The following is a 57671-nucleotide window of genomic DNA, read 5'->3' as shown; positions in this document are numbered from 1 at the left end:
GGTACCAACCAATTTCATGGTATCGCTACGTAACAATTTTATTTTTATGCCTATCCAGATAGCCTACTATTACGCTATAGCCGGCTGGCTTATCCCTAAATACCTGTTCCCGGGCAAGTACCTGAAGTTTTGTTTCCTGGCATTGGGGGTGTTTGTATTGTCGGTTGTTGTTACACGTATAGTTGGTATTTTGTTTGTAACGCCCTATACCATCCGCATGATGCACCTTACCGAAGGCGACTATTTTGAAGCCTCGCGGCGGCCGTTTTTAGTGAAGCTATTCGATTTACAAAACATGATCAACGCTTTAAAAGGCACCAACCTGGTAATAGGCTTTGTATTGGCCATTAAGCTTTTTAAAATGTGGTATCAGCGTAAACAAGCCACTTTACAGGCAGAACTGAATGCGCTGAAAGCGCAGGTACACCCTCACTTTTTATTTAATACGCTAAATAATCTTTACGCTTTAAGTTTAAACCAATCTGCAAAGTCGCCGCAGCTGATCCTTAACCTGAGTAATATTCTGCGTTACATGTTATATGAATGTAATACTGGCGAGGTATTGTTAAGCCAGGAGATTACAATGCTGCAACAGTTTATAAGCCTTGAAAAACTGCGTTATGAAGATAGGCTGGATATCAATTTTAATATTTATGGCGATACTGATGGAAAGCTGATAGCTCCATTGCTAATGTTGCCCCTTGTTGAAAATGCGTTTAAACATGGTGCCGGCGAGCAAATGGGCGATGCGTGGATTAACATCAATTTATATGTTATGCGCGATGAACTTAAGCTCAAAATATCAAACAGTAAAGCAGCGGGCGCAAATAAAGGTGCCGGCAAAACCGGCAACATCGGGCTGCAAAACCTTAGGAAACGGCTTGAACTGATATACCCAATCACCCACAGTCTTAAAATAATGGATGACAATGATACTTTTCTGGCCGTGCTCGATCTCAGGCTTAATTTTGCACCTCAAAGCCCATCTAAAATAAACACTCATGAAATTGCGTATACTCATAGTTGACGACGAGCCTTATGCCATTGAAGTGATGGAGAATTACCTGCGCAACTTTGATGATATGGAGATTGTAGGTAAATGTAGTAACGCCATCCAGGCCTTCCAGTTGTTGCAGCAAAAAACTGTTGATTTAATGTTTTTAGATATTCAGATGCCTGGAATAACGGGTATTGATTTTTTAAAGACCCTTAAAAATCCACCCAAAACTATTTTTACTACAGCCTATAGCCAGTATGCCCTTGATGGCTTTGAGTTAAATGTGGTTGATTATTTGGTTAAGCCCATACCGCTTGACAGGTTTATGCGCGCTATTGATAAGGTTTACCAGCTTAATGGCAACAAAGCCAGCGCAGGCGACAACTATGAAAAAAACGTTGGCGATACCGAGGCATTCCTGTACCTGAAGGTTGAACGTAAAACCATTAAAATAAATGTAAACGATATTTTATGGGTGGAAAGTTTGCGTGATTATGTTAAGGTAATAACTACGGGTAACGCTTATATCAGCAAACAAAAAATAAGCCTGCTGGAAGGGATGTTGCCTGAAAATAAGTTTGTGCGTGCGCACCGGTCTTTTATTATAGCCATTGCGCATATCAGTTCCTTTTACGCCTACAGTGTAGAAGTGAACGGGCACGAATTGCCCATTGGCCGCAACTATAAACAGGAAATGCAGAAGCGGTTAAAGGCCGATAATTTTCATTTTAGATAAGGGCATCACACTTTTGTATTGACCACCGGGGCCAATAAAGCCTGTTATGAACCAGCTCTTAACTAAAAATTACCGGAGTAGTATAGGCTATCCTACGCACAACGCCATTTTGAGTACCCGGCTTCCATTTGGGCGAAAGTTTGATAACACGCACCGCCTCTTTATTTGCCTCGGCACTAAGCCCTTTAATTACTTTAATATGGTTTAGTTTTCCGGTCTTCTCCACAACAAAATAAACTAAAACTTTGCCTGATGCACCTTTTACAGGGTGTAATTTCGATTTAATAAACGCGGTAAGCTTTTCTTGCCCGCCTGGAAATTGCGGCAACACTTCAACTGGTGCCACTGTAACGGTGTTGGTTTTAACTGTATCCTTTTGTACAAGGGCAAATGAGTTTTGCGCTATAAGACAAAAGGTAAAAATTGTGATGATTGGCGCAAGGTTAAATTTCATATTCACTGGTATTAAAGTAAATTCTGCATTGATATTTTATCTGTAAAACCCTACCATAACAACAAAACACGCGCTTTGTTGGCATACGGGTAATTTGTTTAATTGGATAGCATGTTATTTAGCTGGTTAATCAACTGCGTTAAATTCTGCAAACATGTTGCCGGCCTCGGCAAGGCTGCTTAGGTTTACATAGTCGCATACCTCTGCATACTCGGCCCACAACTGGTGTACAACAGGGTTGGCATGCGCCTGCCTGATGGCATCGGCCGATAGCCACTCAAAAACTTCTATCACGGTGCCATCAACGGCTTCCATAATTACAGCTTCACGGTTAGTAACAAGTCCTTCGGCCCTTAAACGCGGTACATGGGTTTTGGTGAGTTCTTTCAGCTCCAGTGCTTTGCCGGGCTTTGGTTTGTAAGCTATAATAACTATGCGTGCCATAAGGGTTTTATTAATGCAATAATATGAACAGATTTTAATATGGATATATGCCTATGAATCAATTTTTTAATAAATATATAAAATGTTACTTAATGCCAACTTTACTTAAAAGCAATCGTATAAAAAAGTATATAGCTAAACCAATTTTTATATAGTGATGATTAAACCGCACAGATGGTTTACATGTTGGGTTTCTGGGATTGCAGTGCTTGTGTGTCTTTTATATCCAACAGATGGTAAAACACAAGCGCCCGAAATAAAATTCAAGCAAATTAGTATCGAGCAAGGCTTATCAAACAGTTATGTTTTTGCAACTCGGCAGGACAGCCGGGGTTTCATGTGGTTTGGTACACAGGATGGCTTAAACCGTTATGATGGGCAACAAATGATTGTTTATCGCAACATACCGGGCGATAATCATAGTTTGAGTGACAACCTGATCAAGTATATTTACGAAGACAGCAATAAAATTTTATGGATTGGAACTGCAAACGGGCTCAATAGCTTTAACCCATATAGCAATTCATTTACACGTTACACTCATGATGTTACAGATAAGAATAGCGTTAGCGGAAGCATGATTGCCTGCATTTTTGAAGATACACAGCATGTTTTATGGGTGGTTTCTGAAGATGGTGGCCTTGATATTTTTAACCGTCAAACAAAACAGTTTTTACATTTTGCCCACAGCAAGAAGGATGGCAACAGCATTAGTGCAGGAGCCGTTCATTATATTTTAGAAGACAGGCAGAACAGGCTTTGGATAGCAACTGATTCTGGTTTAAATGTTTACAACCGCTCTGCCAGAAAATTTAACCTGATAAAAAACAAGTTCGGATCCGCGGCTAACAATATACAATCAATGCAGCTGGCCCGGGATGGCAAACTTTGGCTGGCCACTAAAACCGCGGGGGTGCTGGTTTTCGATCCGCAAAATGGTTCCTTTAAACAGTATCAACATATCACCGGCAAGGCGGGTAGCCTATCGGGTAACGAGATAGCGCTTTCCGGTTTGCTCATTGATCACGAAGGCCATGTTTGGATAGGTACGATAAACGAAGGGCTTAATCTTTATAATCCGGCTGATGACAGCTTTTATCACTATACCCATAAGTTTTACGACCCGACAAGCCTTGCACAAACCTCGGCATCGGGTTTATTTGAGGATAACCAGGACAACTTATGGGTTGGTACGGGCCGTGGAGGCATTAGCTTATACACTCCCGCTGCCAACAGGTTTAACGTTTACCGCCAGGAAAAAGATCCCAATAGTTTAAGTTTTAGTGATGTTAAATCGTTTTGTGAAGATAGCAGGGGCAATATCTGGATTGGCACCGATGGGGGCGGACTAAACCTTTTTAACAGGGAAAAAGCATCGTTTAAACATTTCAGATATAACGAGGCCGACCCGGCCAGCATCGGCTCTGACGCAGTGCTTGATATTACCGAAGACAGGGACAAAAACTTATGGATAAGTACCTGGGCCGGCGGGTTAAACCTGCTCCGCCCGTGGAGCACAAGGTTTACCCGTTTTAAAAATAATCCGAATGACAAAACAACCATTAGTTCGGATATGGTATTTAAAACATTCCAGGATAGCGAGGGCAACCTGTGGGTGGGCACTTTTGGCGGGGGCCTTAACCTGCTGGATGCTAAAACTCACCAATTCAGGCGTGTTACCAAAGATCCCGATGGGGTTACCAGCTTCCTGGGCAATAACGTGTTTGTGATTAACCAGGATAAAGCCGGCAATGTTTGGTTTGGCGGCGACGATGGCGGCTTAAACTGCTATAATTTAAAAAGCAGGCGCTTCTCGCACTATTTTAATGAATTTGCCAGGAAACCCGATATAAGGGTAATATTTACCGACCATAAAGGGCGTTTGTGGATAGGTCAAACAGGCTTGTATCTTTTTGATGCAAAAAAAAATGTGTTTGCACCTTACAGCCAACAGGCAGGGCTGCTTGATGATGTGATTAAAGGCATAACCGAAGATGAGTTTGGCAACCTATGGGTATCCGCAAATGATGGCCTGTCTATGTTTAATCCGGATGAGCACACCTACAAAAAATTTAATATTCATGATGGCCTGCAGGGGATTGAATTTGAATCCAATTCGTTTTTAAGGGCAAAAGATGGCGAAATGTTTTTTGGCGGTACCAAAGGGCTTACCACTTTTTATCCTAAAAATATCAAAATCAACACCTTTCTTCCGCCTGTTTTTATTACCGGGCTTCAAATTTTTAATAAAACTATTGTTCCGGGGCAAAAGGATTCGATATTAAAAACCGATATCTCTTTAACAAAGCAGCTGCATTTAAACTACAGGCAAACATCCCTTACGTTTGAATTTAACGCGTTAAATTATGTAATCCCCGAAAATAACAACTATGCTTATAAGCTGGAAGGATTTGATACCGGTTGGACAACTGCCGATGCGACAAAAAAAGCAACGTACACCAATCTTGATCCTGGTACTTACACATTTAGCGTAAAAGCATCAAATAACGATGGCTTTTGGAACCCAAAAACAGCCTCGGTTCAAATAATTATTACGCCTCCGTTTTGGCAAACGCTTTGGTTTCGCATTTTAGCCGCGCTTAGTTTTATTGCCGGTATTTATTCTTACTACCGCCACCGTATCAACGGTATCAACAAGCAAAAAACAGAGCTTGAAAAGCAGGTTAAAGAACGGACTGCCGATATTGCCAATAAAGCCGAAGAACTGCAAACGCAATCAGAAGCATTGCAGGCACAGGCCGAGGAGTTGCAGGCACAATCAGAAGAATTACATTCGTTAAATACTGAATTGACCATCAAATCAGATAAGTTGCTTGAGCAGGCCGACGACCTGAAAATACTTAACCAGCAGCTAACCGAACAAAAACACCAGGAGCACCTGGCCCGCGAAGAAGCCGAAAAAGCCAACCTGGCAAAAAGTACTTTTTTGGCCACCATGAGCCATGAAATACGTACGCCTATGAATGGTGTTATCGGGATGGGATCATTATTGGCCGAAACCAACCTTGATAGCGAACAGCGCGAGTATACCGATACGATTATCAATTGCGGCGAAAGCTTGCTGAATGTGATTAACGATATTCTTGATTTTTCGAAAATAGAATCAGGAAAAATTGAAATTGAGCACGAGGATTTTGTACTTCGTAAAAGTATAGAAAATGTTATGGATGTGTTCTCGACCAAAATTGCCGAAAAACATATTGATTTAATTTATGAAATAGATACTGATGTACCGGCATGCATTGTGGGCGACGAACTCAGGCTTAAACAGGTATTGATAAACCTGGTAAGTAATGCCATAAAATTTACCGAGAAAGGAGAAATATTTATAAGAGTATTTGCTGCATCAAAACCTCATGACGGTAATATACTGATAGGTTTTAGTGTGAAGGATACGGGTATCGGTGTTCCGGAAAACAAGTTGTCAAATTTATTTAAGCCTTTTAGCCAGGTAGATTCTTCAACCACACGAAAATATGGCGGTACCGGCCTTGGTTTAGTAATTAGTAAAAAACTTGTTGAGTTTATGGGCGGCGAAATATGGGTTCAAAGCCTGCCTTCAGAGGGTTCGGTTTTTAATTTTACTATCAATGCTGGTGTAAGTAATGCAAAAGCGCCCCGGGATGATATGTATACCACAGCAGGTTTTAATGGGATACAGGTATTAATTGTAGATGATAATAAAACAAATCTTAAAATTTTAAAAAACCAGCTCGAAAACTGGGGTATGAAGGTTACAGCAACTACTTCGGCCAAAGATGCCCTTAACCAATTGTTAACAGATAGTAGTATACAGTTGATTATTACCGATATGGAGATGCCTGAAATGGATGGCGTGGGTTTAACCAAAGCTATCAAAAGCGTTAATCCGCTAATACCTGTTATTATGCTCAGCTCGATAGGCGACGAGAGCAGAAAGAAGTTCCCGGGATTATTCGCGGCCATTTTGACAAAACCTGTCAAGCAGCAGTACTTATTTAGCAGCCTGCAGGTAGCTTTAAATTTAAATAATAACAACCCGTTGTTTGAAGATAAAAGTAAACAAATGCTTTCGGTTGATTTTGCAACGGAAAACCCGCTTAAAATACTTGTTGCCGAAGATAATCCTGTAAATCAAAAATTGATACAGCGTGTTTTAAATAAGCTGGGCTATATGCCCGAAATGGTTCAAAATGGTATTGAAGTTTTGAATGAAATGGAGAAAAATGATTTTGATGTAGTATTAATGGATATCCAAATGCCCGGCATGGACGGGCTTGAAGCAACTTCACACATCCGGAAAAATGGCCGGCCGCAGCCTTACATAATCGCCATGACGGCTAATGCCATGGCCGAAGATAAAGAAATTTGCCTGCAGGCCGGTATGGATAATTATATAGCAAAGCCCATGAAACTGAACGAAATTATAGAGAAGTTAAAAAATGTTTCGGTGGCTTATAAACAAAAAGCCTGACGGCACTTTAAAATATTTTATTTGCAATAAGGGATAAACTGAAAACCCTTGCCTTGTAATTTGGTTAAGCTATACGGAGATAATCAAAATTACAATGGCAAAAAAAGTTGCGGACCAATTGGTACAGATGCTGGTAGATGCCGGCATCAAAAGAATTTACGCGGTAACAGGCGATAGCCTTAACGAAGTAAATGATGCCGTAAGGCGCGAAGGCAGCATTCAGTGGGTCCACGTCCGACATGAAGAAGCCGGCGCCTACGCTGCCGGTGCCGAAGCACAGCTGAACGGCCTTGCCTGTTGTGCAGGCAGCAGCGGGCCAGGTCATGTACATTTGATAAACGGATTATATGATGCCCACCGCTCGGGCGCGCCCGTTATAGCCATTGCGTCAACAATTGCCAGTTTTGAGTTTGGCACAAACTATTTCCAGGAAACCAATACTATTAAGCTGTTTGATGATTGTAGTTACTATAACCAGATAGCCACCACGCCAAAACAATTGCCGCGCATGCTGCAGGCCGGTATCCAAAGCGCGGTGCATCAAAAGGGTGTTGCCGTAATTGGCCTGCCGGGCGATTTATCCGGCATGGATGCCGTTGATATCGAAACATCAATCCAAAACTTTAATCCGGCTCCTATTATCCGCCCTACAGATGCCGATTTGCAGCAGCTGGCCGAATTAATTAACCGTAATAATAAAATTACTATATTTTGCGGTATTGGCGCTGCCGACGCGCATGACGAAGTGGTGGAGTTATCACAAAAACTGAATGCTACGGTAGCCTATTCGTTTCGTGCTAAAATGGATATCCAGTATGATAATCCTAATGAAGTGGGCATGACGGGGCTGCTTGGCCTGCCATCGGCCTACCACAGCATGCATGAGTGCGACCTGCTGATACTGCTGGGCACCGATTTTCCGTATACACCATTTATGCCTGCAGATTGTAAGATAGTACAGGTAGATATTAAGCCCGAACGGCTTGGCCGCCGCGCCAAAGTTGATATTGGTTTATGCGGAACTGTGAAAGATACTTTAACAGCGCTGCTGCCCCTCATCGCCCAAAAACAAGATGACAGCTTCTTGCAGGCCCAGCTAAAAGTGTATGCCGATGTTAAAGATAAAATGCAAACTTATGTTGACGATAGCGGCGAAACTGACAAAATTCACCCCGAGTTTGTGGCTCATGTACTGGATAAACTCGCTGCCGAGGATGCGATTTTTACGGTAGATACGGGGATGTCGTGCGTATGGGGCTCGCGTTATATTAATGCTACTGGCAAGCGACAAATGATAGGTTCCTTTAACCACGGATCGATGGCCAATGCCATGCCCCAGGCCATAGGCGCGGCGCTTTCGCGGCCAGGGCAGCAGGTGATAGCACTTTGCGGCGATGGCGGCCTCTCGATGCTTTTGGGCGATCTGGCAACAATCGTTCAGTATAAATTACCGGTTAAAATTGTAGTTTTTAATAACCGCTCATTGGGCATGGTAAAGCTGGAGATGGAAGTTACCGGCCTGCCCGATTGGCAAACCGATATGTACAACCCCGATTTTGCATTGGTTGCCCAGGCTATGGGTATTAAAGGCTTCACCGTTACCGAACCCGGCGAAGTAAGACAGGCTATAAGTGATGCCCTTGCTTTTGACGGCCCCGCGTTGTTAAACGTTTTTACCGACCCTAATGCCCTGGCCATGCCGCCGAAAATTGAACTGAAACAGGTTGCAGGCATGGCGGTTTCCATGACCAAACTAATGCTTAACGGCCATATGGACGAGGTATTGGACACCGTTAAGGCCAACTATAAACATCTGAAGGATTTGTTGTAACGTTTTAAAACAAGCTGCCGTGGGTTTAGCGAAGCGTAACCCGTGTTTATTAATTTAAGCTTCCAGCTTAAATTAATAAACACAATTTAAATCAACATTAAATCAATCCCCAGGGCGCATCTGATTGGGTTAACATAACTTAACACATTTCAGGTAAAATATTTATAAATATCTGATATTCAATATTTTATATTTAATCATGGTTAACATTAAACTGATAGCGCAATTTAGGCGCATCCAAATATTTGTGCCTGTTTTTGACCAATACCAGTCCCTTCGATACCTCGATCATTTAATCAGTATCGGGTAATAAAAACAAGGTAGCGTTTGATGCTTATATTATTTTTACCACGGGTTACGTTTCGTTAAACCCGCGGCAGCATTTTAAAATAAGCCAAACTTATCCCGCATCATATGGCCATCTTTCAGCACGTAGGTCATTGGTACTTCGTGGCCGAGGTCTTTAAAAACCATAATGCCGCGGTGCTTTTGGGGAATGAGGTTGTAAAAAGCGTACTCATTATTGGGCGGTGCCAGGTGGTCAAGCAAACCGATACCCAACAGGATGGGAATTTGAATATTTTGCGCAAAGTTTTTGATGTCGAAGTAATCCAGGTTATCCAATATTTTATCAAATTTAATCCCTTTTTCGCCTGCGTATTTGTGCAAATCATACAAAGGCCAGTCTTCCTGGTCGGGAAGATTACGGATATCGCTCAGGATAGGATTTTGTGATGAAACGAGTTGCACACGATTATCCAGCCCCGCTACCGCAGCAGCGAGAAAACCGCCCAGGCTGCCACCCGATACCTCAATACGCTTAGGATCAAGTTCGGGCCGCGAATAAATGAAATCAATAGCGCGGATACAATCCATAATGGCGCCGCGAAGTACATATTTGTTTTTATCCTCGGCGTTTAGGCTAATATAATCTGGTCTTTTAGGATGAATTACATCGCGGCTGTTGCCCTGGCCGCGCACATTAAGAGTAATAATGGCGATATCATTGTCTTCGCCTAACATGGGTTTTAAATCAACCTGGTAGCCCGGCAATGCCAAAAGGGTGCTAAAGCGTCTGTTCCTGATGCTGGTTTTAGGAATTGTTAACCAGCCCCGTACAGTGATATTATCCAGCGAGCGCATCTCTATCAAATAAACCTTGCGGTTTTCTGTTTCCTGCTCGGCTTTTTCGGTCATCTTAAATTGCGGCTTAACCGTGGCCAATTCGCTTTTGGTATTTTGCCAAAAACTGTCAAAATCGGCAGGGCGGCCATGTTGTGATTGGATCTCTTCCGGGCGAATGCCAAACACGCGGCGTGTTGTATCATCATAGTCAGATACATTGATCATAAAATTGACCTTGTAAAATCCTGGTTTTTGCTCCGGTACGGTAAAGTCATAGCTGGCGCTGCTATGTTTGGATAGATTTACCTTCCTGCTTTCTTTTGCAACCGTAACCCCTGTGGGCGTAACTGCGATGTACGATACAGTGCCGGTTTGCGGCACATCCGTCGCATTTTTTACGTTAAAGGTATAACTGGCGCGGCCATTAAAAATGGCATCTTTACTGCCGGCTATGAGCGTGGTTGATATCTCCTGATCAGCCTTATGAACAGTTGTTATTGCATTCGCGCTGCCTGTTATTAAAAGCAGGACAAGTTGTAACACGAGGATAAAGGATTTTAGGCCGTTCATAATTCTGTTTCAAATATGTATTAAAACTATCGGGTATCTAACCGGTAATTCAACGATGCCGACAGGCTGGTACCCGCACCTGTATTGCGGCCGGTTATAAAAGTTCCGCCGGTTAAAAACAGCGATAAATTTTTAGTAAAAGCATGCCCGTAACTTGCCGATACCTGGTTAAACGCAAAGTTTTTGCTGGTATTAGGATTGGCCGAAATAATAGGATTAGGATTTATAAATGAATTACTGCTTGTTGCGTAAAAGCCGCCGATACTTATCGAGAGCTGTTCCTTGAATTTTTTATCGAGCGTTAAGCCATACGTAAGGTTATACCTGTCCTGGAAAACAGATTCGCTTCCAAAATATTCGCGAACGGCATTTTCGGCAACAAAATAGCTTTGCTTACCAAATAAATGCCCGCTGCCCGCAAAGGCAAGCTTAAGTTCGGAGCCATAATAACCATAACCCAGGCTTGCATTATTACGGTAGGTAGGTATAATACCGGTAGCTTTTATGCTGAAATAATATTTGTAGTTGATGTTGGCCAGGTAATATTTAAGGCCAATTTCAATATCCTGCAAACCCGATGTGGTGATGGCATGCGTTAAACTGTCGGTATTAAAGTAGTTCATGGAATAAGGCACCAGGGCAGATAGTGTAAACTTCCTGCTGATACCATATTCGCTATAAAACGAGTAGCTAACAGAATGAAAACGCCCGTTATCATCAAACGCCCGCCTATGGCTTGTTGAGTCGAATTGTTTGTTGGCAAAAAAGTAACTTACCGACGGTGATAAAATAAACCGGCCCGGCCTTACCGGAAAGCCATCGGCATAGCTATCGCGTGGTGAAAAAGCCATGAGTATTGCCACTGCAAGCAGGTATTTGAATAATTTTTTGTTTGCGGTCATGTTTTTATCCATAGGTGTATAGTTAAAATAATCCAAAGGTATCGCGCATCCAGGCACCCTCGTAATCTTTGTATTTTTGGCTTACCTCGTGTCCCAGGTCTTTAAATACCATTACTTTTTTATCGGTATTTAATGAGTTGTAAACCGCAAAGCCGTTGCCCGGCGGCACATAGGGATCAAGCAGACCTAAACCCAGCAGAATAGGGCACTTAATATCAGTTGCAAAGTTTTTAGTGTCGTAATATTCCATATTATGCAGTACCTGGTCAAAGTTTACGCCGGGCCTGCCTGCTACATATTTTCTGATATCCTTTATGGGCCATTCCACTGTACCAACCAAATTGTGCACATCGCTCAGGATAGGGTTTTGGGCCGAGCAAATAGTTATCCTCTTATCTAATGCAGCAAGGGCAATGGCCAGATAGCCGCCCATACTGCCACCGGTAGCCAGAATTTGATCGTGCCTTAGCTCTTTACGCGAGTAAATAAAGTCAACCGCACGTACACAATCCATAATTACGCCCCGCATTACATATTTATCCCTGTCTTCAATATTGTATGATATAAAGGCATCGCGTTCGGTATGTATAACATCGCGGCTATTACCCTGTCCCCTGGTATTTAAGGTGATAATTACTAAATCATCATCGCGCCCTACAATGGGTTGCAAACTAACCTGGTAGCCCGGTAGTCCTAAAAGTACTGAAAATTGCTTGTTTTTATTATTGTTTTTGGGAACCGTCATCCATCCCCGGATAGTCAGGTTATCTAACGATTTCATTTCGATGAGGAAAACCCTGCGGTTATCGGTGTTTTGGGATGGATCCTCAGTTACCTTAAATTGTGGTTTTACTTTAGCCAGCTCGGCTTTGGCATTGGCCCAAAAACTGTCGAAATCTGCCGGCTTAGGATACGCTGATTTGATCTCATCGGCCCTGATGCCAAAAGCCCGGCGGGTGGTATCGTCATAGTCAGATACATTGATCATCATGTTAAGCTTATAAAACCCGGTTTTAAGCGCAGGGATTTCAAAGCTGTAGTGCTCTGTGCTTTTTCTTTCAATTTTTACAGGTTTTGAAAGGGCTTTAACTTTTACACCTTTTTCGTCGGTAATCAGGTATGATACAGTGCCTTCCTGTTGGGTATCATAGGTGTTTTTTACGTCGAAGGTAAATGACGCAACCGAATTAAATATACCGTCTTTGTTATTAATATTTAATATAGTTGATACGCTTTCTTCATCTTCTTTTTTAGGGTTAACCGGCGAATCGTGCTGCGCAAGTACCTGCTGAAAAGCCAATAACGCCCCGATTAGAATCAGGTATCTTTTTAATTTACGCACCATAATATATTCACTAAGCATTGATATTTGCCGGTTCATTTTCGGGCTTGGGTGATTTGTTTTTGATCAGAAAATCTGATTTTCGGATATAATGGTTTAACGGTTCCTCAATTAGCTTAAATAAGGTGATAGAAATTATATTTAAAACGATAAAAGCATACAGAAGGTTTAAGCTATCATACTGAAACGGCGAATGCCAGTCGACCCCCCATTTGTCATAAAGTGTAAAAGTATAATCGTTAAGCCAGTTAAAACCAAAATGTAAAAAGTTGTACATGTAGCCCAGGTGTACCAGGTAAAATATATACGAACTTTTGCCTAATAGTTCAACAAACCGGGTGGCCAGGATTTTTTTCAGCAAAGTTGTCTCGGTTAGTATGCCATAAAAAAACAACGTAATTGATAAGGCCAGCAGGTAGTTATTGGTGATAATACCCAAAGGGTTATGCAAGCCGGCTTCCTGGCCCTTCGGAATAGGTAGTACCGACATAATCCACACGCAAACGAAAATCAGGAAAAAACCCAGATAGGTAAGTTTCTTTTTGCTGTTACCCTCCGGCTTTTGCCTGCGTATTATAAGTGCAAGCTGTATGCCTGCAAAAAACTCAAAGCACCTGCCCAAAAAGGTATACAACATCATAAAAGTGAAGTTGCCAAAAAAGCCATACCAGTTAACATGGCTGAATATTAACACCAGCACAACGCCCAGGCCGGTAACAGCTATAGGCTGAATATAAAACCTTTTGTATTTGGTAGCTATCAAAAAGATAAAAGGCGCCGAAAAGTAGAAGCATTCTTCAACAGTTAATGACCAGCCTTGTGCCACCCCGGTAAATTTAAGCTGATCAAAAAAGCCCCGCAAAAAAACGATGTTCATCAGGAACATGGCTATGGGGTTATGCCCCGCGGTGACAATTTGATTGTTGGTAAAATAAAAGGCAATGAAAGCGCCGACGGTTAAAATGGCATACATGGGGTATATGCGCGCAACCCTGTTTTTAAGGTACTGCTTAAACCAATTTTTGGTAAGCTTAAAGCTATCAAAGTACCTGAAAGCAATTAAGAAGCCCGATAGTACAAAGAAAATGGTAACCCCAATGTGGAACTCGTTAAAAAAGCGTTGCACAGAGTGAGGAAATTTTTCATCAAAAACATACGCAAAATGCGATATAAAAACCAGGTAAGCAGCCATCGCGCGTACACCGGTTAATGCTGGAATGTAATTTTGTTGCGCTCTTTGTGACAAAACGTATCTAAGTTAAAATTTTTATACGGGATTTTTCAACTATGGGTTAACAAAACTGGTACCAAAGGGAAATTTAATGCCCGTAGATTTGAAATTTGGGTCAAGATGGCTTATGGCGATGTTGCAATTGTTAAATATTTTATATTTTAGGAGCATACTAAACCGTTTATGCGCAAATTTTTACTTTTGTTTATTTTACTCAATAGCTTTAATAACCTGTGGGCTCAATATCGTTCAGATCTTCAGGGAACTCCACAATTTATCAGGAATTTGCTTCAGGACGATTTTGAGCCAAAACAAACCATTGTTGAAACGTTATTACATGAAAGCTTTTCGCCAGATAAGTTTATCCAGGTAAATAACATAAAACATCAGGAAACCTGGCAATACGTGGAAAATAAAACCGGGGCCACCGATTCGACGCTGTTTGAAACAATCGATTATCAATATAATAGTGCGGGTCAAATCTTACAGGAGGAAAAATGTAATAAACTCAACTCATCCACTTATAAATATTTGTACATCTATAATAGCCTTGGCCTGATTGAAAAAAGAACTGACTATGTTAAGTTTGATCATAAAGGCCCACTCAAAGATTATGTGAGCATTACGGAGTTTGCTTATAACAATTCCGGACAATTAACTCTTAACATTTCATATGATACTGACAGTGTATTTAACTATAGTCAGAAAAGGGAGTTTGATTCGCAAGGAAATATTTTGAAAATAGCCCGGAACTCGGAGAACAAGTACCTATACATATCTAATATTTTTCACTACAATAATGGTAATTTGGAGAAAATAGACTTTATTGGGGCCAGAGAAGCGCGTCAACTATTCTTATACCATAAGAACAGATACCACTGCCGATAAAAAAACAATAACTGTGTTAAGGGAGGGCGCTCCTTTCAGGTCTTTTAAGTACAATAACCTGCAACAATGTGTGCAAAAAGTTAAGTACGATTATAAAGGCGATGAACCTTTTGATGTGATTACCAAAATTATTTACAACCCGAATGGCACAGTGAATACCAAACTATTTTATGTTAACAATGAGTTTAAAGCTTCACAGAAAATATTTTATAAATAACTCATTCGGGTTAGGTTAAAACAGTTTGATCACAAACCTAACGCACTCCCCTGCACCACACCCCGGCTCAAAATTCTTTGATCAATATAATATTGGATCTCCGATTTTTTTAAGCCCCAGTTTGGAGCTATCAGTAGTTCACGGTCGCTTAAGCCAAACAGGCGCTGGATTACGATATCAGGACGAACTCGGGGGAGAAGCTCGCATAAAAAGTCGGCGTATTCATCGATACCGAAAAGTTTAAATGGCTCACGTTTGTATTTTACGCCCATTACCGATCCTTCTACAATATGCAGATGGTGGAATTTTACAAATTTTATCTGCGGGAAACGGTTTATCTCATCGGCATATTTAAGCATCATTTCGTGGGTTTCCCATGGGAAACCAAAAATGGTATGCACACAAATATCCAGTTTGCTGTTCTCAACCAGTTTAAGGGCTTTTACCAATTCCTCGTGACTGCAGCCACGGTTTATCTGGCCCAGGGTTTCGTTATATATCGATTCCATACCCATTTCCAGGTCTACGTCAAACCTGTCGGTATAACTTTCAAGCAGGGCAATTTTTTCGGCATCAATACAGTCGGGACGGGTGCCAACGCTCAAACCAACAATGTCTTCGGTACCGTAGCTCAGCGCCTCGTCGTACATCATTTTTAAATAATGCGCGGGAGCATAAGTATTAGTGTTAGGCTGAAAGTAGATGATGAATTTATCGGCCTTGTTGCCTTTGCGGGCGCGCTCCATGCCTTCTATAACCTGTTGGCGTACGGTTGGGGCATTACGGCTTACAGATGGCGTAAACGAATCGACATTGCAATAGGTGCAGCCGCCATAGCCTTTGCTGCCGTCGCGATTGGGGCAGGTAAAGCCGCCATCAACAATAACTTTAAATACCCGGTGACCTTTGTATTTTTCCTTAAGCCAGGGGCCATAATTGTTATAACCCTTTTCCCAAACCGCTGTTTTCTCTCCTGTTAATTGCATTGTGCCGCAAAGATAATGAATTTGTTGCAGGTGTGCTTTTTAGGGTTGATTAGCCCGGAAGTAATCCTTTTGGATAGCTTGGATGAAATAGCTGCCAGCTCTGCTGAAAAACATTTTTTTGTGTGGGGATGTTTAAAGTAAAGTATTTGCGATGTTTGGACAAAAAAGATTATTTATTTTGATACACACATTGTGCTATTTCGATGGCGTGGTCTCCTGCACCTGGCGGGCAGAAAATATTGTTGAAATTATTTATAGGTGATTAAATATACAGCCGGGACTGGTAAAGCAGCCGTATTGAAATTTTTGATTTTGTACCTTTACAAAATTAAAAAGAAGTTACACATAAATAAACAAATGGGCAATGCTTATTTTGAAAGGCCATCCCGAACATCAAAATAACCAATAATATTGCATTAATAAGGATACAAGCTATAATTACTTATATTATACAAAATATAAAACTTTAACCGACAAATAATCATTTCCATACACGATGCTAATCACACCCACTCCGCTCGAAGGATGCATAATTATAACCCCCAGGATTTTTAATGATGCCCGGGGATACTTTTTTGAATCCTATAACACGCAAAACTTTAACAATGTAGTAGGTTACGAGGTGAATTTTGTTCAGGATAATCAATCGTATTCAACAAAAGGCGTATTCAGGGGGTTGCATCTGCAAAAAGGCGAATATGCGCAAGCAAAGCTGGTGAGGGTAACTAAAGGTGAGGTGTTGGATGTAGCTGTCGATTTGCGCACAGGCTCGCCCACTTATGCCCAGCACTTCTCGGTAAAGCTATCTGAAGAAAATAACCAGCAGCTTTTTATTCCCCGTGGCTTTGCACATGGCTTCATCGTATTGAGCGATATTGCAGTTTTTCAATACAAATGCGATAATTATTACCATAAAGCGGCCGAAGGCGGGTTACATTATGCTGATCCGGAGTTGAATATTGATTGGGGGATGCCGCCAAGCGAATTGTTAGTATCTGAAAAGGACCTTGAACTGCCATTTTTAAAAGATGCAGGTGAGCTGGGTTTTTAATAATTACATTTATCGCCAGTACTTAAATTATAAAATTTCGATATGCAAAATATAGTAGTATTCGGTGCTTCTGGCCAGTTGGGGCAGTGTTTGAAAAAGGTAGCCGCCGTTAAAGGTATCACTTCCATGTTTTTTCCTCCCGAATCTGAAGCCAATATCCTGGACGCAGGGTTACTAAATAAGGTATTTGAACAATATAAACCTGCTTATGTTATTAATTGCGCAGCTTACACCGCTGTGGATAAAGCAGAAGACGATATTGACCTTGCCCGAAAAATAAACAAGACAGGTGCCGAAAACCTGGCAATTCAGTGTAAGGCACACGATGCTGTATTGGTACAAATCTCAACCGATTTTGTTTTCAGGGGGGACGTACCCAGCCCACTTGCAGAAGATGATATTGCCGAACCAATAAGCATTTATGGCCTTACAAAATTAGAAGGCGAGCAGGAGGTTGCCACAATTTTGCCGGCGCATTACATTATCCGTACCAGCTGGTTGTACTCTGAATTTGCCAATAATTTTGTTAAAACTATGCTTAAGCTTGGTGCCGAAAGGGACGAGTTGAAGATCATTGTCGACCAGGTGGGTACACCCACATACGCTATTGACCTGGCGGGCGCTATATTGGATATCATTGCTTCGGGACAAGGCAACTACGGTACCTATCATTACAGCAATGAAGGCGTTACCTCGTGGTACGATTTTGCGAAGGGCATATTTGATATATCAAATACCCAGGTGAAAGTTTATCCCATACGTACAAGCGAATATCCTACAAGGGCAACAAGGCCCGCTTTTTCTGTAATGGATAAATCAAAGATTAAGAAAACATTTGGCATTAGTATCCCGTACTGGCGTGACAGTCTTAAAGTTTGTATTGAAGCGCTTGAATCTGCACAATAAAAATCTAAACAACCCTCATATGAAAGGAATTATCCTGGCAGGCGGCTCCGGAACCCGTCTTTACCCAATTACCAAAGCCATCAGCAAGCAACTGATGCCTATTTACGATAAACCAATGATTTATTATCCCTTATCGGTATTGATGCTTGCCGGGATAAACGAGATATTAATAATAACAACCCCCGAAGATCAGCCTGGTTTTGTGCGTTTGCTGGGCGATGGCAGCGAACTTGGTTGCCGTTTTGAGTTTGCAGTGCAGGAAGTACCTAATGGGCTTGCGCAGGCTTTTGTAATTGGGGCTGATTTTATTGGCACTGATAAGGTAGCTTTGGTACTTGGCGACAATATATTTTATGGATCGGGCTTTAGCAAGTTGTTGCAAAGCTTTAACGACGTAAATGGTGCAGCTATATTTGCTTACCCCGTTGCTGATCCTGAAAGATATGGCGTAGTTGAGTTTGACAAAAACTTTAAAGCGCTGTCTATCGAAGAGAAGCCTTTAAAGCCAAAATCAAATTATGCCGTGCCCGGCTTGTATTTTTATGACAACCAGGTTGTAGAAATTGCAAAGAACATCCCGGCATCCCCGCGGGGCGAATTTGAAATTACCGATGTAAACAGGCTCTATCTTGAAAAAGGAGAACTCCAGGTTGGTGTAATGGACCGCGGTACCGCGTGGCTTGATACCGGTACTTTTGATTCGCTAAGCGATGCGTCGGAATTTGTGAGGGTTATTGAAAAACGACAGTGTACCAAAATAGGCTGCATTGAAGAAGTGGCTTACAGGATGGGCTTTATAACATATGAACAGCTGCAAGTGTTAGCTCAAAAATATATTAAAAGCGGATACGGGAAATATATTCAAGGAATACAAGAATAGCAGCATAGTACCCAATTATATGGGGTTTTAAAATGAAAACGGATTGACTGCGCCAATCCGTTTTTTGTATTTTTGGACGGACTTAAAAGTTTAGGCGTAAATTAACGTTATTAAAGTAACATGGAATAATCAAGCAATGGAAAACCTATATGATCTTATTGTTGTAGGTGGCGGCATTGTTGGGATGGCGACAGCCTATAAAATCAATACACGCAATCCTGATAAAAAAATCCTTGTGCTGGAGAAGGAAGGCGAGGTGGCCGCCCACCAAACGGGGCATAATTCGGGCGTTATTCATTCGGGTATCTACTACAAACCCAATTCATATAAGGCTAAATTATGCGTAAATGGCCGCCGGGAACTGGTTGCGTTCGCAAAAGAGCATAAGGTACCTCATGATATTTGCGGAAAAGTCATTGTAGCTACCAAACAATCGGAATTGGCCCACATGAACAAGGTTTTTAATAACGGCCTGGCCAACGGCGTAGAAGGGATTGAACGTATAAACAGTGCGCAGATTAAAGAAATTGAACCTTATTGTGAAGGGATTGAAGGCATCTGGGTGCCTTGCACCGGCATTATTGGCTTTGCTGCCGTTACGCGTAAATACCGCGAACTGTTTGAGGCTAAATTCCCCCAAAGCAAAGTACTTACCAATTGCGCTGCCAAAGCATTTGAACACCATGCCGATTATACCACAGTTATTGCCAGCAAAGGTACCTTTAATACAAAATATTTAATTACCGCGGGCGGATTACAAGCCGACAGGTTGGCAGCCGGTGCCGGTGCGCCAAGCGAGGCCCATATAGTTGGCTTCCGGGGCGATTATTTTGATTTGACCGAACAGGGGAAAAGCAAAGTGAAAAACCTTATCTACCCGGTACCAAATCCCGAGTTCCCTTTCCTTGGCGTACATTTTACGCGGATGATTGACGGTACCGTAGAGTGCGGCCCCAACGCCGTATTTGTATTTAAGCGCGAAGGATACGGCAAAACCGATTTTTCGTTAGGCGATACTATCGAGGCTTTGAAATTTAAAGGAACCTGGAACCTGTTTACAAAACATTGGCGTTTTGGGCTTGATGAGTACCGGCGTGCATTTTCAAAAAAACGTTTTTTAACCGGCCTGCAACAGCTTATCCCCAGCCTTACTATGGACGATTTACAGCCGGGCCGTGCCGGCGTAAGGGCAATGGCCATATCTGCCGAAGGCGAAACTCTTGATGATTTTAAAATTGAGGCCAAGGATAATATGCTGCATGTTATCAACGCCCCGTCGCCGGCAGCAACGGCATCATTAGCTATTGGCAATGCAATTGCCGATATGGCTGCCGGGCAGTTTGGGTTTTATTAGTATTTTTAAAACTTCCATAAAAAGCCGGCAAACTATTTGCGGGCTTTTTAGTTTTTACAATTCCTGCACATATTTGTTACAATGTCCTGTTACATTTGGATTAAACTATCCCTGCTCATCTTGGTCATAGAATTGTAAACGGAAAATAATTCATTTATGAAATCATTAAAAGGTTTGGTGCTGCCGGTGTTTGTGCTCATTGGCGGTTTGCTGTTTTTTTCATCGTTTTATGACCGCAATAATCCAAATGAGATTCATAAGTTCCCCTATAAACAGGCTGGTTTGAGTAAAAATCAGGCTGCGGCACATTTACTTAGCCGTTTTACCTATGGCGCCACGCCAGGCCAGGTTGAAGCCGTAGCCCGCGAGGGTTTGGAAAAATGGTTTAGCGAGCAATTGGATGCCAAACTACCGGATGATTCCCTTAACCATACGCTGGATAGCTTTGATGCTCTTAAACTAAGCAACAGCCAAATTGTTGATACCTATCCCCGGCCGGGGATTGTAGCACGGCGGGCTATAAAAGATGGGATTATCAATAAAGATTCAATTCAAAATAATAAGCCCGAATATAAAAAGATGCTACAGGAGTATATGGTTCAAAAGGGCATGAAACCACAGCAGGAGCTATTCAGGCAGTTCATCAATCAAAAAATACTAAGGGCAGCCTATACAAATAACCAGCTGCAGGAGGTAATGACCAGTTTTTGGTTTAACCATTTCAACGTATCTATTACTAAAAATGAATGCGCCCAGTTTATACCTGATTATGAGCGCGATGTTATCAGGCCTGATGCATTGGGTAAGTTTAATGATTTGTTGTTAGCCACAGCCAAATCGCCGGCTATGTTGTATTACCTGGATAATTTTAGCAGCGCATCTGCCCCGCCAGAGAAGCCTAAAATAACACTCAAATTGGTGTTTGCTGATACAACTAAGCAAGCCATGGCACTTAACCAATTAAAAAAAGCAAGGCAGCAACGTGGCCTTAACGAAAACTACGCCCGAGAAGTAATGGAACTGCATACGCTGGGTGTTGATGGCGGGTACAGCCAGCAGGATGTTACCCAGGCGGCTAAAGTGCTTACAGGCTGGTCGGTATACCCTATGGGTGATTTTAGCAAGGGAAAAGATATCATATCAAAAGTTATAGATAAGGGTATTATTGCTGAAGGAATGGTGCATGACGGCGATTTTTTATTCACCCCGGGCCGCCATGATCACAGCGAAAAGGTTGTATTAGGCCGGCACTTTGGCCCCAATGGAGGTTACGATGAAGGTGTACAATTATTGAGTATGCTGGCACATCACCCATCTACAGCAAAATTCATATCGCGTAAGCTGGCGGTAAGGTTTGTAAGCGATGCACCGCCACAGAGTTTAATAGATAAAATGGCCAAAACCTTTTTAAACAGCGATGGCGATATTAAACAGGTATTAATTGCGATGGTATCTGCGCCGGAGTTTTGGTCGGCATCTGCCTTGCGCGAAAAAACAAAATCGCCGTTTGAACTGGCCATAAATACAGTGCGTAGCTTAAACGCCCAGGTGACACAGCCATACCAGTTATATACCTGGATAAACCGGATGGGCGAAAAGGTATATTATTACCAGGCGCCAACCGGCTTCCCGGATAAGGGCCAGTACTGGATCAACACAGGTGCTTTACTTAGCCGGATGAACTTTGGGCTGGCTTTTGCAACAGGTAGAATTCCCGGCATAAAATTCGACTTATTAAAATTAAACAGAGGCCACGAGCCCGAAAGCAGCCAGGCAGCACTTATTACCTATAGCAAACTTATTATGCCCGAACGGCCGTTGGATAACACTATAAAACAACTCACCCCAATGCTCAATGATCCGCAACTGGTGGTAAAGGTAGATAAGGCAAGTAATATTACTACGTCGCCGGTTAAAGATGCCTTATCAATGGTGGGCGACACCGCGGGCAAAAAAGCCAGGACACAGGTAATGCCTAAGCCCGATGAGGCAAAATCAATGATGGCCCAGGTAGTTGGTATTATCATTGGATCGCCGGAATACCAACGACGTTAATTTGATAAATTGCAAAAGATTATGTTATCAAGACGAGGATTTTTAAAAACAGGTGGCCTTGCCCTTTTTGGCGTTGGGCTTATGGGAGGCATACCGGCATTTATAGCCGAAGCTGCCGCGCAGGATAAGATAATAACCCCTTATAAAAAAGGAAAAACGCTGGTGTGCATTTTTCAGCGTGGTGCAATGGATGGATTGATGGCCGTAACCCCGTTTACCGATCAATACCTTAAGGAGGCCCGCCCCGGCTTATTTATGGATGCTGCCAAAACAGGTAACGATAACCCATTGATAGACCTCGATGGCAGGTTTGGATTACACCCGTCAATGAAGGCTTTTGAACCTATGTTTCGCGAAAAAAGGCTGGGCATAGTTCATGGTATCGGCTCGCCAAATAACACTCGCTCGCATTTTGATGCGCAGGATTACATGGAAAGCGGCACACCCTTTAATAAAGGTACTGCAAGTGGTTGGCTTAACCGTGCTATTGGCTTGTTAGGCCATGATGCGCTTACACCTTTTACAGCAGTAAGCTTAACATCGGCTATGCCCCGTTCTTTTTATGGCGATAACCCGGCCGTTGCAATCAGCAACCTGCAGGATTTTGCATTGCAAATGCGTGGTAACCCTGCAGGTACCAACCTGGCCGCAAAAAGCTTTGAAGAGCTTTATGACAGAACCGCTCCCGGTTTATTAAAAGATACTGGCAAGGAGAGTTTTGATGCCTTAAAAATGCTGCAAAAGGCCAATATTAAAAATTATGTACCCGCCAACGGCGCCGTTTATCCAAACTCGGCTTTAGGTAATTCTTTAAAGCAAATTGCGCAGTTGATAAAAATGAATGTGGGTATGGAAGTAGCTTTTGCCGAATCAAATGGTTGGGATACGCACTTTAACCAGGGAACGGCGAATGGCATATTTGCCCGAAACGTAGCAGATCTGAGCAATAGCATGATGGCTTTCTGGACGGACATTGGCAGTACCTACCAGGATGACGTAACCGTAATGACAATGACCGAATTTGGCCGCACCGTTCATCAAAATGGAACTGGCGGTACCGATCATGGCCGCGCATCCTGTAACTTTATTTTAGGCAACAGTGTAAACGGTGGCCTGGTGCACGGCAATATGCAGCCACTCGCAACAGAAAACCTGGAAGATGGCCGCGACCTTGCCGTTACAACCGATTTTAGAAATGTGTTTAGCGAAGTGGTCGATAAGTACCTCAGGATCAGTAATGATAAAGTCCTCTTTCCTGATTTTACTGCTAAACCAATAGGTGTATTTAAGGCCTGATAATTGCATTTTATTTTTAAAGTAGTTCCGGTTATTAAATTGGCCGGGATTTTTGTGCTTAATAATGAGTGATTTAATTGTTAAATAATTTATAATGAAACTACTGCTTTGTTGAATTGTTAGTGTATTTTAGTACTCAAAGTTGCTAATTTTCGATTATGATATATTCAGCTTAATTCTTAAAATTACACATGAACAAAAACTACTATGCCATCATCATGGCAGGCGGAATAGGTAGCCGTTTTTGGCCTATAAGCCGCACATCGCATCCTAAACAATTCATTGATATTCTTGGAACCGGAAAAACCCTTATTCAAAATACTTACGAACGCTTTTTGAAAGTTTGTCCTAAAGAAAATATTTACGTTGTAACTAACGAAAATTATACCAAACTTGTAAAAACGCAGCTTCCGGATATGGAAGACCAACAAATACTTACCGAGCCGGTTATGCGTAATACCGCGCCTTGCGTAGCTTATGGATGTTTTAAAATAGAAAGCCTCAACCCTGATGCCGCAATTGTTGTAGCCCCTTCGGATCAGCAGATATTAGATGAAGACGCTTTTGTAACGGCCATCATTAAATCGTTAGAGACTGCCACCTCCAATAATTGCCTTGTAACTTTGGGCATCAAGCCATCGAGGCCAGATACCGGCTATGGTTATATTCAATACACCGATAATACCATAAATTCAGACTTCCACAAGGTGAAAACCTTTACTGAAAAGCCAACGCTTGATATAGCAAAAACTTTTATCCAAAGCGGCGATTTTTTATGGAATGCCGGTATTTTCGTATGGTCGGCCAAAGAAATTGTGAAAGCTTTTGATTCCTTTTTGCCCGAAATGCACGAAATTTTTGCTGACGCCAGGCCGGTTTATAATACAGATGCCGAAAAAAACCATATACACAAAGCTTATCAGCAATGTGTTAATATATCCATTGACTATGGGATTATGGAAAAAGCCAATAATGTTTATGTATTGCCATCAGAATTTGGCTGGAGCGACCTTGGCACCTGGGCATCTATTTACGACCTGGCCGAAAAGGATTACGTAGGTAATGCTGTTATCCCTTCAGAAAAGGTGATCATGTACGATTCATCAAACTGTATGGTAAATGTACCTGGCGAAAAACTGGTGATTTTAAAGGGTCTGCATGATTTCATCGTAGTTGAATCCAATAATACCCTGATGATTTGCCCGCGCGACGAAGAGCAGAATGTGAAACAGATAGTTGCCGATGTGAAGAGCAAGTTTGGGGCGAAGTATATTTAGCGTCTCAGATGTGCAAATGTGCAGATTTCAGATGTGCAGATTTTAAATTTCAGATGATAAAAACAAAACAGGGTCCGGCTTTTTTTTAAACCGGACCCTGTTAGCTTAACAAGCTAATATTCCATCATTTGAAATCTGCACATCTGAAATCTATAATCTGCATATCTGCAATTAAAGGGCGGGAGGGGCCAGCGTTCCTGCTGCTACGGTTTCATTGGTGGCTTCGTCAACCAAAATTAATGAGCCGGTAATACGGTTTTTGCGATATTCATCAAAAACAAGTGGCTGAGTGGTACGCAGGCGTACACGGGCCATCTCGTTCATTTTAATATCCCCGGCATTTTCAAGCTTTTCCATGGTGTTAATGTCCAGCTTGTAATAAACTTCCTTTATAATGGCCATTACCTCGCGGGTTGTATTTTTAAGGTGATATTTAGCTCCCGGACGCGGGCCACGGGTCCCCATCCAGCAAAGCATCACCTCCAAATCCTGGCTTACAAATGGTTCGCTTTCGTCTTTAACAATCATATCGCCACGGCTTACATCAATGTCATCCTCTAAAGTAATAGACACCGACATTGGCGCAAAAGCCTCTTCAACCGGCCCCGAAAACGTATCGATTGATTTAATAGCCGATGTTAGTCCCGAAGGCAATACCGTTATTTTATCGCCTGGTTTAAATATACCACCGGCAATACGGCCTGCATAGCCGCGGTAGTCATGATATTCGGCAGCATGCGGGCGAATCACAGTTTGTACCGGGAAACGGGCATCGGCATGGTTTTCATCGCTTGCAATATGAATGGTTTCTAAAGTGTGCAACAAACTTTCACCTTTGTACCACGGCATGTTAACAGAATCGTTAACTACGTTGTCGCCTTCAAGTGCGCTGATAGGCACAAAACGGATATCATTAACATCTATTTTGGCGGCAAAAGCTTTGTATTGCTCAACTACATTATTAAATACCTCTTCAGAGTAACCAACCAAATCCATTTTGTTGATGCAAACGATGATATGAGGTATTTTTAACAGCGACGCGATAAACGAGTGACGGCAGGTTTGTTCAACAACTCCTTTGCGGGCATCAATAAGTACCAAGGCTAAGTTAGCGGTTGAGGCCCCGGTAACCATGTTACGGGTGTATTGGATGTGCCCGGGGGTATCGGCGATAATAAATTTACGTTTTGGTGTGGCAAAATAGCGGTAAGCTACGTCAATAGTGATGCCTTGTTCCCTTTCAGATCGCAGACCATCAGTAAGAAGCGAAAGATCCACATGCTGTAAGCCTTTCCTTTCGCTCGATTGTTTTACGGCCTCCATCTGATCTTCAAAAATAGATTTGGAGTCGTATAGTAACCGCCCTATGAGGGTACTTTTCCCATCATCTACACTGCCGGCTGTTGTAAAACGTAATAGTTCCATAATAATGAGGTACGTGTGGCCTGTTGCCAGGTTGGCGTAGTATATTGTTGGCCAAAAAGCCTGTTAATTCAATTTAAAAATAACCTTGTTTTTTCCTGTCTTCCATTGATGTATCCGAGCGTTTGTCGTCGCTGCGGTTACCGCGTTCAGTGCTGCGCGTGGCCGATACCTCGGCAACAATTTTCTCCAGCGTATCTGCGTCCGATTCAATACCGCCGGTAATGGTAATATCGCCCAGGGTACGGAAACGCATTAGCTTGTTTTCTACAAATTCGCCATCGCGTAATGATAAAAACTCCGATGCAGGCAGCCAGGTACCGTCGCGGTAAACGGCGTTACGGTTATGTGCAAAGTACAGCGACGGGATAGCAATGTTTTCCTGCAGAATGTAATTCCATATATCCATTTCCGTCCAGTTACTAATCGGAAATACCCTGAAATGTTCGCCCATGCGTTTACGGCCGTTAAAAATATTCCACAGTTCGGGCCGTTGATTTTTAGGGTCCCACTGGCCAAACTCATCGCGATGCGAAAAGAAGCGTTCTTTTGAACGAGCTTTTTCCTCATCGCGGCGTGCGCCGCCAATAGCCGCATCAATTTTATGATGCTCAATGGTATCTAATAACGATACGATTTGCAATTCGTTCCGGCTGGCGTTAATACCGCTTTCTTCAACTGCGCGGCCTTTGTTTATGGCTTCCTGTACCGATCCTACAATCAGTTGTACACCAAGTTTTTCAACCAGTTGGTCCCTGAACTCCATAGTCTCGGGGAAATTATGCCCGGTATCAATGTGGATAAGTGGCATTGGTATTTTGGCAGGCCAAAAAGCCTTTTGGGCCAGGTGAGTAACAACAATGGAGTCTTTACCGCCCGAAAACAGTATTGCAGGGCGATCAAACTGGGCAACCACTTCGCGTATCACGTAAATGGCTTCAGATTCCAATTCCTGCAGATGGGTAAGATAATATTTGTGCATGCTAATTTAAAAAACCCGCTAAATCCACCTAAATAGTAGTACTTAGCATTTAAACTGCAATATTAGCAAATTTATACTAATGTTGAGGGTATTAAATGGATTTTGACCAAGCTATATAATGGAGGGGCAGGCGATTGGATTTTAAGAGACATTTTCCACCGCCTCAACCATTTTTTTGGTCAGGTTTGGTGCTCCGGCATCAAACCAAATAAACTGTTGATCCTTACGAAACCAGGTAAGTTGTCTTTTGGCAAATCGCCTGGTATTTTGCTTAATCATTTCAACTGCTTTATCAAGTGTTGTGGCACCGTCCATATAATCAAAAATCTCAGCGTAGCCTACCGTATTCAAGGCGTTTAAATGGCGGTAGGGGAGTAATGAAGTCGCCTCTGCTAACAAGCCGTGCTGCATCATTATATCAACCCGGTGATTAATGCGGCGATATAACACTTCTCGCGGCATGTTAAGGGCCAGCTTGATGATGTGGAACGGGCGCTTGTTAACCGTTGCCTGGCGATAAGACGAAATGGGATTGCCGGTGCTTTCAAAAACTTCCAGCGCCCTGATGATGCGTTGCGGGTTGCCCAGGTCAACCTGGTTATAGTAAACCGGATCGGCCTGTTTTAACTTCTCTTGCAAATAACTTAGTCCTTTTTCTTCCAGCTCAAGATTTAATTGTTCGCGGATAGCCGGATCGGCCGTTGGCAAATCATCAAAGCCTTCACAAATAGCTTTGATGTACAGGCCAGAGCCACCTGCCAAAACGACATAGTCGTGCTTTTTAAAAAGGTCGTCGAGTAACATCAGGCATTCCCTCTCAAAATCACCCACCGAAAATGGCTCGGTTATAGAATGGGAATCGATAAAATAGTGTTTTACCTGGGCCAGTTCATTGGCGTCGGGTTTGGCCGTACCAATACTCATTTCCCTGAAAAACTGCCTTGAATCGGCCGATACCACCACCGTATTGAAACGTTTTGCCACCTCAATAGCTGCCGCCGTTTTACCAACCGCTGTAGGGCCGGCAATTACAATTAGGGTTTTGGTTTTTGGGAAGTTCATAGTTCATTGATCATAGTTCATGGTTCATTGATCATGGTTAAAAAACATTTCCGTTTTATAGATCTGGCCATGAACTATGAACCATCAACCATGAACCCTATTGTTTGTTATTACCATTAACCATGATCAATAAACCATGATCTGCGAAGCAATTAATAATCATCACCACCATGATGTGGTTTGTCATCTTCGTCGAAGCCTTCATCATCGGCAAATTCGTTGCCAAATTCATCGTCTTCTTCATCCTCTGCTGCTTTTTCTTCGGGAAGGTCGGCGTCAATGTCGGTTACTTCCGAAAAATCTTCGGCATCTTCCGGGTTATAGGCCATTTCATTTAAAAAGTCAAAATCTTCATCAGGAGCAGCAGCTGTTGCAGCCGGCGTAAATACATTGCCAAATTGCTTTGGCGCTTCGCCTACTGATTTTATAACTGCGGGGTATGTAGTGCCCGGTGTTTCGTCGAGAATGATTTTCATTAGTTCGACATGAAAATCAAAAGGGCGATCGAAGTTGAACGTGTAATAAAATTTTTGATGCGGATCGTCAATAAAGCTCAGGAGCTTTACATTGGTCATGAGCGAAATACCACGATCTTTTCTTTTTTGATTTGGCAAATAGGTAATTTCTTCGCCTTTCATCCATTGATCGTTACTGATATAAAAAGACGATGGGAATTCGGGATTATAACCGGTTGACTGGTGTATTGCGCGGTGTAAATCTTCGAATGTTTGATTCGATTTTACATCAATTTCACGCATCACATCATCATAATCTTCGAAAGTAACCCTGAACCTGTATAGTGCCATTTTGTTAGTAAATTTTTAATGGGGACAAAAATAGTGTTTTAATTCAATTTCAGCTTGCCACAACTTTTAAGCCAATTTCTAAACCTTTGGCAATTGTGTAGTTGATGGCAGCCTCCCGTTCGTTCGGGATTTCGCCTTCCAGTATAGCTTCGCGGATCTGGTTTTTGATTATTCCTACCTCGCGGCCTTCTTTTATGCCAAAAAGCTCCATAATATCCAGCCCGGTAACCGGCGGTTGCCAGTTTCTGATACTGTCGCGCTCTTCAACATCTTTTAATTTTTGTTGAACAAGCTCAAAATTGTTACGGTATTTTTTAACCTTGTATTCGTTTTTTGTGGTAATGTCTGCTTTACACAACAACATGAGGCCCTCAATGTCATCCCCGGCCTCGAAAAGCAAGCGCCGCACTGCCGAATCTGTCACGATAGATTGTGACAAAACTATGGGCCTTAAATGCAGCTGTACCAGTTTTTGCACCTGCTTCATTTTTTCGTTAAGCGGCAGCTTTAACTGGGCAAATATTTTAGGCACCATACGCGCGCCGCGGTCTTCATGACCGTGAAATGTCCAGCCGTGGCCGGGTTCAAAGCGCTTGGTGGCGGGCTTGGCAATATCGTGCAAAATAGCCGCCCAGCGCAGCCAAAGATCGTTGGTGGTTTCGCAAATGTTATCCAGTACCTGCAGGGTATGGTAAAAATTATCCTTGTGGCCTTTGCCGTCAATATAATCAACGCCGTAAAGGCCGGCCATCAGCGGGAATATTTTATGCAGCAAGCCGGTATCAAACAAATAATTGAAACCAATGGAAGGCACTTTCGATAGTATGATCTTATTCAGCTCATCGGTTATACGCTCCTGCGATATAATGCCAATCCTATCTACATTGTTTTTTATGGCGGTAACGGCCTCGTCGTCTATCCTGAAATTAAGCTGCGATGCAAACCTGATGGCACGCATCATGCGCAGGGGGTCGTCAGAGAAAGTTTCAACCGGGTTCAGTGGTGTGCGGATCAATTTTTTTTGCAAATCGGTAATGCCGCCAAATGGGTCAAGCAGTTGGCCAAAAGTTTCCGGGTTAAGGGATATGGCCAACGCGTTAATGGTAAGGTCGCGGCGTTTTTGATCGTCTTCCAGCGTACCGTTTTCAACAATAGGCTTGCGCGAGTCGCGGCGGTACGATTCTCTGCGGGCGCCCACAAACTCAACCTCCAGGTCCTGGTATTTGAGCGATGCAGTGCCAAAATTTTTATAAACAGCAACTTTCACCTTCAGCTTGGCGCCTACGGCCTCGGCAAATTCAATTCCGTTACCTATAATTACAATATCAATATCTTTTGACGGGCGATCTAAAAAAATATCGCGCACAAAGCCGCCAATAGCATACACCTGAACATTATGCTGCGCAGCAAGTTTTGAAATAACAGAAAATACAGGATGCCGCAGGTGATCTTTCATAGTGTAATAAAATTCTTATCGGCCATCGCAATGACAGTGTTTTGTTTAGATGGCCGTTAAGTAAACACAAAGGTAATGCTAAAATCTAAACTCTAAATTTTAAACGTTAAAAGCTGCACGGCAAACGCACCTAAAGTGGGTTAACATAACTTAACATATTTCAGATGTTTATTTTGTATCTATCTTGTAATCAGTGTTTTGTATTTTTGCATGGTTAACATGAAAACTGATGTATAGTGTAATTCAGGCGCATCAAAATATTTGTGCCTGTTTAGCCTCATCGCAATTTGAAAACACATAATTCCTGATTTTTGAAAAATGATCATTTTGCGGCATTAACATTATCTTTGCGCTGTTGCCATACATACAACTTATAACTCATAACATACAACTTTCCCATGCCTACTCTCCGTCAGCTTTTTTTGGCTAATAACGCGCAAACTACCAACTTTCCTTTATTGCTGGAGTTTGAGCGCGCCGAGGGTATTTATATGTACGATGCATCAGGCAGGGGGTTTATTGACCTGATATCGGGCATTGGCGTAAGCAGCCTTGGGCATGGTAACCCTTATGTAAAAGAGGCTATTAAACAGCAGGTTGATAAATACATGCACCTGATGGTTTACGGCGAATTTGTGCAAACACCGCAGGTAATGTTTGCACAGAAACTTGCATCGTTGTTGCCAGATAATTTGCAATCGGTTTATTTTACCAATTCGGGTACCGAGGCGGTGGAGGGCGCGTTGAAGTTAGCTAAACGATTTAGCGGCAGGCAACAGATCATCGCCTGCCACAACTCGTACCATGGCAGTACCCATGGCGCTTTAAGCGTAATGGGCAACGAGGAGTTTAAGCAAGCCTATCGCCCGTTACTACCCGGGGTAGGGTTCATCAACTTTAACAACACCGATGACCTGCAATTGATAACCGACCAAACCGCATGCGTTATCATAGAAACCGTGCAGGGCGAGGCCGGAGTGCGGGTACCTGACATCGCCTATATGCAAGCTTTGCGTAAGCGGTGTGATGAAACGGGTGCGTTATTAATTTTGGATGAAATTCAGGCGGCATTTGGCCGTACCGGGAAGTTGTTTGCTTTTGAGCACTTTGGTATAGCACCCGATATTTTGTTGCTGGCCAAGGCGCTGGGCGGTGGTATGCCGATAGGGGCATTTATAGCATCAACCCAAATTATGGGTGCGTTAAAGGATAACCCTATACTTGGCCACATAACCACGTTTGGGGGCCACCCGGTATGCTGCGCGGCGGGCTTAGCAGCATTGGAGGTATTGATTAATGACAACCTTATACCTGGCGTAGCCCAAAAAGAGGCTTTGTTCCGGCAACTACTGGTACACCCGGCTATTAAAGCGGTGCGCGGTAAAGGCTTGATGCTGGCCGTTGAACTGGAAAATTTCGACCTGAACAAGAGAATAATAGACCGCTGTATTGAAAACGGTGTAATAACCGATTGGTTTTTACATTGCAGCAACTCCATGCGGCTTGCGCCGCCGCTCATTATCCAACCCCAGGAGATAGAGCAGGCCTGCGCGGTGATCATCGAAGCAATAGGATACTACACCCTATAATTTGACAAAATTTTGCAGAGATAGCGTCCGAAATTATCTTAATAACCAGGTTTGCAGGTGCTGTTATGTAACTTTTACGGTATCTGTATTAAATAATATCTCATAATATTTATTTTTAGTTAAACTGGTATGGTTTATGCAACTATCACATAACCGTAGTAGAAAGTGTCTTAGTGGCCTTTAATCAGAAGAATTTGCATACAAATGCACTTTTTTGTGGTCGTTTGACTAAACAAGTGCCTCCATATTGCTGTTTACTTATACAACTACGGGTTTTAATATTTCTATCGAATTATGAAAATCGCTTATATATCAACTTACCCGCCCCGCGAGTGCGGCTTAGCCACATTCAATTACAATTTAATGTGCGCTATCAGTGCTAATTATCCTGAACGCAAATCATTATTGCAAGGTGGTTTTGTAGTAGCGCTTAATGACTCTGAAGACCTGCATGAGTACGAATACCCGGATGAAGTAAAATATGTTATTCGCCAAAACCATCAAAAGGACTATATCCGCGCGGCCAATTACATTAACACCAGTGCCGCTGATGTTTGTATTATGGAACATGAATTTGGTATTTATGGTGGCGAGAGCGGTATTTACATATTGCCATTGATAAACAGGCTGGAAAAACCACTGATATCAATATTACACACTATATTAAAAGACCCCAGCTACGTGCAGCGCATTATCATCCGCGAAATTGCAGAACAATCATCAAAGATTATCGTGATGAGCCAGCGTGCGGTGGAATTTTTAACCACTATTTATGAAATTCCTGCTGATAAGATCCAGATTATAGAGCACGGTGTACCTGATGTTGAAGCTTCTGAAGAAAATTCCGTAAAAACGTTAAGCTCGTTTAAAAATCACCAGGTGATGCTTACTTTCGGACTGATCAGCCGTAATAAGGGATTGGAAACCGTAGTAAGAGCTTTGCCCAAAATTGTTGAAAAACACCCCGATGTAATGTATGTTGTATTAGGTAACACTCACCCGGGCGTTATAAAAAATTCGGGAGAGGAGTACCGCGATCACCTGAAATCGCTGGCAGCGCAACTGGGGGTATCTAAAAACCTATCGTTCATCAATAAATTTGTATCTGAACAGGAGCTGGTGGATTACCTTACGGCCTGCGATATTTACGTAACCCCCTACCTTAACGAGGCTCAAATTACCAGTGGTACCTTATCTTATGCCGTTGGCGCGGGTGCCGCAGTTGTTTCAACACCTTACTGGCATGCTACTGAATTGTTGGCAGATGGCCGCGGCAGACTGTTCGACTTTAAAAATTCTGATGCCCTTGCCGATACGGTAATTGAACTGCTTGACCAGGACAGGGTTTTAAAGGAATTGAAAGAAAATGCCTACCAATACGGCCTGCACCTGCGATGGCCGGTAGTTGGGGGCGAATTTATAAAAGCTGCCAAGGAGGCTATTTTACGGTTTGATTTTAGTGATAAGATATTAAAAAACAGCATTGTTGACCCTGAAGTACTACCAAAGTTCAGCCTGACACATGTTTTGCGGCTAACTGACGATACGGGGATTGTTCAACACGCCAAATATGGCATTCCTAATTTAAAAGAGGGTTACTGCCTGGATGATAACGCCCGCGCGCTTATCATGGCCCTGATGGCTTACCAGCGCAGCGGAAGCAAGGAGGCCTTTGAACTGCTGCCCATTTACCTCAGTTATATACATTATATGCAAACGGATGACGGTAACTTCCGTAACTTTTTGAGTTTTGACAGGCGTTACCTGGATGAGGTTGGTTCTGAGGATTCATTTGGTCGCACCATCTGGTCGTTAGGGCATTTGATTGGGTGCGCTGCCAGTAACTCATACAGGGAGTTTGCCTTAGAGATTTTTCATAAATCGGTACCCCATTTTGCTGCTTTAAAACATCTAAGGGGTATAGCGAATACAATTATAGGTATTAGCCTTTACCTGCAGGCCGTACCTACTGATGACGGCATGATCAGGATTTTAAATGATTTAACACAGCCCTTAATAAATGCCTATGAAAATACACAATCGGATGATTGGCAATGGTTTGAAGATAAGATGACTTATGACAACGCGATACTTCCGCTGGCCTTATTACATTCCTGCGAAATAACCGGGAACGAGGATGCCAAACGGATTGCCCTGGCTTCGATGGCGTTTTTAGATAAGCTGACTTTATCAAATGGTTATTTAAGCCCTGTGGGCAACGATGGCTGGTATCACCGTGGCGGCACTTTCCCAACGTTCGATCAGCAGGCTATCGAAACCATGGCCATGGTACTGATGCATTTTCAGGCTTACCACATTTTCAGGGTGCCACAATATGTGGAGAAAATGTTTCTGTGCTACAAATGGTTCCTGGGCGAAAATACCCTGCGTGCCCCGCTTTACGACCACGAAACCAAGGGTTGTTGCGATGGCTTGTTGCCTGGCGGCATTAACCGCAACCAGGGCGCCGAAAGTACGCTGGCTTACCTGATTTCGCATTTGACGGTATTGAAGGCTTTTGAGCTGGAATACGAGTACAATAAATACGGTCAGAAACTGGAAATTTGCTAAATGAAGGTAGCTGTTTTAGCCCCCGTAGCCTGGCGTACACCACCCCGGCATTACGGTCCCTGGGAACAAATTGCATCTAACATTGCCGAAGGCCTGGTACAACTGGGTATTGAGGTAACGCTCTTTGCTACCGGCGATTCGACAACTACCGGTAAACTGGATGCAATTTGTGATACAGGATACGAAGAAGACCGAAGCCAGGATGCCAAAGTGCTGGAATGTTTGCACATTAGCAACCTGATGGAGAAAGCAGCTGAGTTTGATATTATTCATAATAATTTCGATTTTTTGCCGCTCACTTATTCCGGGCTCATTAAAACGCCTGTTATCACCACTATACATGGTTTTTCGTCGCAGAAGATTATCCCGGTTTATAAAAAATATAACGACAGGGGGTATTATGTATCCATCAGTAATTCAGATCGCAGCCCCCAGCTGGATTACCTGGCTACTGTTTACAACGGTTTGGATACCCGAGATTTTGAGTTTTATAAACAGCCGGAAGATTACCTTTTGTACTTTGGCCGCATCCATCCCGATAAAGGCACTGCCGAAGCCATTGATATAGCCCAAAAAAGTAAACGGAAGCTGTTAATTGCAGGTATTATCCAGGATGGGAATTACTACCGTGAACGAGTTGAACCTTTTTTATCAGATCAAATAAAATATATTGGCCATGCCGGACCCGATGAGCGGAAAAAATTGTTAGGCAACGCTATTGCCTTGCTACACCCCATCAGGTTTAATGAACCTTTTGGTATGAGCGTAGCCGAAGCCATGCTTTGCGGAACGCCTGTAATAGCCTTTAACAAGGGATCGATGCCGGAATTGATTAAAGATGCCCAAACCGGATTTTTGGTAGATAGTGTTGATGAGGCTGTTGAGGCTGTGGGCAGGTTAGCCGAAATTAACAGAATTGATTGCTGTAACTGGGCGGCTTCGCAATTTTCGGGGGATAAAATGGTTGAAGACTATTTAAAACTATATAAGAAGATACTGGATATATAACTGAGAGTAATCACATAAAGAAGCCTATGCGGTACTTTAAGCACCACACAACACCGAAAAGGCATCAGCTTCTTGCCCGAAGCTATCAGCCGGCATCCCTTATCAATTCGTTTTCCTGGGAAGAATTGCCTGGTTCCGGCTGATTGGCATAATCACTTAGCGGCCTTATTTTGGTTTCGCCAAGCAGCGGGTAAGTGTTCTCAGTAACTTCTTCCTGCTGTGGTGGTAAAACCTCGTTTGCGCGGGCATAGCTATAGCCTAACCTTTTGTTTTCTTCCTCAATAAAATTAAACAAATCGCCAAGGCACGAATAAACCGACTGCAAATATTTGTAGTTGGTTGATGTAAGGCTTTTGCCTACATCTTCGGGGCCTTTGCCCGGCTCACAAAAATTAAGTTTGGTAATAATACCATTAATCAGCTCAACTTCAAATTTGCCCTCATTGTGCCAGGTTAAGCTGTTTTTTATTTCTCTGAAATGATCCATGGCTTTATAAGTTTTTTATCATATAATAATTTGTAACGTTCATTATACCAATTAAATATACTAAATTATTTATATTCAATGGACATGCCAGACTCCTTTTTTTTCAAATCTTTTTAATAACCTGTTGTATTAATTCGCAACGGCTCTTTTTGCATATGAACCACAGAGAAACAGGAATGGAGCGCCAAATAATTCGCTTATTATTTAGGACGGTTTGTCGTTTATTGGAGGCCAATAAAATGACGAACAAGCAGATTTATGGGGCAGTTTATACAGCTTCAATAAACATTTTATAAAAATGCCCTGGCGGTAGTGCAGAGAAACTTAGGAAGTTTCAAAAACTTAATAAGTTTGGCGGACACCTGAATTAATTATTTTCATAACTTGCTGTTAATTAACCTGCAGCAATGGCAAAGCATAAATTAGGTAACCCGGTATTTATAGCCGCGGTTTTGTTGCTAATTGTAAACGATTGGTACTTTAAACAAACGTTTCATAACGATTTAACCGGCAAACTTTCTGATTTTGCCGGCTTGTTTGCGTTGCCATTTTTGTTGAGTGCTTTATTTCCGCGGAAAATAAAGCTGGTTTACTTTTTTACATTACTGTTTTTTATAGTTTGGAAATCGCCTTTAATGCAGCCTGTTATCAATGCATTAAATGGTGCCGGCGTGCCAATTCACCGCACAATTGATTATACCGATTATATAGCACTGCTCATTTTGCCTGTGTCTTTTTATCAGTTTAACAAGCAGGCAGAATATCACTTCAAACCGGTAATTTTAAATATGCTGGTGGTGGGTTGTTTGATATCTTTTATTGCTACAACCATGCCTCCGGGTGCTTATACCAGGTTTAATAATATCAATAAAGTATACACCTTCAATTTTTCTAAGCGTGAACTGGTTTCCAGGATTAATGCCCTGCAACTTGATTACGTTCATGATTTTAATAAATACGTTCAGGACAATAATAAACACAGTTACGGCGCGCTTTACAAAGATACTGCAAGGGTTGATTTTGACAGCAGGAGCAATATTTTCTATTACAGTTCGTCGTTGATCAAAAACAAAAGAGATACGTTGGCCATGCTTATTGATTATGAACGGGTAAAAGATGCGGATACCATAGTTTTAAAAACGATGTATGCCAGCCTGAACATCAGCGGTAACAATAATACATCGCAGCTAAAGCTCTTGAATTTAACTAATTACGTACGTAAATCAGAAAAGGGTGATCACAAAGAAATTGCTGTCAGGATTTTTGAAAAGTTTACTCTTAAAAAAATCAGCACCAGTTGGCGATAGCGTTTATTGCTAATCAAAAAACTCCTTAAAAGAATTGATCGTTATCTTTTCGTTGGCCAACTCTATGTAGTAAGCAGGCACGGTGTTGTATAACGATGCCCAGCCTGTAAATGTGCTTGGCGGGCCAAAAATATAGTCACATTCGGCAAGTAAATACAAGTCGACAATTGCAGGCCGTTGGGCAATTACGGTTTTGAAACCGCTAAACTCATTAGCGTCCAGCTTTTCCTGCGAGCATATGATAAACACGCATTGTTTGCCTGCAAAAAGTTGCTCTGCCTGGCCCATTTTGTTAATATATACCTCGTTGCTATAAAACCATTTGCCACCATTAAAATCAATATAATCGCCACGCCTGATGTGTACACCAATGAGGATATCGCCCATGTTTCGTGCACGGTTAACTTCCTGTTGTATTGCATCCCTGAATTCCTGTTTGGGCGAAAATAGATTTTTAATTTGCGGCAGGTATTTTTTAAAATTAACGTAATCGCGGTAAACCCAGCCTTCGGGTATCACAACCTGGTGCTGTGCCAATTTAACAAATTCGGGACTGTTGATATCGTATTGCGAAAGCTTCAGATCGTTTTCGGCAATTGAGTGAAAGATGATGCCCGGCAGTTTAATCCTGAATTTTGAAGCGAGCGTATGAAGCTTATTTAAAATTTTGTTTATGGCTTTTTGCTTTATTCCGGGCCTTGTAAACGTAACCCTAAGCACGTCATCGCCGGCAGGGCTAAACCAACTGTAATACTCCGGGAAACATGTTACAAGCAATGGATAACTATAAGCCTTACTGTTGGCTATAAAGTATGACAGAAAGTGCAGCCTGTTGGCCAGCTGGCCATTTATCCGTTTAATAATAACCACCTGATGACGCTTTATTTAAGTGGTTAAATTAATATTATTTAAGCTGATAACAAAAGCGGCGTTATTCGCTTTGATCGTTCTTCAATTTATCCAGTAACTCCTGCAGGCCAACCTCTGCAAAGGCGGTTGATGAATCGGACACACCATAAGGTATTATCAGTTTTTCATTATGAATTATCGCCCCGCATGAATATAGTACATTGGGTACATAGCCTTCGCGTTCATCGCTGTTGGGGATAAGCAAGGGCTCGCGCAGGCGGCCAATTTCGATGGCAGGGTCATCCAGTTTTAATAAGCTTGCACCCAGTACATAGCGGCGCATAGGGCCTACACCGTGGGTTATCATCAGCCAGCCATCTTTGGTTTCAATCGGCGATCCGCAGTTGCCTATCTGTACAAACTCCCAGCTAAAGCGGGGTTGCTGCAGCATAATTGGTTTTTCCCAAATATTAATCTTATCGGCGTACATGATATAGTTATTACAACCATCAATACGCGAAATCATTACAAACTTGCCATTCACCTTACGCGGAAACAATGCCAGGTTTTTATTTTGGGCCCCCGCACCATATAACGGCATTATTTTAAAATTATAAAAATCGGTAGTTTGTAACAGTTTTGGCATAATAAGCGCCCCGTCATATGCCGTATAAGTTGCATAATAAACCGAAGTATCGTCGTCGTTTCTGAACTGTACAAAACGGGCATCCTCAATACCTTTGCGCTCATACTCCGATATTGGGAATATCACCCTGTCGGAGATATCTGTATCCAGCGAAAAAACTATTTCGTAGTACGAGTCGGCCAGCCACAGTACTTTGTCGTACTCCAGTTTCTTCATATCGCTTTCCTGCAATTTTTGCGAATCGATAATGATGCGGCGGAGGTTGGCGTATTCAAAATGGTGATCCAGCTTGGATTCCAGTTCGTGTAAAATATCAATATTGATCTGCGTGACGGCGGCTTTATCAAAAAACAGCTTTTTATTGTATACCGCGTTCCTTACAATTTCGGCTTCGTCAATATAACTGCCGGCAGGTAAAATGGTGATGTTGTTATATTTATCTATCATCCCTCTGCGAAAGGTAATGGATGAGATATGCCCTTCGCCTACGGCCCTGAAACTAATAATTACCCTGCGTTGCCCATCTTCCAACTCGGTTTGGTCGGGATCTTCCACGATAGACGGATTGAAAAAAGCAGCCGATTCAATAGAATACTCATGGGTAAAATAGGAGCCTATAAGCAGCTTGCGGTTAATAGTTAATGTATCGTAATCGATATTTAACTCTAAAAAAAGCGGCTTTAATTTGCTGCAGTGCCGGTTTAAAACCCTGGTTATATTACGGTGCCGTTTGGAGTATTCCTGCAATAGCGGCGACACAATGCCGAAGGCTACCTCTTCGCTTATTTGCATAACGCGTTCAATTACTTCTTTTGCACGATCGTTCCCATTGAAAAAAAATCTGGCAATAACGCGTTTAGGATCGGGGTTAACTCTTATTGGTTTTCGTTCGATGGAAAGTCTCATATATACAATAGTAGTATTTATTTGGTAACACCATTAAGCAGAAATTGATTTAGCTATTTTTCAAAAAGAGAATCAAGGGTTAAGAATTAAAACAAATTTTCATTGATAGGCCTGAATGTAAATTTTTTGTCTTGATTCCTGATTCTTGGCTCTTGACTCTAAAATCTCGTAACTTGCACACTTATGAATGTTTTGATTGTTGAAGACGAAAAGGGCTTAGCCCTTGAGGTTGACGAATTTTTAAGTCACGAAGGGTTCACTGTTGAGCACGCCCGCACTAAAAAATCGGCCGAAGAAAAGATCTTTGTTAATAATTACGATTTTATCCTGCTTGATCTCGGACTGCCCGATGGCGACGGTTTCGACCTGTTAAAAATGCTGAAAGGGCTTGACAAGCGCGATGATGCTGTTATTATCCTAACCGCCCGTGGAGCGGTTGACGACAGGGTATCGGGCCTGGAGCAAGGCGCAGACGATTACCTGGCCAAACCGTTCTCATTAAACGAGTTGCTGGCCCGGATGCACGCCATTACCCGACGAAAACATAGGCTGGAGAGTAACGACATTAATATAAAAGGCCTTAAAATAAATATTCAAAACCGCACGGTAATGTTTAACGATGAACGTATAAACCTCACCAAAAAGGAATTTGAGATTTTGAATTATTTAGTGCTCAATAAAAACAGGGTGATATCCCGTACCAATCTTACCGAACATGTTTGGGGCGATGTACTTGAAATAAACAGCGACTCGAATTTTGTTGATGTACACGTAAAAAACCTGCGCAAAAAGCTGTCGCAATACATCTCTATTGATTGGTTTGAGACGGTACGGAGTATAGGTTACCGCGTGAATATTTAAACAAACCGTCAATGAAACTGCAGGTAAAACTGGCCCTGTATAATACTTTAACCAAGGTAGCTATCATCCTGTTTACAGGGTTGTTCATCCTGTTATCTATCGAGAAGATCTCTTATAACCATATTGAATTGCGGCTGCAGAATGATAAGCGGGAAATATTAAGAAGCCTGTCATCCAAAGAAATCAGCGGATATCTGAGCACTCAAAAAATTTATACCGATTATAACATTCTTAAGGAGGAGTTTATCTCTATTAAGCCTGTGAAATATGAACCCGTATTGGCCCCCAACGGCGGATTTACCACCGAGCGACGCGAAATAGACCGCAATATGCAGGATTACCGGGTGTTATCGCACCGTTTTAATCTTAAAAACCATACTTACATGCTGGAGGTTGGGGTGGCCATTGAATCGGTTGAGGAATTAAAATCCATCATTAAAAAATTCACCATTGTGGTGTTGATTATAGCATTGGTTTTAACCCTGTTAAGCGACCTTGTGTTCACCAAATTCCTGCTGGCGCCTTTTTACCAGATCATCGACCGGAAATTGATTAAGGTGAACGACCCGATGAATTTTGATTATGGAAAAATAAAGACCACTACGCAGGATTTTGAATTGCTGGATGACAGTATCAGTTCGCTTATGAAAAAGATCTCGAACCTTTTCATCCTCGAAAAACAATTTATTGCCAATGTATCGCATGAATTGCTTACGCCGATATCCATTATCAGTTCAAGGCTGGAGAATATTTTATTGCATGAGGAATTAAGCGAGGGCAGCGAAAATAAAATGCATGCCTCGTTAAAAACGCTTAACAGACTTAAGTCTATCATCAATAGTTTGTTACTAATATCGAAAGTTGAAAACAACCAGTATGATAAAGCGGATATGGTAATGATTGCGGCCATAGTTATGGAAATACGGGAGGAACTGGAAGATCGTATTGAAGAAAAGGAGTTGAAGTTTACCAATAATCTCAAATACATTTATACCATACAGGGCAACCGGCCGCTTATGCATACGTTATTGTTTAACATTATTAATAATTCAATAAAATATAACAATCCGGGAGGTAGCATTACCATTTCTGATGAACTTAAAGATGGTATTTATACAATTATCATTGCCGATACTGGCGCCGGGATGGAAAAAAAGCAAATAGAAAGCGCCTTTAACCGTTTTGAAAAGCTGGATACCGATGAAAAAGAGAGTTATGGCTTAGGCCTGGCTATAGTTAAAAGTATTACTACCTTTCATGGTATTAAAATAAAAATAAACTCTGTAAAGGGCGAGGGCACATCGGTAATGTTGATATTTAATACACCTATACAGGTTCAATAACTTATATCATTTTATTTCGCTTAGCAAGGTAAGTTTTTAGCACGTTATGATAGCTTTCATTAATGTCAACGTCAACCAGATCAATGTGGTATTGGGCGCATTTAAGCTCAAGTTGGTGGCGATATTCGGTTAAGGTTGCTTTGTAGGCATCCCGTACTTTGCTGGGGTGCACCTTTACTTCGGCACCGCTTTCTATATCGATAAAATGATGTGGGCGGTTATCAAAGTTAAAGTCTACTTCTTTTTGCTTATCGCTAACGTTAAAAATAATTACTTCGTGTTTGCTGAACTTCAGGTGCTGAACCGCCGCGAACAAGGCTTGCACCTTATCGGGGTTAAGGCTATTTTCCAGCATATCGCTAAAAATAATGACCATGGATCGCTGATGAATCTCGTTGGCAACATGGTGCAATACCTGTGTTATGTTGGTAACTGTATTGGCTTTGGGGTTATTATAAGCCTTCTCCAGTTCGGCGTATAAATGAAACAGGTGTGTTGTAGTTGATTTTGCCGAACTCAGCCAATCTACCTTGTCTGAAAAAAGGCAGAGCCCAAACGCATCTCTTTGTTTTTTAAACAAATGCATTAATGATGCAATGGCATAGATAGAAAACTGCAGCTTGCTGGTCCCTTTTTCGGGGAAGTTCATGGACGACGACGTATCCAGCAGCAGGTAGCAGCGCAGGTTGGTTTCTTCCTCAAATTGTTTTACAAACAGCTTATCGGTACGGGCCAGCAATTTCCAATCGATGTTTTTTACCGATTCGCCGTTGTTGTATAAGCGATGCTCGGCAAACTCAACCGAAAAGCCATGGAAAGGGCTTTGATGCAGGCCGGTTATAAAACCTTCAACTACCTGCCGGGCCAACAGTTCAAGGTTGGCTAACTGCAGTATTTGCTGATCGTCGTTTAATTTGGGCATAGGGCTAATATAGGGCATAAAAAAAGCGTTGCCAACATTAGCAACGCTTTTTAAAGTAAAATATGGTGGATTAAGTTATTAATAAACTTAATTTATGCCTGTACGGATTAAGCTAATTGCTTAGCTAATTTATCAGTTAATACTGATTTTGGAACTGCACCAATTTGTTTATCCACTATTTCGCCATTTTTAAAGAACAATAAAGCAGGGATATTACGGATACCGAATTTTACAGATATACCTGGGTTGTTGTCGACATCAACTTTACCAACAACAGCCCTGCCTTCGTATTCTTTTGCAATATCTTCAACTACCGGACCAACCATCCTACACGGACCGCACCATTCAGCCCAAAAGTCAATAAGTACGGGTTTGTCTGATTTCAGGACAAGTTCGTCAAAGTTTGCATCAGTTATTTCTAAAGCCATGATTTCTATTTTTTAAATTTTGTTGTACAAATATATACTATTCAAATAGCTTGCCACAAACCACACCTGACAATGTGACAATTATATTGATATAAGTTATCCACTTAACGCTGGCGTGACTGTAAGTTTTTAACAAGAGATCAAATCAAAATAGTTATTGGCAACTGATTATGCTCCGTATTTTTTTCCCGGCCGCCTGCTTGTGTGAAAAATAGCATAAATAAATATCACATTGTTTTGAGGGTAAACCTTGTAAATAATTAAAAAAGGAAAATCATCTATTGTAGCCTCACGTAAGTTTTTGTTTTTATTGGGATATAACAGTGGATATTTACTAATGCGGTTTAATTTTCTTTCTACAGCCGTCTCAAAACGACTTCCCAATCCGGCCAATTGCTCTTCGTACCACAAATAGGCTTCAAGATATTCAACTTGCGCTTTAGGCAAATATTCAATATCGTATTCCACTATGATCGATGATTTCTCGCCCGCTTCTTAACTTCTTCCCAAGATATACCCTGTACCTTTCCGCTTTCATAATCATCTACACGAGCATTTATCTCGTTCAAAAAGTCTTCGTCTTCCCACAGATCAATATCCATCTTAATCTCACTTTCCACCATAGTATATATTGCCCTCACTTTTTTATCTTCAGCGAAGCGAATGTACTCCTGTAGTCTTTCTCTGATTACTTCCGTTTCCATAATAACGATTATGTTGTCAATCAAATTTAACTTATTAATTCAAATATTACAAGAGCCCTTACCCCAACAAAGGCTGCGTATTCGTAATGTTAAATATCCCCTCAATCAAATCATCGCTTGGGTTTACTTTAAAATTTTTGGATGATAGCTCCACATGCATGGCCTCTTCGCGGTTATTGATCTTGAAGCGTAGTTTGCAGTTTTTTACCGGGTATTTTTGGTTATTCTCGTCGATGATGTGTTGTATATCGTCAAGTAATTTACTGCTGAGCATGCTCACATCTATACAAACTGTTAATGATTTGGTGAGCTTATCGCGCATTTCGGACAGTAAATCCATCACCAGGATGCGCAGATCCCAGTTGTCCTTTTGGCGGAATTTTTCTTCGATGGTGCCTTTGATATGTAAAAAATAACCATCCATCATCATGTTGCGGAATTTCACATAATCATCGCCAAACAAGGCAAACTCGTACGATTCATTGTAGTCCTCCAACACGAAGGTGCCAAAGGGTTTACCGGTTTTGGTTATTTTATGCTGAACACTGCTTACCAGCCCGCCTATCCGGATTTCGCCACGTTTACGTAACTCGTTAAAAGCACCCATTATCTCTTCGCCACCTTCGCCCGAGCGTGCTTTTTGCATCAGTTTCAAATCGCTGATGGTGCTGTTGCAAAAGCGGTCAAGTTCTACCTTATAGTTATCCAGCGGGTGGCCGGTGAGGTAAATTCCGATCACCGTTTTTTCGTATTTCAGCTTCTCTATCAATGGCCATTCTTCAGCCTCGGGCATGGCCGGTTCAGGTACATATGATGCTACCGAGCCACCAAATAGCGATGATTGTGAGCTGCTTTGCACATTCTGGTAATCATTGGCGTATTTGGTAAGGCGTTCAATACCAGTTAATACACCAACATCTGTTTTTGCAAAAAACTGGGCGCGGTTATAGCCAAACTCGTCAAAGGCGCCGCCGTAAACCAGGTTTTCGTATGATTTTCGGTTTACGCTACGGGTGTTCGACCGGCGGGCAAAGTCATAAACAGATACGTAAGGTCCGTTGGCAACCCGTTCCTCAATAATACTTTCAACCGCTTTATCGCCCACACCTTTAACGCCGGTTAATCCAAAGCGTACCTGGCCTTTTTTGTTCACAGCAAACGCCATGTCCGACTCATTAATATCCGGGCCTAAAACCTCTACACCCATCCGCCGGCACTCCTCCATAAAAAAGGTGATCTTTTCCATGTTGTTTTGGTTGTTTAAAACCGCTGCCATGTACTCGGACGGATAATGCGCTTTTAAATAAGCTGTTTGATAGGCTACGAAAGCATAACAGGTGGAGTGCGATTTATTGAACGCGTACTGCGCAAAGGCCTTCCAATCGGTCCATATTTTGGTCAGCTTATCTTTGGGGTGACCTTTGGCCATAGCGCCATCCATAAACTGGGCCTCCATTTTGTTGAGTACCTCAATTTGCTTTTTACCCATGGCCTTACGCAAAACGTCGGCATCACCCTTGCTAAAGCCGGCCAGCTTTTGCGATAAAAGCATCACCTGCTCCTGGTATACGGTAATACCATAGGTTTCGCCCAGGTATTCCTCCATGTCGGGCAAATCGAACACGATAGGTTCGCGGCCGTGTTTACGGGAAATAAAGTTGGGGATGTACTCAATCGGGCCTGGCCGGTACAGGGCGTTCATGGCAATTAAATCCTCAAACTTATCGGGCTTAAGCTCGCGCAGGTACATTTGCATACCATCACTTTCAAACTGGAAAGTACCATTGGTATCGCCACGCTGGTAAAGCTCATAAGTTTGCAAATCATCAAGCGGGATGTAATCAATATCGATGTGTACACCATGATTTTGTTTGATCATCCGGAGCGCATCTTTAATAATGGTAAGGGTTTTAAGGCCCAAAAAGTCCATCTTAATTACACCTGCATCTTCAATTACACGGCCATCATACTGGGTAACCAACAGGTCGGAGTCTTTGGCAACGGCTACCGGAACAATATCAGTCAAGTCATATGGGGCAATGATGATGCCCGCCGCGTGTACGCCGGTATTACGTACCGAACCTTCCAGCTTGGCAGCTTCGCGCAGTACCTGGCTGCGCAAATCGTTGCCATTTAATATCTCTTTAAGCTCGGGTACCTGTTCAATAGCATCTTTTAGGGTAATGCCCAGTGTATCGGGTACCAGCTTTTTAATTAAGTTCATTTCGGATAGCGGCATATCCAATACACGCCCCACATCCTGGATACTGGTACGGGCAGCCATCGAGCCGTAAGTGATGATCTGTGCTACCTGGTTTTTGCCATACTTATCTACCACGTAATCAATAACCTTTTGGCGGCCTGCATCGTCAAAGTCCGTATCAATATCGGGCATCGATTTACGGTCGGGATTCAGGAACCTCTCGAACAGGAGGTTGTACTTCATCGGGTCGATGTTGGTGATCCCGGTACAATAGGCTACCACCGATCCCGCTGCCGAACCACGGCCCGGACCTATGAATACACCCATATCCCGGCCCGCTTTTATAAAGTCGGCCACAATTAAAAAGTAGCCGGCAAAACCCATCGTTCTGATGGTGAACAACTCAAAGTTAATGCGCTCTTCAGTTTCGGGCGATATATCAATATAACGTTCCTTGGCACCCATAAAGGTAAGGTGCTTCAGGTATTCCCACTGGTTCAGTGTATCGGCATCACCGGTATTGTGAATTTTAAACTCTTCGGGTATTACGTAATTGGGTAACAGGATATCCCGTTTAAGCTTTAAAACTTCCACCTTGTCCACAATCTCGTTGGTGTTATCCAATGATTCGGGCAGGTCTTTAAACAGGTGGCTCATTTCCTGCTGGGTTTTAAAATAAAACTGGTCGTTAGGGAAACCAAACCGATAGCCACGGCCGCCTTCCTCATCGGTAGCAATTGGCGTGCTTTGCATATCGCCGGTGTTCACACAAAGCAAAATATCATGCGCATTGGAGTCTTGCTGATCTACATAATGCGAATCGTTGGAGCAAATTACCTTTACATTATATTTTTTCGCGTACTCCAGCAGTACTTTATTTACGGTGTTTTGGTCGGGAATATCATGGCGCTGCAGTTCGATGTAATAATCTTCGCCAAACAAATCAAGCCACCATTTAAACTCGGTTTCTGCGGCTTCGGGGGTATCCCTTAATATAGCCTGGGGCACCGATGCGCCAATACAACAGGTGGTGGCGATAATGCCTTTATGATGTTTTAAAATCAGTTCTTTATCAATACGGGGCCACTTGCTGTAAAGGCCTTCCATGTAGCCGTATGAACACAGTTTGACCAGGTTTTTATAACCTTCGGGATTTTTGGCCAGCATCAGCTGGTGGCGGCGGATGTCTTTTTTTTCCTTGGTAAAAGTTTTCTTATGCCTGTCATCAACCACGTAAAATTCGCAGCCCACAATGGGTTTTACATTGTGTTTACCTGCCTCGGCCACAAATTTAAATACACCAAACATGTTTCCATGATCGGTAATGGCCAGGGCTTTCATCCCGTCAGCTGCGGCCTTTTTGTACAGTTTAGAGATGTCGGCGGCACCATCAAGTAACGAGAACTGGGTATGAACGTGTAAGTGAGAAAAATCTGGCATAGTAAATCCGTTTCAACAAAATCTGTAGAAATACAAAGTTATTAAAAAACAAGTTCGCAGGGTTGAGTGTTGAAAAAACAAAAGCCCCTCCCAACCCTCCCCGGAAGGGAGGGCTTCTAACGCATTTTATTAAAGTCTCCCCTACCGGGGGAGATTTAGAGGGGGCCGGGCTGACTTTAGCACATTATTTGACTATATTAAGCGCATCGATCTTCACCTTTGAAAAATTAATACAATTGAAAAAAATACTACGAATAACCCTCAAAACGATACTTTGGATACTGGTGAGTGTAGTTTTACTGGTTGTCCTTGTAGTTATTTTGATACAGGTGCCCGCCGTGCAAAATTTTGCAAAAAATAAAGCGGTAACTTTTTTACAAAACAAAATCCACACTAAAGTTAAAATAGGGCACATCAGCCTCGGCCTTCCTAAGCTGCTGGTGTTGGAAGATGTATACTTTGAAGATCAGAAGAAAGACACCCTTATAGCCGGCGAAAAATTAAAGGTGGATATCAGCATGCTTAAGCTGTTGCACAACCAGGTAGAAGTTAATGAAATTAACCTGCAAGGCATCACAGTCAACATAAACCGTGGCGCTGACAGTGTTTTTAATTTCGATTACATTATCAAGGCATTCGCAGGCGAACAAAAAAAAGAAGTTAAGCCTGAGGATACAACCTCTACCATGAAATTTTCTGTTGATAATGTGAACCTGGACAGGATCAATGTAAAATACAAGGATTTGACTACAGGCAACGATGTGAAGTTCCTCCTTGGCCATTTTGATACCCGGATAAAGGATTTTGATATGGATAAAATGAAGTTTACCATACCCAAAATTACTTTGTCGGGCGTAAATGCACGCATCATTCAAACACCGGCAGGATCTTCAATAGCACAGGCAGCCAAAGTTGATACCGCGGTACAACCCCTGAACCTGGATTTAAATTTAGGCCAGGTAGATCTGTCTAAAATAAAAGTTGATTACCAAAGCAGCGAAATGACGGCTAATATCAGTTTGAATAAGCTTTTTGTGGAGATGAATAAGGTAGATCTTAAACACCAGAAAGTAGGCATTAAAGACATTGAACTGAATGATACTAAAGCAGCTTTTAGCTTTGCCAAGCCCCAAACTGTAGCCAAAGCCATTATCAAAACCGCAAAAAAACTGGATACGCTGGTGGCCTCGCCGCAGTCATCGCGCTGGGCGGTTACTTTAGGAAAGATCAGCTTAATCAACAATAACGTTAAGTTTGATAATAACGCGCAAAAGGCTATAGCCAGGGGCCTGGATTATGCGCATATGGATATCCGCAACCTTAATGCCAATGCCGAAAATATTTCCTATAATCCGGATACTATTTCGGGAAAAATCAACAGCTTTTCCTTTGCAGAAAAAAGCGGGTTAAAGATCAATAAGTTTCATACAGCATTTTTTTATGGGCCCACCAATGCCTATATGAATGACCTGCTGTTGCAAACGCCGCAAACCACGTTGCAAAAATCGGTACAGGTGCGCTATCCTTCTATTGCTGCTATCAGTAAAAACGTTGGCTCATTAGGCATTAATGCCGATTTGAACGGCAGCCGCCTGGGGTTAAAAGATGTGCTACTATTGATGCCCACAATGGCTTCCATGGAACCATTTAAATCATCGCCGGGGGCTGTATTTAAAATAAACGGCAAAGTAAGGGGGCAGGTAAATAACCTGGATATCCCCAGCCTTGATATTGCCGGACTAAGCAACACCCGCATTAAAGCATCGGCAAAGCTTAAAGGCCTGCCCGATATAAATAAGACCTATTTTGATGTTACCATAAATGACTTTAACACCAGCCGTGCCGATATTGCCAAACTGGCACCGGCAGGCAGCATCCCCGAAAACGTAACTATTCCCGAAAATATGAACCTGAAGGGGAACTTTAAAGGCGGGATGTATACTTTTAACACCAAACTGGGTTTGAGATCGAGCCTTGGTGCCGCGGATGTTATTGTGTCGGTAAAAAACTTACAAAACAAGCAAAAGGCGAGTTATAAGGCCAATATTAAAGTTAACGAGCTAAATGTAGGTGCGCTTACCAAACAACCGCAAACCGTAGGTAAAATTACTTTAACTGCTAATGTGGATGGTTATGGCCTTGACCCTAAAACGGCCAATATCAAGTTTGACGGTAACCTGGCCAATGCGTACGTAAAAGGTTATACCTATAAAAACCTGGTTTTAAAAGGCAGTTCGCACAATGGGGCTTACACCGCTATGGCCCGGATGAAGGACCCTAATATTGATTTTAGCCTGGATGCCAAAGCCAATCTGAATAAAAAATATCCTTCGGCTTCGGGCACGTTAACCGTTGACAGCATCAACCTTAAGAAACTTAATTTTACAACGGGCGAAATGCGCTTTCATGGCAAGATAGAGGCTGATGTGCCAACCGCCGATCCTGATTACCTGAACGCCGATGTTGAGGCTACCGATTTGCTGGTGGTAAACGGAACCCAACGCATAAAATTGGATACAATAAGCCTTATATCTACCGCTAATGCCGATAGCAGCACCCTGCGCTTAACAACGCCCGTATTGAGTGCCCACATGGCCGGTAAATACAAGCTTACCCGGGTTGGCGATGCTGTGCAGGATGTAATTAATAAATACTTTAATACCGCCATTGCCGGTGGGCAGCAAGTGGCCATTACCAAAAAGGATGCAAAAGGTAAATTGGTTAAAACAGGCAAAGTTAAACCTGCCGTAGCCGCCAAATATTCGCCGCAGCAATTTGTGTTTGATACTAAACTGGTTAAAACACCTTTGCTTACCCAGTTTGCCCCCGATTTAAAACAACTTGACCCGGTACTGTTAAAAGGTAGTTTTAATAGCGATAGCGGCGAACTGATTGTAAACGGATCGATACCAAAAGTGGTTTACGGTACCAATACCATTAACAAGGGAAACCTAAAAATAAATACAGGCAACAATGCGCTTAATTATAATCTATCTGTAGATGAAGTTAAAGTTGGCTCGTCGGTTGATTTGTTGTATACCAGCCTATCGGGCAGCGCCCAAAACAATAAGCTGGGCGTAAGCTTACAGGTAAAGGATGTTGCAAAAAAAGAGCGTTTTCGTGTAGCAGGCGCCTTGAGTGTTTTGCCAGATGAATACCGGTTTAGCTTTAACCCCGATGGCCTTTTATTAGATTATATGCCATGGGCGGTTAATGCCGATAACTTTTTGCAATACGGGCCGAAAGGAATATTAGCCCATAATTTTACTATAACCAACAATAACCAGGTGCTTAGCATTAATAGCAAAACGCAGGAAATGAATGCGCCGGTTGATGTTAAGTTCAGCAATTTTAAAATAGAGGGCCTTGCCAAAATGGCCAAACAGGATAGCCTGCAGGTAGGGGGCGTTATTAACGGAGATGCGGAGATTAGTAATTTCCAGGCTTCGCCGGTATTTACTGCAGCAATCAACATTAACGATTTTAATTTTAAAGGAGATACCGTAGGTAATATTGCCTTAAAGGTAAATAACCAAACGGCCGATGCTTACGCCGCCAATGTGGATATTACGGGCAAAGGGAACCAGGTTAAATTAGATGGCATTTACTATACCAATCCGGAAAGTAAGTTTGATCTTAACCTGAACATTGTAACCTTAAACATGAAAAGCATCGAAGGTTTTGCATTTGGCAATATCCGAAACGCATCCGGTATCATCAGCGGTCAGTTAAAAATATCAGGAACAACTACAGCTCCGTCAATTCGCGGCGATGTTAATTTTAACAAAGTGGGTTTTAATGTTGCTATGCTCAACTCCTATTTTACCATGCCTAAGGAGAGCATTACTTTTAATGACCAGGGTATCCGTTTTAATGATTTTACTCTGGTTGATTCAACCGGGAACAAGGCTATTGTTACCGGCAGCGTGTACACAAAAAACTATACCGACTTTGCTTTCGGCCTGGATATCAACTCCAATAATTTCAGGGCCGTAAACTCTACCCAGGCAGATAATAAACTTTTTTACGGTAAGCTTTATATCGATAGCCGCATCACCATCCGCGGCAATATGATAAAGCCCGTGGTTGATGCCACCCTTACAGTAAACCCCAAAACAGACATGACCTTTGTGCTGCCAACTACCGATCCGGGTATTGAGGACAGGGCGGGCGTAGTTGAAGCTATTGATCAAAATGCGCCAAAGCTGGATTCGATACTGTTGGCCAGGCAGTTGGATTCGCTCAAAAAAGCGGATGTAAAAGGGCTGGATGTATCGGCCAATATAAAAATAGATAAGGACGCAGCTTTCACTATTGTGGTTGACGAACGCAATGGCGATATAGTGCATCTGAAGGGCGAAGCCAATTTAAACGGCGGCATTGACCCGAGTGGGAAAATAAATTTAACGGGTACTTATGTGGTTAATTCGGGTTCATACAACCTGGCGTATGCTACCGTAAAGCGCACCTTCCAGTTTAAAAAGGGCAGCACCATTGTGTGGACAGGTGACCCCACCAGCGCTAACATTGATTTGACAGCGGTATATGTAGCAAACGTGCCCCCGATAGACCTAGTTGAAAATCAGCTATCAGCAAATGATAATTCGGTGATGTATAAGCAGAAGCTGCCATTTAATGTTAACCTGAGCCTTAAAAATCAGCTGTTAACGCCAGATATCAGCTTTGATATTGTGTTGCCCGAAGGTACTAACACCGTATCATCAGATGTAGTAAACAACGTTAATACGCGGCTTGCCCAGGTAAGGCAGGACCCTAACGAGCTTAATAAACAAGTATTGGGTGTACTGGTGCTGGGCCACTTTATTGGGGATAACCCACTGCAAAGCCAGGGTGGCGGTGGTGGCGTTGAAGGTGCCATCCGCAATAGCGTGAGCAGCTTGTTATCAGACCAGTTGAATAAACTCGCCGGGAGCCTGATCTCGGGCGTTGACCTGAATTTTGGATTAACATCGGGCGAGGATTATTCATCAGGTACGGCAACAAACCGTACCGATTTAAACGTTGGCCTATCCAAACGTTTCCTGAACGACAGGCTCACGGTATCCGTAGGTAATAATTTTAACCTTGAAGGCGCACAGCAGGGGCAAAAAGCCACCAACATTGCCGGTGATGTTTCGGTGGGTTATAAACTGAGCAAGGATGGCCGTTATGCGTTACGCGCCTACCGTAAGGACGAATTTATTGTGATACAGGGCCAGGTTATTGAAACAGGTTTGGGCTTTACGCTAACCGTAGATTATAACCGTTTCAGGGAAATCTTCCGTAAGCGTACTGAAGAAGAAAAAGCATTACGCCGCAAGTACAGGCAGGAACAAAAGGAAAAAGATAAAGCCAAAGAGGCCGCCGATAAAGCAGCCGCCGAAAAAGCACAAAATACACCTACAAGCTAAGCCCATGAGCAAACATTTAAGATATATATTGATATTAATATTAACTGTTTTACTGAACGCCTGTAGTAATACAAAATACCTTGCGCCTGGTCAAAAATTGTATACGGGTAGCGAGGTTAAAATTGCCGATAAAGATTCGATCAGCAAAAGTGACCGGGACTTAATTACCGACGATTTAACATCGTTGCTGAGGCCTTATCCTAATGGATCTGTTTTAGGACTGAGGGTAAAACTATATATCTACAACATCACCAAAACAAAAAAAACAAAAGGCCTTGCACATTGGCTTAATACCAAATTTGGCGAGCCGCCGGTTTTGATAAGCGCGGTAGATGTCGATAAAAATGGCAGCATACTCCAAAACCGTATGCAAAATATAAGCTATTTTCAGGCGCAGGTTAATGGTGATACGGTTAGCAAAGGCAAAACAGCTAAGGCAGTGTATACCGTGTATGCAGGCCCTTCTTATAAGATCAGGAAAGTGGGATTTCCTAAAGAAGGCGAGGATGCCGATACGGCCATTGCCGGAACGGCCGCCAAAACATTGTTGAAACCGGGCGATAAGTTTAACCTTGACGTTATAAAAAACGAGCGCCTGCGGATTGACGCGAAATTAAAAGAGGAGGGTTTTTTCTTTTTTTCGCCCGATGATATTATTGTAAGGTATGATAGTACTGTGGCTAATCACCAGGTTGACTTGTTTGTTAAAATAAAAAACAGCACCGTTGAACGGGCTAAGGAGGTTTACACCATCCGGAATATTTATGTGTATCCCAATTATTCGTTAACAGATACTTCGCTGATGCTCGACAAAGCAAAACATTACCGCTGGTATAACATAGTAGAAAGACGAAAAACCATCAGCAGCTTTGCATTTGCCAATACGGTATTGCTGCATCCTAATGATATTTACAGCCGGACGGTTCATAATAATTCCTTAAACAGGTTTGTAAACCTGGGCCCTTATAAATTTGTAAAAAACAGGTTTGAAGATGTAACCCCCGATTCGCCTAAGCTGGATGTGTATTATTTTTTAACGCCGTACAAGCGTAAATCATTACAATTTGAGATCCTGGGCCGCACTACATCTGCCAATTATACCGGTACCCAGGTAAACCTGAGCTGGAAACACCGGAACGCCTTTATGGGGGCCGAGGCGTTGGGCGTTACACTTTTTGGTAGCTCTGATGTACAGGTAGGAGGGGGCAACAATGGTTTTAACGTATACCAGTTTGGTATTCAAACCACTTTGTCGTGGCCGCGATTTATTAGCCCTATTGAGCCCCGGGCCGATAATGCCTATATACCGCATACCAATTTAACTTTGGGCTATACCATTGTTAACAGGCAAAAGCTTTATAACCTAAATTCATACAATGCCACATTTGGCTACAACTGGAAAGAAAACGCGCATCGGACCCATGAATTGAATGTATTGAATTTTACATTTGTAAACCCCTTGAGTGTATCCCAGCTATACCTTGATAGCATAAGCGGTGTGAAGCATCCGGGAGTATTGCCAAACCCGGCTTTAAAGCATGTTATTGATAAGCAATTGATATTGGGGCCAAGCTATAGTTATACCTATACCAACACCACTGACGACTATCGAACCAACACCATGTACTATAACGGAAAGGTAAGTTTATCCAATAATTTGTACGGATTAATTACCGGTGCCGATACAACTGCAGGTAAAGTGCGTAAGTTATTCGGTGCCACTTTTAATCAGTATGTAAAATTTGAAAACGAAATTCGATATTTTCATAAAACGGCGCCAAGCAGTACCATAGCGTCCAGGGTTATCGTTGGTGTAGGATTACCTTACGGAAATTCTACACAGCTACCTTACAGTCAGCAGTTTTTCATAGGCGGCCCTAATAGTTTGCGGGGTTTCCAGGCCAGGTCAATTGGTCCGGGTCACTTTAACCCCACAGCAACCGTGGCGCAGAATAATTTCTTCCCCGATGAATCTGGCGATATTAAGCTTGAAGCCAACATTGAGTACCGGCCAAAACTATTCAGTATTGTTCGCGGCGCATTGTTTGCCGATGCCGGTAATATCTGGCTGCTCAATTCAAACAGAGGCCAGCCTGGTGGGGCTTTTGGTAAGAAATTTATTAATGATATAGCGGTTGATGTTGGCTTTGGTTTGCGCTTTGATATTACGGTACTGGTATTGCGTACAGACCTGGGCGTGCCGCTCCGCACCCCATACGTTCGCCCCGGCGAGCCCCAATGGAACCTTGACTGGCACAGGAGCGTATTTAACCTGGCAATAGGATATCCTTTTTAATTATTGAATTATTGATTTACTGAATTATTGAGTTAAGTGTAGTTGAAAACCTACTAATTCAGTTATCAATAATTATAATCTGCATATTTGCACATCTGTAATCTGCACATCTAAAATGACATCCATTCCACTCCAGATCATCGACCTGCATGACGATGGTTACCATCCGTTAATTGAGGTGATCCTGTTTGGCAAAGCATTTATTATGGTTTTAGATACCGGCGCATCAAAAACCGCCTTTGACCAAACCATGCTGGCCGAAGCAAGTGAGGCAACTTTTATATCCGAGAGCGACAGGCTATCAACAGGTTTGGGTACCAATACCATGCAGTCGTTCACAGCTTTAATCAGCGGTATGCAAATCGGCAGTGTATTGGTTGCTGATTTTGAAGTTGCCGTATTGGATTTATCTACTATCAATATAGCTTACGGCCAGCTGGGGCATCCGCAGGTATTGGGTGTTTTAGGCGGCGATATATTGATGAAATACAGAGCGGTGATTGACTATGGTAAACAGGTTGTTAAACTGAAAAAGCCCCGCGTTAAGCGAGGCTGATTCTTATCTTCAAATGGCATCTGCACATTTGTAATCTGCAAATTTGCAGATCTTCCTATGTATCTATCTTGGCGTATTTAGCATTGCGCTCAATAAACTCGCGGCGCGGTGCTACTTCATCGCCCATGAGCATGCTGAAGGTATGATCACACTCGGCGGCGTTTTCAATGGTGGCGCGTTTTAGGGTACGGGTGGCCGGGTTCATGGTGGTATCCCAAAGCTGGATATCGTTCATCTCGCCCAAACCTTTGTAACGTTGTACGTGTACGCTATCTTCTTTACCGGCACCTTTAAGGCGTTGTATGGCAGCATCTCGCTGTACATCATTCCAGCAGTATTCAGACTCTTTACCTTTTTTAACCTGGTATAATGGCGGCGATGCAATGTAAACATAACCCGCTTCAACCAATTCCTTCATATAACGGAAGAAGAACGTAAGGATCAGCGTAGTAATGTGCGATCCATCCACGTCGGCATCCGTCATGATGATGATTTTGTGGTAACGTAGTTTGGTTAAGTTAAGCGCCTTGTCATCATCAGGCGTACCGCGGCTTACGCCCAGGCCGGTAAACATGTTCTTTATCTCTTCGTTTTCGTAAATTTTGTGCTCCATGGCTTTCTCCACGTTCAGGATTTTACCACGTAAAGGTAAAATAGCCTGGTATTCGCGGTCGCGGCCCTGTTTGGCGGTACCACCCGCCGAGTCACCCTCTACCAGGTACAGTTCGCACAACGATGGATCGTTATTGGCACAATCAGATAATTTACCTGGCAGGCCAGAGCCGGTCATTACACTCTTACGCTGTACCAGTTCGCGGGCTTTACGGGCAGCGGCACGGGCTGTAGCAGCAAGTATTACTTTGTTTACAATCAGTTTGGCCTCTTTCGGGTTTTCTTCAAGGAAGTTGCCCAATATTTCGCCTACTGCCATATCAACGGCGCCCATCACCTCGTTGTTACCCAATTTGGTTTTGGTTTGGCCTTCAAACTGCGGCTCCTGTACTTTAACAGAAATTACAGCGGTTAACCCCTCGCGGAAGTCATCGCCGGTAATTTCCATCTTCATATTTTTCAGCAATCCCGATTTATCGGCATATGCCTTTAGCGTACGGGTCAGTCCGCGGCGAAAACCCGCTACGTGTGTACCGCCCTCAATAGTATTGATGTTATTTACGTACGAGAATACATTCTCGGAGTAGGTATCATTATACTGAAAGGCAAGCTCAACCGGGATACCATTCTTTACACCATCCAAATAGATGGGTTCTGGAATGATAGACTGGCGTGTGCCATCTAAAAACTTAACAAATTCGCGTAAACCACCTTCGGAGTAAAACTCTTCGGTAGGGAATGATCCATCCTCGTTAGGGATGCGCTCATCGGTTAAACTAAGGCGGATG

The 57671-nt window shown here is 42.6% G+C and carries 43 protein-coding genes (2 of these 43 cut by a window edge); 22 read left to right on the top strand and 21 right to left on the bottom strand.

The window, feature by feature from the left end:
- A protein-coding gene (locus tag BMX56_RS19500) for a sensor histidine kinase (RefSeq protein ID WP_090651349.1) crosses the window boundary here: on the top strand, positions 1–1027 show its 3' portion. 107 nt of this gene lie to the left of the window's left edge; only the last 1027 of its 1134 coding nucleotides appear in the window; the start codon falls outside the window, past its left edge; its stop codon occupies positions 1025–1027.
- Positions 1002–1733 carry a LytR/AlgR family response regulator transcription factor gene (locus tag BMX56_RS19495; protein ID WP_090651348.1) on the top strand — a complete coding sequence of 244 codons (732 nt, stop codon included), beginning with the start codon at positions 1002–1004 and terminating at the stop codon, positions 1731–1733. The genes BMX56_RS19500 and BMX56_RS19495 overlap by 26 nt, the downstream gene beginning before the upstream one ends.
- Before the next feature lie 58 nt (positions 1734–1791).
- Here BMX56_RS19495 and BMX56_RS19490 read toward each other — a convergent pair whose 3' ends face one another.
- The gene (locus BMX56_RS19490; RefSeq protein WP_090651347.1) at positions 1792–2187 is read right to left on the bottom strand and encodes an energy transducer TonB; all 396 of its coding nucleotides are present in this window, start codon (positions 2185–2187) and stop codon (positions 1792–1794) included.
- A 126-nt stretch (positions 2188–2313) separates the two neighbouring features.
- The gene (locus BMX56_RS19485) at positions 2314–2631 is read right to left on the bottom strand and encodes a hypothetical protein (protein ID WP_090651346.1); all 318 of its coding nucleotides are present in this window, start codon (positions 2629–2631) and stop codon (positions 2314–2316) included.
- 211 nt (positions 2632–2842) lie between these two features.
- On the opposite strand from BMX56_RS19485, the gene BMX56_RS19480 reads away from it, so the two are divergent.
- Together BMX56_RS19480 and BMX56_RS19475 are read left to right on the top strand one after the other, a co-directional pair.
- Entirely contained in the window at positions 2843–7105 is a 4263-nt protein-coding gene (locus tag BMX56_RS19480) for a hybrid sensor histidine kinase/response regulator (protein WP_177183866.1), read from the top strand.
- Positions 7106–7199: 94 nt separating this feature from the next.
- Positions 7200–8936: a thiamine pyrophosphate-dependent enzyme gene (locus BMX56_RS19475; RefSeq protein ID WP_090651344.1), complete on the top strand. Its 1737-nt coding sequence runs from the start codon at positions 7200–7202 to the stop codon at positions 8934–8936.
- 384 nt (positions 8937–9320) lie between these two features.
- Here BMX56_RS19475 and BMX56_RS19470 read toward each other — a convergent pair whose 3' ends face one another.
- From BMX56_RS19470 to BMX56_RS19455, 4 genes are read right to left on the bottom strand one after another with little or no spacing between them, the layout of a single operon-like run.
- Positions 9321–10604 carry an acetylxylan esterase gene (locus BMX56_RS19470; RefSeq protein ID WP_177183865.1) on the bottom strand — a complete coding sequence of 428 codons (1284 nt, stop codon included), beginning with the start codon at positions 10602–10604 and terminating at the stop codon, positions 9321–9323.
- 53 nt (positions 10605–10657) lie between these two features.
- Entirely contained in the window at positions 10658–11545 is an 888-nt protein-coding gene (locus tag BMX56_RS19465) for a hypothetical protein (RefSeq protein WP_090651342.1), read from the bottom strand.
- A gap of 10 nt (positions 11546–11555) precedes the next feature.
- Positions 11556–12914, bottom strand: coding sequence for an acetylxylan esterase (locus tag BMX56_RS19460; RefSeq protein ID WP_090651341.1), 1359 nt, complete (start codon positions 12912–12914; stop codon positions 11556–11558).
- Positions 12889–14121, bottom strand: a complete 1233-nt coding sequence (locus BMX56_RS19455) for an acyltransferase family protein (RefSeq protein ID WP_143065481.1) — start codon at positions 14119–14121, stop codon at positions 12889–12891. The genes BMX56_RS19460 and BMX56_RS19455 overlap by 26 nt, the downstream gene beginning before the upstream one ends.
- A 168-nt stretch (positions 14122–14289) precedes the next feature.
- Here BMX56_RS19455 and BMX56_RS19450 point away from each other — a divergent pair, with 168 nt between their 5' ends.
- Together BMX56_RS19450 and BMX56_RS29900 are read left to right on the top strand one after the other, a co-directional pair.
- A complete protein-coding gene (locus tag BMX56_RS19450; RefSeq protein WP_090651339.1) occupies positions 14290–14994 on the top strand; it encodes a hypothetical protein in 705 nt (234 codons plus the stop codon).
- A gap of 13 nt (positions 14995–15007) precedes the next feature.
- A complete protein-coding gene (locus tag BMX56_RS29900) occupies positions 15008–15211 on the top strand; it encodes a hypothetical protein (protein ID WP_143065480.1) in 204 nt (67 codons plus the stop codon).
- Between the two features lie 29 nt (positions 15212–15240).
- On the opposite strand, the gene BMX56_RS19445 is transcribed toward BMX56_RS29900, so the two are convergent.
- Positions 15241–16197, bottom strand: a complete 957-nt coding sequence (locus BMX56_RS19445; protein ID WP_090651338.1) for a tRNA modification radical SAM protein MnmL/YtqA — start codon at positions 16195–16197, stop codon at positions 15241–15243.
- Between the two features lie 496 nt (positions 16198–16693).
- On the opposite strand from BMX56_RS19445, the gene rfbC reads away from it, so the two are divergent.
- The 7 genes from rfbC to BMX56_RS19410 all read left to right on the top strand — a co-directional run bounded on the left by rfbC (position 16694) and on the right by BMX56_RS19410 (position 25016).
- Complete coding sequence (gene rfbC, locus BMX56_RS19440; protein WP_090651337.1) at positions 16694–17248, top strand: dTDP-4-dehydrorhamnose 3,5-epimerase; 555 nt, start codon at positions 16694–16696, stop codon at positions 17246–17248.
- Positions 17249–17290: 42 nt separating this feature from the next.
- Positions 17291–18154 (top strand): dTDP-4-dehydrorhamnose reductase, encoded by an 864-nt coding sequence (gene rfbD, locus BMX56_RS19435; RefSeq protein ID WP_090651336.1) that lies wholly within the window; start codon positions 17291–17293, stop codon positions 18152–18154.
- Positions 18155–18173: 19 nt separating this feature from the next.
- Positions 18174–19034: a glucose-1-phosphate thymidylyltransferase RfbA gene (rfbA, locus tag BMX56_RS19430; protein ID WP_090651335.1), complete on the top strand. Its 861-nt coding sequence runs from the start codon at positions 18174–18176 to the stop codon at positions 19032–19034.
- Positions 19035–19170: 136 nt separating this feature from the next.
- Positions 19171–20388, top strand: a complete 1218-nt coding sequence (gene lhgO / locus BMX56_RS19425; protein WP_090651334.1) for an L-2-hydroxyglutarate oxidase — start codon at positions 19171–19173, stop codon at positions 20386–20388.
- A 156-nt stretch (positions 20389–20544) separates the two neighbouring features.
- The gene (locus BMX56_RS19420; protein ID WP_090651333.1) at positions 20545–22443 is read left to right on the top strand and encodes a DUF1800 domain-containing protein; all 1899 of its coding nucleotides are present in this window, start codon (positions 20545–20547) and stop codon (positions 22441–22443) included.
- Between the two features lie 21 nt (positions 22444–22464).
- Positions 22465–23739 (top strand): DUF1501 domain-containing protein, encoded by a 1275-nt coding sequence (locus BMX56_RS19415; protein ID WP_090651332.1) that lies wholly within the window; start codon positions 22465–22467, stop codon positions 23737–23739.
- A gap of 191 nt (positions 23740–23930) precedes the next feature.
- The gene (locus tag BMX56_RS19410; RefSeq protein WP_090651331.1) at positions 23931–25016 is read left to right on the top strand and encodes a mannose-1-phosphate guanylyltransferase; all 1086 of its coding nucleotides are present in this window, start codon (positions 23931–23933) and stop codon (positions 25014–25016) included.
- 171 nt (positions 25017–25187) lie between these two features.
- On the opposite strand, the gene cysN is transcribed toward BMX56_RS19410, so the two are convergent.
- From cysN to BMX56_RS19385, 5 genes are all read right to left on the bottom strand, one after another.
- The gene (gene cysN, locus BMX56_RS19405) at positions 25188–26441 is read right to left on the bottom strand and encodes a sulfate adenylyltransferase subunit CysN (RefSeq protein ID WP_090651330.1); all 1254 of its coding nucleotides are present in this window, start codon (positions 26439–26441) and stop codon (positions 25188–25190) included.
- Positions 26442–26514: 73 nt separating this feature from the next.
- Complete coding sequence (gene cysD, locus BMX56_RS19400) at positions 26515–27420, bottom strand: sulfate adenylyltransferase subunit CysD (RefSeq protein ID WP_090651329.1); 906 nt, start codon at positions 27418–27420, stop codon at positions 26515–26517.
- Positions 27421–27561: 141 nt separating this feature from the next.
- Positions 27562–28482 carry a tRNA (adenosine(37)-N6)-dimethylallyltransferase MiaA gene (miaA, locus tag BMX56_RS19395; RefSeq protein WP_090651328.1) on the bottom strand — a complete coding sequence of 307 codons (921 nt, stop codon included), beginning with the start codon at positions 28480–28482 and terminating at the stop codon, positions 27562–27564.
- 152 nt (positions 28483–28634) lie between these two features.
- Positions 28635–29288 (bottom strand): IS1096 element passenger TnpR family protein, encoded by a 654-nt coding sequence (locus BMX56_RS19390; protein ID WP_090651327.1) that lies wholly within the window; start codon positions 29286–29288, stop codon positions 28635–28637.
- 49 nt (positions 29289–29337) lie between these two features.
- On the bottom strand, positions 29338–30744 hold the full coding sequence (locus tag BMX56_RS19385; RefSeq protein WP_090651326.1) for a CCA tRNA nucleotidyltransferase: 1407 nt from the start codon (positions 30742–30744) through the stop codon (positions 29338–29340).
- Positions 30745–31142: 398 nt separating this feature from the next.
- On the opposite strand from BMX56_RS19385, the gene BMX56_RS19380 reads away from it, so the two are divergent.
- The 3 genes from BMX56_RS19380 to BMX56_RS19370 all read left to right on the top strand — a co-directional run bounded on the left by BMX56_RS19380 (position 31143) and on the right by BMX56_RS19370 (position 35912).
- The gene (locus BMX56_RS19380) at positions 31143–32333 is read left to right on the top strand and encodes an aspartate aminotransferase family protein (RefSeq protein WP_090651325.1); all 1191 of its coding nucleotides are present in this window, start codon (positions 31143–31145) and stop codon (positions 32331–32333) included.
- A gap of 294 nt (positions 32334–32627) precedes the next feature.
- Positions 32628–34904 carry a glycosyltransferase family 4 protein gene (locus tag BMX56_RS19375; protein WP_090651324.1) on the top strand — a complete coding sequence of 759 codons (2277 nt, stop codon included), beginning with the start codon at positions 32628–32630 and terminating at the stop codon, positions 34902–34904.
- Complete coding sequence (locus tag BMX56_RS19370; protein ID WP_090651323.1) at positions 34905–35912, top strand: glycosyltransferase family 4 protein; 1008 nt, start codon at positions 34905–34907, stop codon at positions 35910–35912. It abuts the gene before it with no gap.
- 85 nt (positions 35913–35997) lie between these two features.
- Here the strand turns inward: BMX56_RS19370 and BMX56_RS19365 are convergent, their stop codons facing one another.
- On the bottom strand, positions 35998–36399 hold the full coding sequence (locus BMX56_RS19365) for a hypothetical protein (RefSeq protein WP_090651322.1): 402 nt from the start codon (positions 36397–36399) through the stop codon (positions 35998–36000).
- Between the two features lie 407 nt (positions 36400–36806).
- On the opposite strand from BMX56_RS19365, the gene BMX56_RS19360 reads away from it, so the two are divergent.
- On the top strand, positions 36807–37706 hold the full coding sequence (locus BMX56_RS19360; protein ID WP_090651321.1) for a hypothetical protein: 900 nt from the start codon (positions 36807–36809) through the stop codon (positions 37704–37706).
- A 9-nt stretch (positions 37707–37715) separates the two neighbouring features.
- Here the strand turns inward: BMX56_RS19360 and BMX56_RS19355 are convergent, their stop codons facing one another.
- Positions 37716–38576, bottom strand: a complete 861-nt coding sequence (locus BMX56_RS19355) for an alpha-1,2-fucosyltransferase (RefSeq protein ID WP_090651320.1) — start codon at positions 38574–38576, stop codon at positions 37716–37718.
- Between the two features lie 61 nt (positions 38577–38637).
- Positions 38638–40107 carry a glycoside hydrolase family 130 protein gene (locus BMX56_RS19350; protein ID WP_090651319.1) on the bottom strand — a complete coding sequence of 490 codons (1470 nt, stop codon included), beginning with the start codon at positions 40105–40107 and terminating at the stop codon, positions 38638–38640.
- 183 nt (positions 40108–40290) lie between these two features.
- Here BMX56_RS19350 and BMX56_RS19345 point away from each other — a divergent pair, with 183 nt between their 5' ends.
- The gene (locus BMX56_RS19345) at positions 40291–40968 is read left to right on the top strand and encodes a response regulator transcription factor (protein ID WP_090651318.1); all 678 of its coding nucleotides are present in this window, start codon (positions 40291–40293) and stop codon (positions 40966–40968) included.
- An 11-nt stretch (positions 40969–40979) separates the two neighbouring features.
- Positions 40980–42311 carry a sensor histidine kinase gene (locus tag BMX56_RS19340; protein WP_090651317.1) on the top strand — a complete coding sequence of 444 codons (1332 nt, stop codon included), beginning with the start codon at positions 40980–40982 and terminating at the stop codon, positions 42309–42311.
- Position 42312: 1 nt separating this feature from the next.
- Here the strand turns inward: BMX56_RS19340 and BMX56_RS19335 are convergent, their stop codons facing one another.
- The 5 genes from BMX56_RS19335 to dnaE all read right to left on the bottom strand — a co-directional run bounded on the left by BMX56_RS19335 (position 42313) and on the right by dnaE (position 48008).
- The gene (locus BMX56_RS19335; protein ID WP_090651375.1) at positions 42313–43233 is read right to left on the bottom strand and encodes a DUF58 domain-containing protein; all 921 of its coding nucleotides are present in this window, start codon (positions 43231–43233) and stop codon (positions 42313–42315) included.
- 107 nt (positions 43234–43340) lie between these two features.
- The gene (trxA, locus tag BMX56_RS19330; RefSeq protein ID WP_090651316.1) at positions 43341–43661 is read right to left on the bottom strand and encodes a thioredoxin; all 321 of its coding nucleotides are present in this window, start codon (positions 43659–43661) and stop codon (positions 43341–43343) included.
- Positions 43662–43829: 168 nt separating this feature from the next.
- A complete protein-coding gene (locus tag BMX56_RS19325) occupies positions 43830–44129 on the bottom strand; it encodes a type II toxin-antitoxin system RelE/ParE family toxin (protein WP_177183864.1) in 300 nt (99 codons plus the stop codon).
- Positions 44129–44365 carry an addiction module protein gene (locus BMX56_RS19320; RefSeq protein ID WP_090651314.1) on the bottom strand — a complete coding sequence of 79 codons (237 nt, stop codon included), beginning with the start codon at positions 44363–44365 and terminating at the stop codon, positions 44129–44131. The genes BMX56_RS19325 and BMX56_RS19320 overlap by 1 nt, the downstream gene beginning before the upstream one ends.
- A 58-nt stretch (positions 44366–44423) precedes the next feature.
- Complete coding sequence (gene dnaE, locus BMX56_RS19315) at positions 44424–48008, bottom strand: DNA polymerase III subunit alpha (RefSeq protein ID WP_090651313.1); 3585 nt, start codon at positions 48006–48008, stop codon at positions 44424–44426.
- Between the two features lie 236 nt (positions 48009–48244).
- Between dnaE and BMX56_RS19310 the strand changes: the two genes are divergently transcribed.
- From BMX56_RS19310 to BMX56_RS19300, 3 genes are all read left to right on the top strand, one after another.
- Positions 48245–53419, top strand: a complete 5175-nt coding sequence (locus BMX56_RS19310) for a translocation/assembly module TamB domain-containing protein (protein ID WP_090651374.1) — start codon at positions 48245–48247, stop codon at positions 53417–53419.
- Positions 53420–53423: 4 nt separating this feature from the next.
- Complete coding sequence (locus BMX56_RS19305) at positions 53424–55715, top strand: translocation and assembly module lipoprotein TamL (RefSeq protein ID WP_090651312.1); 2292 nt, start codon at positions 53424–53426, stop codon at positions 55713–55715.
- A 115-nt stretch (positions 55716–55830) separates the two neighbouring features.
- Complete coding sequence (locus tag BMX56_RS19300; RefSeq protein WP_090651311.1) at positions 55831–56271, top strand: aspartyl protease family protein; 441 nt, start codon at positions 55831–55833, stop codon at positions 56269–56271.
- Positions 56272–56326: 55 nt separating this feature from the next.
- On the opposite strand, the gene gyrB is transcribed toward BMX56_RS19300, so the two are convergent.
- Positions 56327–57671, bottom strand: partial view of a DNA topoisomerase (ATP-hydrolyzing) subunit B gene (gene gyrB / locus BMX56_RS19295; RefSeq protein WP_090651310.1) — the 3' portion only. The gene runs 614 nt beyond the window's last position; the window shows 1345 of its 1959 coding nt (coding positions 615–1959); its start codon lies off the right edge, out of view; the stop codon is at positions 56327–56329.

The organism is Mucilaginibacter sp. OK283 (assembly GCF_900110415.1).
Lineage (GTDB): Bacteria > Bacteroidota > Bacteroidia > Sphingobacteriales > Sphingobacteriaceae > Mucilaginibacter.
This window is presented reverse-complemented; position numbering and strand designations above follow the sequence as displayed.

Coding starts and splice junctions, on each gene's coding strand:
- BMX56_RS19495 (WP_090651348.1), top strand. CDS start 1,002: ATGAAATTGCGTATACTCATAGTTGACGACGAGCCTTATGCCATTGAA.
- BMX56_RS19490 (WP_090651347.1), bottom strand. CDS start 2,187: ATGAAATTTAACCTTGCGCCAATCATCACAATTTTTACCTTTTGTCTT.
- BMX56_RS19485 (WP_090651346.1), bottom strand. CDS start 2,631: ATGGCACGCATAGTTATTATAGCTTACAAACCAAAGCCCGGCAAAGCA.
- BMX56_RS19475 (WP_090651344.1), top strand. CDS start 7,200: ATGGCAAAAAAAGTTGCGGACCAATTGGTACAGATGCTGGTAGATGCC.
- BMX56_RS19465 (WP_090651342.1), bottom strand. CDS start 11,545: ATGGATAAAAACATGACCGCAAACAAAAAATTATTCAAATACCTGCTT.
- BMX56_RS19460 (WP_090651341.1), bottom strand. CDS start 12,914: ATGAACCGGCAAATATCAATGCTTAGTGAATATATTATGGTGCGTAAA.
- BMX56_RS19450 (WP_090651339.1), top strand. CDS start 14,290: ATGCGCAAATTTTTACTTTTGTTTATTTTACTCAATAGCTTTAATAAC.
- BMX56_RS19445 (WP_090651338.1), bottom strand. CDS start 16,197: ATGCAATTAACAGGAGAGAAAACAGCGGTTTGGGAAAAGGGTTATAAC.
- rfbC (WP_090651337.1), top strand. CDS start 16,694: ATGCTAATCACACCCACTCCGCTCGAAGGATGCATAATTATAACCCCC.
- rfbD (WP_090651336.1), top strand. CDS start 17,291: ATGCAAAATATAGTAGTATTCGGTGCTTCTGGCCAGTTGGGGCAGTGT.
- rfbA (WP_090651335.1), top strand. CDS start 18,174: ATGAAAGGAATTATCCTGGCAGGCGGCTCCGGAACCCGTCTTTACCCA.
- lhgO (WP_090651334.1), top strand. CDS start 19,171: ATGGAAAACCTATATGATCTTATTGTTGTAGGTGGCGGCATTGTTGGG.
- BMX56_RS19420 (WP_090651333.1), top strand. CDS start 20,545: ATGAAATCATTAAAAGGTTTGGTGCTGCCGGTGTTTGTGCTCATTGGC.
- BMX56_RS19415 (WP_090651332.1), top strand. CDS start 22,465: ATGTTATCAAGACGAGGATTTTTAAAAACAGGTGGCCTTGCCCTTTTT.
- BMX56_RS19410 (WP_090651331.1), top strand. CDS start 23,931: ATGAACAAAAACTACTATGCCATCATCATGGCAGGCGGAATAGGTAGC.
- cysN (WP_090651330.1), bottom strand. CDS start 26,441: ATGGAACTATTACGTTTTACAACAGCCGGCAGTGTAGATGATGGGAAA.
- cysD (WP_090651329.1), bottom strand. CDS start 27,420: ATGCACAAATATTATCTTACCCATCTGCAGGAATTGGAATCTGAAGCC.
- miaA (WP_090651328.1), bottom strand. CDS start 28,482: ATGAACTTCCCAAAAACCAAAACCCTAATTGTAATTGCCGGCCCTACA.
- BMX56_RS19390 (WP_090651327.1), bottom strand. CDS start 29,288: ATGGCACTATACAGGTTCAGGGTTACTTTCGAAGATTATGATGATGTG.
- BMX56_RS19385 (WP_090651326.1), bottom strand. CDS start 30,744: ATGAAAGATCACCTGCGGCATCCTGTATTTTCTGTTATTTCAAAACTT.
- BMX56_RS19380 (WP_090651325.1), top strand. CDS start 31,143: ATGCCTACTCTCCGTCAGCTTTTTTTGGCTAATAACGCGCAAACTACC.
- BMX56_RS19375 (WP_090651324.1), top strand. CDS start 32,628: ATGAAAATCGCTTATATATCAACTTACCCGCCCCGCGAGTGCGGCTTA.
- BMX56_RS19370 (WP_090651323.1), top strand. CDS start 34,905: ATGAAGGTAGCTGTTTTAGCCCCCGTAGCCTGGCGTACACCACCCCGG.
- BMX56_RS19365 (WP_090651322.1), bottom strand. CDS start 36,399: ATGGATCATTTCAGAGAAATAAAAAACAGCTTAACCTGGCACAATGAG.
- BMX56_RS19360 (WP_090651321.1), top strand. CDS start 36,807: ATGGCAAAGCATAAATTAGGTAACCCGGTATTTATAGCCGCGGTTTTG.
- BMX56_RS19350 (WP_090651319.1), bottom strand. CDS start 40,107: ATGAGACTTTCCATCGAACGAAAACCAATAAGAGTTAACCCCGATCCT.
- BMX56_RS19345 (WP_090651318.1), top strand. CDS start 40,291: ATGAATGTTTTGATTGTTGAAGACGAAAAGGGCTTAGCCCTTGAGGTT.
- BMX56_RS19340 (WP_090651317.1), top strand. CDS start 40,980: ATGAAACTGCAGGTAAAACTGGCCCTGTATAATACTTTAACCAAGGTA.
- BMX56_RS19335 (WP_090651375.1), bottom strand. CDS start 43,233: ATGCCCAAATTAAACGACGATCAGCAAATACTGCAGTTAGCCAACCTT.
- trxA (WP_090651316.1), bottom strand. CDS start 43,661: ATGGCTTTAGAAATAACTGATGCAAACTTTGACGAACTTGTCCTGAAA.
- BMX56_RS19320 (WP_090651314.1), bottom strand. CDS start 44,365: ATGGAAACGGAAGTAATCAGAGAAAGACTACAGGAGTACATTCGCTTC.
- dnaE (WP_090651313.1), bottom strand. CDS start 48,008: ATGCCAGATTTTTCTCACTTACACGTTCATACCCAGTTCTCGTTACTT.
- BMX56_RS19305 (WP_090651312.1), top strand. CDS start 53,424: ATGAGCAAACATTTAAGATATATATTGATATTAATATTAACTGTTTTA.
- BMX56_RS19300 (WP_090651311.1), top strand. CDS start 55,831: ATGACATCCATTCCACTCCAGATCATCGACCTGCATGACGATGGTTAC.